Origin of the sequence: Nocardioides taihuensis, from assembly GCF_042657275.1 — a bacterium.
GTDB classification, from domain to species: Bacteria; Actinomycetota; Actinomycetes; order Propionibacteriales; family Nocardioidaceae; genus Nocardioides; species Nocardioides taihuensis.
Genome location: NZ_JBHSKD010000009.1, coordinates 224323 through 281993 on the forward strand (window position 1 = coordinate 224323; position 57671 = coordinate 281993).

The 57671-nt window shown below is 73.3% G+C and carries 42 protein-coding genes (2 of these 42 only partly in view); 12 read left to right on the forward strand and 30 right to left on the reverse strand.

The genetic code is table 11. The features are described from left to right. Window positions 1-784: the 5' portion of a hypothetical protein gene (locus ACFPGP_RS10575; protein ID WP_378589880.1), read on the reverse strand. Its footprint begins 197 nt before the window's first position; 784 of the gene's 981 nt are visible here — the first part of the coding sequence; it begins with the start codon at window positions 782-784; its stop codon lies off the left edge, out of view. Between the two features lie 263 nt (window positions 785-1047). Here ACFPGP_RS10575 and ACFPGP_RS10580 point away from each other — a divergent pair, with 263 nt between their 5' ends. Next, window positions 1048-4239 carry a DHA2 family efflux MFS transporter permease subunit gene (locus ACFPGP_RS10580; protein ID WP_378589882.1) on the forward strand — a complete coding sequence of 1064 codons (3192 nt, stop codon included), beginning with the start codon at window positions 1048-1050 and terminating at the stop codon, window positions 4237-4239. A 5-nt stretch (window positions 4240-4244) separates the two neighbouring features. On the opposite strand, the gene der is transcribed toward ACFPGP_RS10580, so the two are convergent. The 5 genes from der to aroH are packed head-to-tail and all read right to left on the reverse strand — an operon-like array spanning window position 4245 to window position 8598. Beyond that, window positions 4245-5615 (reverse strand): ribosome biogenesis GTPase Der, encoded by a 1371-nt coding sequence (der, locus tag ACFPGP_RS10585; protein ID WP_378589883.1) that lies wholly within the window; start codon window positions 5613-5615, stop codon window positions 4245-4247. Then, window positions 5612-6364, reverse strand: a complete 753-nt coding sequence (locus tag ACFPGP_RS10590; protein ID WP_378589884.1) for a lysophospholipid acyltransferase family protein — start codon at window positions 6362-6364, stop codon at window positions 5612-5614. The genes der and ACFPGP_RS10590 overlap by 4 nt, the downstream gene beginning before the upstream one ends. Continuing rightward, window positions 6361-7062, reverse strand: coding sequence for a (d)CMP kinase (cmk, locus tag ACFPGP_RS10595; protein ID WP_378589885.1), 702 nt, complete (start codon window positions 7060-7062; stop codon window positions 6361-6363). The genes ACFPGP_RS10590 and cmk overlap by 4 nt, the downstream gene beginning before the upstream one ends. Window positions 7063-7073: 11 nt before the next feature. Beyond that, entirely contained in the window at window positions 7074-8150 is a 1077-nt protein-coding gene (locus ACFPGP_RS10600) for a prephenate dehydrogenase (RefSeq protein ID WP_378589887.1), read from the reverse strand. Beyond that, on the reverse strand, window positions 8143-8598 hold the full coding sequence (gene aroH, locus ACFPGP_RS10605) for a chorismate mutase (protein ID WP_378589888.1): 456 nt from the start codon (window positions 8596-8598) through the stop codon (window positions 8143-8145). Before aroH ends, ACFPGP_RS10600 begins: the two co-directional genes overlap by 8 nt. Before the next feature lie 217 nt (window positions 8599-8815). On the opposite strand from aroH, the gene ACFPGP_RS10610 reads away from it, so the two are divergent. Next, a complete protein-coding gene (locus ACFPGP_RS10610; protein ID WP_378589889.1) occupies window positions 8816-9322 on the forward strand; it encodes a hypothetical protein in 507 nt (168 codons plus the stop codon). 74 nt (window positions 9323-9396) lie between these two features. On the opposite strand, the gene ACFPGP_RS10615 is transcribed toward ACFPGP_RS10610, so the two are convergent. Genes ACFPGP_RS10615 through ACFPGP_RS10635 form a run of 5 tightly spaced genes read right to left on the reverse strand, consistent with a single transcriptional unit; the run spans window position 9397 to window position 13086 of the window. Further along, window positions 9397-10140 carry a pseudouridine synthase gene (locus tag ACFPGP_RS10615; RefSeq protein ID WP_378589890.1) on the reverse strand — a complete coding sequence of 248 codons (744 nt, stop codon included), beginning with the start codon at window positions 10138-10140 and terminating at the stop codon, window positions 9397-9399. Then, window positions 10137-10844 (reverse strand): SMC-Scp complex subunit ScpB, encoded by a 708-nt coding sequence (gene scpB, locus ACFPGP_RS10620; RefSeq protein ID WP_378589892.1) that lies wholly within the window; start codon window positions 10842-10844, stop codon window positions 10137-10139. The genes ACFPGP_RS10615 and scpB overlap by 4 nt, the downstream gene beginning before the upstream one ends. Beyond that, window positions 10837-11769 (reverse strand): segregation and condensation protein A, encoded by a 933-nt coding sequence (locus ACFPGP_RS10625; protein WP_378589894.1) that lies wholly within the window; start codon window positions 11767-11769, stop codon window positions 10837-10839. Before ACFPGP_RS10625 ends, scpB begins: the two co-directional genes overlap by 8 nt. Before the next feature lie 7 nt (window positions 11770-11776). After that, window positions 11777-12148 (reverse strand): hypothetical protein, encoded by a 372-nt coding sequence (locus ACFPGP_RS10630; protein WP_378589896.1) that lies wholly within the window; start codon window positions 12146-12148, stop codon window positions 11777-11779. Beyond that, complete coding sequence (locus ACFPGP_RS10635) at window positions 12133-13086, reverse strand: ParA family protein (protein WP_378589898.1); 954 nt, start codon at window positions 13084-13086, stop codon at window positions 12133-12135. The genes ACFPGP_RS10630 and ACFPGP_RS10635 overlap by 16 nt, the downstream gene beginning before the upstream one ends. Before the next feature lie 389 nt (window positions 13087-13475). Here ACFPGP_RS10635 and ACFPGP_RS10640 point away from each other — a divergent pair, with 389 nt between their 5' ends. Then, window positions 13476-14459, forward strand: coding sequence for an NAD-dependent epimerase/dehydratase family protein (locus ACFPGP_RS10640; protein ID WP_378589899.1), 984 nt, complete (start codon window positions 13476-13478; stop codon window positions 14457-14459). 3 nt (window positions 14460-14462) lie between these two features. On the opposite strand, the gene ACFPGP_RS10645 is transcribed toward ACFPGP_RS10640, so the two are convergent. From ACFPGP_RS10645 to ald, 12 genes are all read right to left on the reverse strand, one after another. After that, the gene (locus ACFPGP_RS10645) at window positions 14463-16859 is read right to left on the reverse strand and encodes a S8 family serine peptidase (RefSeq protein ID WP_378589901.1); all 2397 of its coding nucleotides are present in this window, start codon (window positions 16857-16859) and stop codon (window positions 14463-14465) included. Next, on the reverse strand, window positions 16856-18706 hold the full coding sequence (locus ACFPGP_RS10650; protein WP_378589903.1) for a copper resistance CopC/CopD family protein: 1851 nt from the start codon (window positions 18704-18706) through the stop codon (window positions 16856-16858). The genes ACFPGP_RS10645 and ACFPGP_RS10650 overlap by 4 nt, the downstream gene beginning before the upstream one ends. A 32-nt stretch (window positions 18707-18738) precedes the next feature. After that, window positions 18739-19227, reverse strand: a complete 489-nt coding sequence (locus tag ACFPGP_RS10655) for a hypothetical protein (protein WP_378589905.1) — start codon at window positions 19225-19227, stop codon at window positions 18739-18741. Window positions 19228-19291: 64 nt separating this feature from the next. After that, the gene (locus tag ACFPGP_RS10660) at window positions 19292-22279 is read right to left on the reverse strand and encodes a multicopper oxidase domain-containing protein (RefSeq protein WP_378589907.1); all 2988 of its coding nucleotides are present in this window, start codon (window positions 22277-22279) and stop codon (window positions 19292-19294) included. A 16-nt stretch (window positions 22280-22295) separates the two neighbouring features. Then, entirely contained in the window at window positions 22296-23603 is a 1308-nt protein-coding gene (locus tag ACFPGP_RS10665) for a multicopper oxidase domain-containing protein (protein ID WP_378589908.1), read from the reverse strand. 2 nt (window positions 23604-23605) lie between these two features. Continuing rightward, window positions 23606-24967, reverse strand: coding sequence for a multicopper oxidase domain-containing protein (locus tag ACFPGP_RS10670; RefSeq protein WP_378589910.1), 1362 nt, complete (start codon window positions 24965-24967; stop codon window positions 23606-23608). Window positions 24968-24998: 31 nt separating this feature from the next. Next, window positions 24999-31619, reverse strand: coding sequence for an SdrD B-like domain-containing protein (locus tag ACFPGP_RS10675; protein ID WP_378589911.1), 6621 nt, complete (start codon window positions 31617-31619; stop codon window positions 24999-25001). Between the two features lie 204 nt (window positions 31620-31823). Next, window positions 31824-32804 carry a sensor histidine kinase gene (locus ACFPGP_RS10680; protein ID WP_378589913.1) on the reverse strand — a complete coding sequence of 327 codons (981 nt, stop codon included), beginning with the start codon at window positions 32802-32804 and terminating at the stop codon, window positions 31824-31826. 115 nt (window positions 32805-32919) lie between these two features. Beyond that, a complete protein-coding gene (locus ACFPGP_RS10685) occupies window positions 32920-33591 on the reverse strand; it encodes a response regulator transcription factor (protein WP_378589914.1) in 672 nt (223 codons plus the stop codon). Window positions 33592-33747: 156 nt separating this feature from the next. Beyond that, window positions 33748-36339: a DEAD/DEAH box helicase gene (locus ACFPGP_RS10690; protein ID WP_378589916.1), complete on the reverse strand. Its 2592-nt coding sequence runs from the start codon at window positions 36337-36339 to the stop codon at window positions 33748-33750. Further along, entirely contained in the window at window positions 36336-37280 is a 945-nt protein-coding gene (gene xerD / locus ACFPGP_RS10695) for a site-specific tyrosine recombinase XerD (RefSeq protein ID WP_378589917.1), read from the reverse strand. The genes ACFPGP_RS10690 and xerD overlap by 4 nt, the downstream gene beginning before the upstream one ends. A 1-nt stretch (window position 37281) precedes the next feature. Further along, the gene (ald, locus tag ACFPGP_RS10700) at window positions 37282-38397 is read right to left on the reverse strand and encodes an alanine dehydrogenase (RefSeq protein WP_378589918.1); all 1116 of its coding nucleotides are present in this window, start codon (window positions 38395-38397) and stop codon (window positions 37282-37284) included. Between the two features lie 291 nt (window positions 38398-38688). Here ald and ACFPGP_RS10705 point away from each other — a divergent pair, with 291 nt between their 5' ends. Beyond that, window positions 38689-39222, forward strand: coding sequence for a hypothetical protein (locus tag ACFPGP_RS10705; RefSeq protein WP_378589920.1), 534 nt, complete (start codon window positions 38689-38691; stop codon window positions 39220-39222). Between the two features lie 567 nt (window positions 39223-39789). Here the strand turns inward: ACFPGP_RS10705 and ACFPGP_RS10710 are convergent. Next, complete coding sequence (locus ACFPGP_RS10710; protein ID WP_378589921.1) at window positions 39790-41109, reverse strand: M20/M25/M40 family metallo-hydrolase; 1320 nt, start codon at window positions 41107-41109, stop codon at window positions 39790-39792. 122 nt (window positions 41110-41231) lie between these two features. Between ACFPGP_RS10710 and ACFPGP_RS10715 the strand changes: the two genes are divergently transcribed. Continuing rightward, on the forward strand, window positions 41232-41894 hold the full coding sequence (locus tag ACFPGP_RS10715) for a DUF6629 family protein (RefSeq protein WP_378589922.1): 663 nt from the start codon (window positions 41232-41234) through the stop codon (window positions 41892-41894). 25 nt (window positions 41895-41919) lie between these two features. Here the strand turns inward: ACFPGP_RS10715 and ACFPGP_RS10720 are convergent, their stop codons facing one another. After that, on the reverse strand, window positions 41920-44784 hold the full coding sequence (locus ACFPGP_RS10720) for a helix-turn-helix transcriptional regulator (RefSeq protein WP_378589923.1): 2865 nt from the start codon (window positions 44782-44784) through the stop codon (window positions 41920-41922). A 125-nt stretch (window positions 44785-44909) separates the two neighbouring features. Here ACFPGP_RS10720 and ACFPGP_RS10725 point away from each other — a divergent pair, with 125 nt between their 5' ends. The 7 genes from ACFPGP_RS10725 to ACFPGP_RS10755 are packed head-to-tail and all read left to right on the forward strand — an operon-like array spanning window position 44910 to window position 51269. After that, window positions 44910-45152, forward strand: a complete 243-nt coding sequence (locus tag ACFPGP_RS10725; protein WP_378589924.1) for a hypothetical protein — start codon at window positions 44910-44912, stop codon at window positions 45150-45152. A 23-nt stretch (window positions 45153-45175) separates the two neighbouring features. Continuing rightward, window positions 45176-45754 carry a hypothetical protein gene (locus tag ACFPGP_RS10730; protein ID WP_378589925.1) on the forward strand — a complete coding sequence of 193 codons (579 nt, stop codon included), beginning with the start codon at window positions 45176-45178 and terminating at the stop codon, window positions 45752-45754. A gap of 17 nt (window positions 45755-45771) precedes the next feature. Continuing rightward, entirely contained in the window at window positions 45772-47016 is a 1245-nt protein-coding gene (locus ACFPGP_RS10735; protein ID WP_378589926.1) for an MFS transporter, read from the forward strand. 13 nt (window positions 47017-47029) lie between these two features. Further along, a complete protein-coding gene (locus tag ACFPGP_RS10740; protein WP_378589928.1) occupies window positions 47030-48022 on the forward strand; it encodes a 5'-3' exonuclease in 993 nt (330 codons plus the stop codon). A 22-nt stretch (window positions 48023-48044) separates the two neighbouring features. Beyond that, window positions 48045-49385: a nucleotide disphospho-sugar-binding domain-containing protein gene (locus ACFPGP_RS10745; protein ID WP_378589929.1), complete on the forward strand. Its 1341-nt coding sequence runs from the start codon at window positions 48045-48047 to the stop codon at window positions 49383-49385. A gap of 7 nt (window positions 49386-49392) precedes the next feature. Further along, the gene (locus ACFPGP_RS10750) at window positions 49393-50346 is read left to right on the forward strand and encodes a hypothetical protein (protein ID WP_378589930.1); all 954 of its coding nucleotides are present in this window, start codon (window positions 49393-49395) and stop codon (window positions 50344-50346) included. Next, entirely contained in the window at window positions 50343-51269 is a 927-nt protein-coding gene (locus ACFPGP_RS10755; RefSeq protein WP_378589932.1) for an SIS domain-containing protein, read from the forward strand. The genes ACFPGP_RS10750 and ACFPGP_RS10755 overlap by 4 nt, the downstream gene beginning before the upstream one ends. Window positions 51270-51308: 39 nt before the next feature. Here the strand turns inward: ACFPGP_RS10755 and ACFPGP_RS10760 are convergent, their stop codons facing one another. The 5 genes in view from ACFPGP_RS10760 to ACFPGP_RS10780 are tightly spaced (at most 16 nt apart) and all read right to left on the reverse strand, a layout consistent with a single transcriptional unit that may run on beyond the window. Next, window positions 51309-52571, reverse strand: coding sequence for an MFS transporter (locus ACFPGP_RS10760; protein ID WP_378589933.1), 1263 nt, complete (start codon window positions 52569-52571; stop codon window positions 51309-51311). Continuing rightward, on the reverse strand, window positions 52568-53323 hold the full coding sequence (gene narI / locus ACFPGP_RS10765) for a respiratory nitrate reductase subunit gamma (protein WP_378589934.1): 756 nt from the start codon (window positions 53321-53323) through the stop codon (window positions 52568-52570). Before narI ends, ACFPGP_RS10760 begins: the two co-directional genes overlap by 4 nt. Next, window positions 53323-53943 carry a nitrate reductase molybdenum cofactor assembly chaperone gene (narJ, locus tag ACFPGP_RS10770; RefSeq protein ID WP_378589936.1) on the reverse strand — a complete coding sequence of 207 codons (621 nt, stop codon included), beginning with the start codon at window positions 53941-53943 and terminating at the stop codon, window positions 53323-53325. Before narJ ends, narI begins: the two co-directional genes overlap by 1 nt. Then, window positions 53940-55607 (reverse strand): nitrate reductase subunit beta, encoded by a 1668-nt coding sequence (gene narH / locus ACFPGP_RS10775; protein ID WP_378589938.1) that lies wholly within the window; start codon window positions 55605-55607, stop codon window positions 53940-53942. The genes narJ and narH overlap by 4 nt, the downstream gene beginning before the upstream one ends. A 16-nt stretch (window positions 55608-55623) precedes the next feature. Next, window positions 55624-57671: the 3' portion of a nitrate reductase subunit alpha gene (locus ACFPGP_RS10780; protein ID WP_378589939.1), read on the reverse strand. Its footprint extends 1669 nt past the window's final position; only the last 2048 of its 3717 coding nucleotides appear in the window; its start codon lies off the right edge, out of view; it ends in the stop codon at window positions 55624-55626.

Below are 57671 nucleotides of genomic sequence, written 5' to 3' on the forward strand. Positions count from 1 at the left end.
AGCCCTGGCCGCACAGGACCTTGTCGCAGGCCATCACCAGGGCGGCGGGCGCGGTCTTCGAGTAGAGGTCCTGCGTCACCGTGCCGGCCGGGGTGCTGACCTCCTCGTCGAGGTCGGCCAGCAGCTGCACCACCGATCCGTCACTGCTGCCGCACCGGGCGTACACCGTGTCGCAGGCGCCGACCGAGAGCAGGACGTTGTCGCTGACCGCGCCCAGCGGCAGCTGGGCGCGCCCGCACACCGGGTTGGCCCGGGTCGGGGCGGTGCACTTCCCGTCGTCGCCGCCGATCCCGGCGGTCAGGGCCGTGCCGCGTGTGCTCGGCACGTAACGGAGGTCCTCGACGACGTCGAACCGCTGGGCGGCACTGGCAGTGCCAGCGGCGACGTCGTTCGCACCCTGGCCGCGCGCCACGTCGTCCACGGTCAGCCGCACCTGGTTCACCGGCGTGGTCATCGTCGCCCTGACCTGCGCCGAGGTGGCTCCCGCCGTCGCGACGCCGGCGAGGACCACCACGGCACCCTGGGGGCTGGTGACGGTGAGGGCGGTGTCCTTGGTGAACGCGGCCGGCTCGGTGCCCGCCCAGAAGCTGACGGTGACCGTGAAGACCTGCTCGGGCGCCGGCGTGACGCCCGGGGTCGATGCCTCGACGAGGGTGGTCGGCACCGCGGCCGTCGGCGTACCGCCGGGGGCCGGGCTGCCGGTGATCAGGTCGACCTGGATCCGGTCGGGCTTCGGCGTGGCGGCCAGGGCGTCGTCGGAACCGACGACGAGCAGGCTGGCCACGGCACAGAGAGCCGCTGCGAAGAGGGTCGACCCGCGTCTGGTGGACGACGGGAGTGAGCGCATGGAGCGTCCTCCGTGGTGTGGTCGTCCCGAGACGTGACCCGACCACCCTCTCCCGGGGCTGGTGTGGCGTCAATACCGCATCCCCGGGAGCCCACGACGGCGAGATCCGCAACTGGTCTGGACCGACGTTGCCGGTCCAGCCCACGGCACCGACAGTGGGCGGGGCGGTGCGCGTGCCGCGGGTGGCGAGGGGGGCATCGGTGTCAGCAAGGCAGTCCGCACGCGTACCCGCGTCCCGGGTGCTCGTCGTGGCGTGCTTCGGGGCGTTCCTGGCCTTCCTCGACGCCACCATCGTGAACGTCGCCTTCCCCTCGATCCGGGAGTCCTTCCCGACGACGTCGGTCGGCACCCTCTCGTGGGTCCTCAACGCCTACAACATCGTCTTCGCCGCGTTCCTCATCGTCTGCGGTCGCCTGACCGACCTGCTGGGCCGCCGGCGGGCGTTCGTCTCCGGCGTGGCGATCTTCACCGCGGCCTCCCTGTTGTGCGGCGCCGCTCCGAGCGTCGGCCTGCTGGTCGCCTTCCGTGGCGTGCAGGCCTTCGGGGCCGCCCTGCTCGTGCCGGCGTCGCTCGCCCTCGTGATCGACGCCTTCCCGGGCGAGAGGCGCTCCCACGCGATCGGCCTGTGGGGAGCCTCTGCGGCCGTGGCTGCCGGGCTCGGACCGCCGATCGGCGGCGCCGTGGTGGCTCTCGGCGGCTGGCGCTGGGCCTTCTTCATCAACCTGCCCTTCGGCCTCGTCGCCCTCTGGGCCGCGCGCAAGCAGCTGGTGGAGAGCCGGGCGCCCGGTCGACGTGCGATGCCCGACCTCAAGGGCGCGGCAGCCCTGGCTGCGGCGCTGGGACTGGTGAACCTCGCGATCGTCAAGGGCGGGGACTGGGGCTGGACCAGCCCCGTGGTGCTGGTCGCCTTCGTCGCCGCGGCCGTCGGTCTGGCGCTCTTCGCGCTGAGCTCGCGCCGCCACACCTCGCCGATGCTCGACCCCGCCCTGCTGCGGCTGCCGTCGTTCAGCATCGCGTCGACGGCCACCCTCGTGGCGGGCTTCGGCTTCTACGCCTACCTCCTCACCAACATCCTGTGGCTGCAGTACATCTGGGGGTACGGCGTCCTGCGCGCCGGCCTCGCCCTCGTCCCGGGCGCCGTGGTCGCGGCGATCGTGGCCGCGCGCCTGGGCCCGCTCGCCGACCGGCACGGCTACCGGCCCTTCGTCGTGCCCGGCGCGCTGGTGTGGGCCGGCGCCTACCTCTGGTACCACCAGCAGGTCGGGCTCGTGCCCGCCTTCTGGACCCAGTGGCTGCCCGGCCAGGTACTCAGCGGCATCGGCGTCGGCGCCACGTTGCCGCTGCTCGGCAGCGCCGCCCTGGCTGCGGTCCCGGGTGGCCGTTACGCCACCGCGTCGGCCGTGGTCTCGAGTGCGCGCCAGCTCGGCGGCGTGCTGGGCATCGCGATCCTCGTCGTGGTGCTGGGCGAGCCGACGCCCGCCACCGTCGTCGACTCGCTGCACGAGGGCTGGATGCTCTCCGTGGTGGCCTTCCTGGTCGTCGCACTCGTCGCGCTGCCGCTGGGCAGGATCCGCTCGACCACCGCCCCCGAGGACGCGGAGGACGCCCACGCCCCCGCGATCGTCCACGCGCCCGCGGGGCCGGCGCGCGCCGTCACCGGGACGGCAGCGGGCGCCGATCCCCACGACCTCTCCGACGTACCCCTGCTCGCCGGCCTGCCCGCCGACGCACGCAGCCGGCTGGAGGCGGCCTCCCAGCTCCGCCACGTCGCGGCCGGGGAGAGCCTGATCCGCCAGGGCGACCCGCCGGGCTCCGCCTTCGTCGCCCGCCGGGGGCGGCTCGTCGTCGAGATCGACGGGCACGCCGTGCGCGAGCTGGGTCCCGGGTCGTTCGTCGGCGAGGTCTCCCTGCTGACGGGCGAGAGCCGCTCGGCAGGCATCCGTGCCCGGAGGGACTCGACCGTCCTGGAGGTGCCACGTGACGCCTTCGAGGAGGTGCTGGTCACCGATCCCGCCGCGGCGCGGGTGATGCTCACGCAGGTGGCTGAGCGGCTGCGGACGGCAGGCGGGCCGCCCGCCCACGCCCGCCCGGCCCAGCCCACGGTCGTGGCGGTGGTCGGGCTGCACCCCGGTGCGGGCGCGGCCGAGGTGGCCGAGGTGCTCCTGTCGCGCCTGCACTGCCACCTGCGCGTCGTGGCGCCCGGGGTGGTCGGTCCCGACGGGCTCGACCGGGCCGAGCGCGACCACGACCGGGTCGTGCTCGTGGCCGGGGCCGGGCCGGAGCACTCCCCCGACGAGTGGCGCGACTTCTGCCTGCGCCAGGCCGACGTCGTGGTGATGGTCGCCCGCGCCGACGCCGCGCTCCCGCCGCCGCTCGCTCCCGCTCCCGCCCGCCAGCCCGACCTCGTGCTCCGCGGAGGGACCCCGGATGCCGCGACGGTCGCGGCGTGGACGGCTGCCACCGACGCGTGGCAGACGACCGTGGTCGACCGGGACCTGCCCGGGGGCCTCCGCCCTCTCGCCGACCGGATCGCCGGTCGCTCGCTCGGCCTGGTCCTCGCCGGTGGCGGTGCCCGGGCCTTCGCCCACATCGGCGTCCTGCGGGAGCTCGAGGACTCCGGCTTCCACGTCGACCGGGTGGCGGGCAGCAGCGTCGGGGCGATCGTCGCCGCCGCGCACGCGACGAGTGACGACGGCGAGGAGCTGGAGGAGCTCTGCTACGACGGCTTCGTGCGGCGCCGCCCCTTCAGCGACTGGACGCTCCCGCGCCACGCCTTGGCCAGGGGCAACCGGGTGCGCAGCGGCCTGGTGCGCGCGCTGGGCGCGGACAAGACCCTCGAGGGACTCCCGCGCCAGCTGCGCACCGTGAGCACCGACCTGGTCTCGCGCACCCGCGTCGTGCACCGCCGCGGCAACCTCGTCGACGCGGTCACCGCCTCGTGCCGCCTGCCCGTCCTCCTGGCCCCCGTCCCCGACGACGAGGGTCACCTGCTCATCGACGGCGGCGTGCTCGACAACCTGCCGGTCGACCTGCTCACCGAGCGCGACGAGGGGCCCGTGGTGGCGGTCAACATCGGCATGGGCGGGTCGGGACGTCCCCGGACCGGACGGCCGCGGGTGCCCGCCCTGGGCGAGACCCTGCTGCGGACCATGATGATCGGCAGCGGCGGGGCGGTCGAGGCCGCGCGCGCCCACGGCGCGTGGGTCGTCAGCCCCGCACCGATGGGCGTCGGGCTCCTGGAGTTCCACCAGCTCGACCGCATGGTCCTCGCCGGGCGCCAGGCCGCGCGGGAACTGCTCGAGCAGGCCGACGGCGACCTCGGCGCGCTCGCCGAGCCGGCCGCGACCCTGCCCGACGTACGCGAGGAGGAGACGCCGACCCCGGTCGGGTGACCGCCTCAGCGCTTGCGCTTCTCCCGGGGTCGCTGCTGCAGCACGATCGGCGTGCCGACGAAGCCGAACTCCTCGCGGAGCCGGCGCTCGATGAACCGCTCGTACGACGCGTCGAGCTTGCCGGTCGTGAAGAGCACGAAGGTCGGGGGTGAGGTGCTCGGCTGGGTGCCGAAGAGCACCCTCGGCTGCTTGCCGCTGCGCACCGGGTGCGGGTGCTCGGCGACCAGGCGCCCGAGGAAGCTGTTGAGCGCGCCGGTCGTCACGCGCGTCTCCCAGCCGGCGATCGCCTTCTCCAGCGCCGGTACCAGCCGGTCGACGTGCCAGCCGGTGCGGGCGGTGATGTTGATCCGCGGCGCCCACTGCACCTGCACGAGGTCGCGCTCGATCTCGCGGTCGAGGTAGTAGCGGCGCTCCTCGTCGACGAGGTCCCACTTGTTGAACGCGATCACCAGCGCCCGGCCGGCCTCGCGCACCGCCTGCAGGATCCGCACGTCCTGCTCCGAGAGCGACTGGCCGCCGTCCACCACCAGCACCGCGACCTCGGCGCGGTCGATGGCGGTCGTCGTGCGCAGCGAGGCGTAGTACTCGTGCCCGGAGGCCTCCTTGACCCGCTTGCGGATGCCCGCGGTGTCGATGAAGCGCCAGGTCTTGCCGCCCAGCTCGACCAGCTCGTCGACGGGGTCGACAGTGGTGCCGGCGACGTTGTCGACGACGACCCGCTCCGCCCCCGCGAGCTTGTTGAGCAGCGAGGACTTGCCGACGTTGGGCTTGCCCACGATCGCGATCCGGCGCGGGCCGCCGACCTCGCCGAGCCGCTCGGGCGGCGGCTCCGGCAGCGCGGCCAGCACGGCGTCGAGCATGTCGCCGGACCCGCGGCCGTGCAGCGCGGAGACGGGCCAGGGCTCCCCCAGCCCGAGGTTCCAGAGCCCGTAGGCCTCGGCCTCGGTGCGCTGGTCGTCGACCTTGTTCGCGGCGAGCACCACCGGCTTGCCCGACGCGCGCAGCACCTTGACGACCGCCTCGTCGGCGTCGGTGATGCCCACGGTCGCGTCGACGACGAAGAGCACCGCGTCGGCCAGCGTGACCGCGATCTCGGCCTGGGCGCGGATCGCCTCGGCGAGCCCGCGCGCGTCAGGGTCCCAGCCACCGGTGTCGACGACCGTGAAGGCCCGACCGTTCCAGGTGGCGTCGTACGACACGCGGTCGCGGGTCACCCCCGGGACGTCCTGCACGACCGCCTCGCGCCGGCCGATGATCCGGTTGACCAGCGTGGACTTGCCGACGTTGGGGCGCCCGACCACCGCCAGCACCGGCACCGGGCCGCTGACGGCCGCGGGATCGGTGTCGGTCGAGGCGTCGGGGACGACGTCGTTCATGGTGCTCCTTGGTCGGTGATGCCGGTCGCGGGGTCGGGCTCGACCTCGGCGGCGGGGAGGGGGCCCGGCAGGTCACGCCCGGTCAGGGCGCGGGCGTGGTCGAGGGTCTCGAGCATGCGCTCCCGGAGCAACACCGAGGCCTCCCCCACCTGTTCCCGGGACCGGGGCCAGGGCTCGGCGGGGAAGGTGCAGGGCGCACCGAAGACGATGTCCACCGGTCCCCCCTTCGGCGGGACGGCGTCGTGGTGGCCGCCGACCGGGCGGGAGCCCAGGAAGATCACCGGCACCACGGGGGCGCCCGTGACGAGCGCGAGGTAGGCCGCGCCGCGGTGGAAGCGCGCCAGGTCGCCCGTGCCGCGGGTGCCCTCGGGGAAGATGCCGATCGCCCGGCCGTCGCGCAGCACCCGCAGGCACGACCGCACGGCGGCGGGGTCGGGGTGGAAGCGGTCGAGGGGGATCTGGCCGGCGGCCAGCAGGAAGCGACCGGTGCGGCCGTGGAACATCTCGAGCTTGGTCAGCGCGTGCACCGGCCGGGGCGCGAAGATGCCCAGCAGCGGGCCGTCCATGACCCCCATGTGGTTGGCCGCGAAGATCACCGGGCCCGACGTCGGCACCCGCTCGGCCCCGTGCACCTGGACGCCGAACCGGCGTCGCGTCAGCAGCCGCGCGGGCGGGCGCAGCGACTCGAGCATCAGCCGGCGCGGGTGGGGCGTGGTGTCGCTCCGCGGCAGCTCCGCGTGGCCGCTCACGCGCGCGCCTCCACCGCCTCGACGAGGCCCACCACGCGGTCGATCACCTCGTCGAGCGTGTACGGCGTGGTGTCGAGGTGGACGGCCCCCTCGGCCATGGTGAGCGGCGAGACCGCCCGCCCGGAGTCGATCCGGTCGCGGTTGAGCAGCGACTCGCGCGTCGCGGCGACGTCGGACCCGCCCTCCTCGGCGGCCCGGCGCTGGGCGCGGGCGGCGGGGTCGGCCGTCACGAAGAGCTTGACCTGGGCGTCGGGCGCGACGGTGGAGCCGATGTCGCGCCCCTCGACCACGATCCCGCCCTCGCCGATCACGGCGCGCTGCAGCTGCACCATCCGCGTGCGCACCTCGGGCACGGCCGCCACGGGCGAGACGGCGGCGTTCACCGCGTCGCTGCGGATCTCGACGGAGACGTCGACGCCGTCGACCGTGATGGTCGGAGCGAGCGGGTCGGTGCCGGAGACGATGACGGGCTCCCCCGCCCGGGCGGCGACGGCCGCCGGGTCGTGCACGTCCACGCCGCGGCTGAGCATCCACCAGGCCACCGCGCGGTACATGGCACCGGTGTCGAGGTAGCGCAGCCCCAGCCGGGAGGCGACGCCGCGGGACGTGCTCGACTTGCCGGAGCCGGAGGTGCCGTCCACGGCCACCACGACATGTCGCAGCAGACCGTCAGCCGGGTCGGGAGGGGTGGGGCTCACGGGCCGAGAGCCTACCGGTGGGTCACCCAGTCCCGGGATTCCAGAGACTCCAGCAGGTGCTCGGCGCGGGTCTCGTCGACGACGAGCTCGACCAGACCGACCGGGCGGCCCGGGTCGTGGTCGATGTGGACGTCCTCGATGTTCACGCCGCTGGCGCCGGCGTCGGCGAAGAGCCGCGCGAGCTCGCCCGGGTGGTCGGGCACCGACACGTACACCGACCGGGTCGCCCCCGCCGGGCCACCGTGCTTGCCGGGGATCGCCCGCGTTCCGGCCACACCGCGCTCGAGCAGGTCGGCCAGCACCGGGCGGTCGCCCTGCGTGAGCGCGTTCTGGAGCACGTCGAGCTCCTCGCGCACCTCGGCCAGCAGCCCTCGCAGGGCCTCGGCGTTGAGCGTGACGATCTGCTGCCACAGGCCGGGGTCCCCGCCCGCCACCCGCGTGACGTCGCGCACGCCCTGGCCCGACAGCGCCAGCTGGCCCGCCGGCGCGTCCGCCAGCCGGCCGGCGACGAGCACGGCGAGCAGGTGCGGCAGGTGGGAGGTGCGGGCCACGGCGTGGTCGTGCTCGTCGGGGGTCATCAGGACCGGGACCGCCCCGCACAGCCGGGCCAGCGACTCCACCAGCGAGGTCGCGGTGGGGTCGGAGGTGTCGTGGGGCGTGACCGCCCACGGGCGTCCGTCGAAGAGTGCGGCACTCGCGGCCAGGGGGCCCGACCGCTCGCTGCCGGCCATCGGGTGCCCGCCGACGTAGCGGCGCAGCGACGCCGGGCCGCTCGCCGCGGCGACCACCCGCTGGGGCTCGGACTTCACGCTGCCCACGTCGGTGACGACGGCGTCGGTCGCCGCCAGCGCCGCCACCACCGCCTCGCCGAGGTGGTCGGGCGGGACCGCCACGACGACCAGCTGCGGGCGGTCCCCGGGAGTGCGGGCGCGGCCCGCGCCCAGCCCGGAGGCGGTGCGCACGTGCTCGGCGTTGAGATCGGTGAGCAGCACCTCGAGCCCGGCCCGGCGGCAGGCCAGGCCGATGGAGGTGCCGAGGAGGCCGGTGCCGACGACCTCGACGGGCCCGACGAGGGCCGGCTCAGCCATGCCCCGGGCTCCCGGCGTCGGCGGTGTCGTCGGCGTCGGGGACCTCGCGGGTGCGGGTGAGGTCCTTGCGCAGGGCCGCGGCGCCGTGGAGGTAGCAGTGGGTGACGTCCGCGCGCGGCAGGTCGGTCTCGACGTGGGCCAGCATCCGCACCACCCGCGGCATGGAGCCCTCGATCTCGAGCTCGCGGGCGCACAGCAGCGGCACCTCGCCGAACCCGAGCTGGCGCGCGGCGTACGCCGGGAACTCGCTGTGCAGGTCGGTGGTCGCGGTGAACACCACCGAGATGAAGTCGTCGACGTCGAGGCCGTTGGAGGCCATCACGTCGAGCACCATCTCCGCCACGCGGTCGAGCATGTGGTCACGCTCGTCCGCCTCGAGCTGGGTCGCCCCACGCACGGCCCGCACCGCCACGACGTCCACCTCCTGCTCCGGTCTGCCGGCTCCCACCCTAGTGAGCCGGCGGCCTCCGGCCCGCCGCGGCTTGCAGGGCGGACCTTGACCCCACCTTGACGATTCGGGGGACGTCGCCGACCTCCCGCCCCTACCCTCGACAGGTCTGGACCGATGAGCCACAGGAGGGCTGGCCATCCGCACCGCCACCGCGCCACCACGCACCGACCCGGCCCCGGCCGAGCCGGAGCGTAGCCGCGTCTCCAGCCTGGCGGTGCCGGTCGCGGTGCTCGGACTGGTCGTCTCGCTGGCGATGATCGGCTGGCTGTGGCGCCACCCCGGCGTCTTCGAGCCCTCCCCCGAGCTGGCGTGGGGCTACGGCCACCAGCCGGTCGACCGGGTCCTCTACTTCGGGCTGAGCGCGCCGGCGAACACCCGCGACGGCGAGCAGGTCACGGTGAACCAGCTGGCGCCCCGGGTCACCACCAACACCTCCGGGGCGACGTTCAGCTTCTTCGCCTGCACGCTCGCCCCGACCGCCACCGGACCTGTCGCCGCGGTCCGCGACGTGAACGTGCCGTGCGCCGAGGTGCGCCGACTCGACCCCGGCGCGACGTTCGAGACCGGCCCCGACCGGCAGCTGGTGATGTCGGTGCAGCCCACCCGGCCCGGGCGGGTGGAGCTCTCCGGCGTCAGCCTCGACTACGGCCAGGGCTGGCAGCGCGGCTCGGCCTGGTTCGGCACCCGCGTCGCCATCGAGTCGGTCCGCCCCCGCCGCTGACCCTGCGGCTGCCCGGGGACGTCATACGGTTCGCGCGTCCTGACCGGCGAACCGTATGACGTTGGTGTTGCATCTCAGAGCTGTGAGGCGTCGAGCAGCTCGCCGAGCTCGTCGAGGGTGAGCTCCCGCATCTTCCCGGGCGCCAGCGTGCCGAGGGCGACGGGGCCGATCCGGGTGCGGCTGAGGCGGAGCACGGGGTGGCCGACCTCTGCGAGCAGCCGGCGCACGATCCGGTTGCGCCCCTCGTGGATCACCAGCTCGATGATCGACTTGTCCTTCGTGGCGTTGCGCAGCCGGGCCGACGACACGGTCACCGGGCCGTCCTCGAGGGTCACGCCGTCGAGCAGCCGCTGCACGGTCGCCTTCGTCGGCTCGCCCTCGACCTCGGCGACGTAGGTCTTGTCCACCTCGTACGACGGGTGCGCCAGGCGCTGGGCGAAGTCGCCGTCGTTGGTGAGGATGATCAGCCCCGACGTGTCGGTGTCGAGGCGCCCCACGTGGAAGAGCCGCTCGGGCCGGTCGGCCACGAGGTCGGCCAGCGTGCGGCGGCCCTGGGGGTCGGACATCGTCGAGACCACGCCCCGCGGCTTGTGCAGCACCAGGTAGACCTTCTCGGAGACCGGCGGCAGCCGCTTGCCGGCCACCCGGATCACCGCGGTGCGCGGGTCCACCTTGGTGCCGAGGCGGGTGACCACCTCGCCGTCCACCACGACCTGCCCGTCGAGCATCAGCTCCTCGCACTTGCGGCGCGAGGCCACGCCCGACTGCGCGAGCAGCTTCTGCAGGCGGATGAGTCCCTCGTCGTCGGTCTCGATCACGCCTCGTCCTCGGTGCCGGACCCCTGCGCAGGCTCCGCAACCGCGTCCGCACCGGGATCCGCAGCGGCCCCGCCCGCCGCGTCGTGCGCGGGGTCGGCCGCCTCCGCGCCGCCGCCGAGGCCGGCGAGCTCGTCCTCCATGTCGCCGAGCTCGGGGAGGAAGGGCGCGAGCTCGGGCAGCTCGTCGAGCGAGGTGACGCCGATCCGCTCGAGGAAGTAGGCGGTGGTCCGGTAGAGGTTGGCCCCGGACGTGTGGTCGTGACCCGCCTCCTCGACGAGCCCGCGGGCCAGCAGGGTGCGCATCACGCCGTCGACGTTCACGCCGCGGATCGCCGAGACCCGGGCCCGCGAGACCGGCTGCTGGTAGGCGACCACGGCCAGGGTCTCCAGCGCCGCCTGGGTGAGCCGGGCCTGCTGGCCGTCGAGGACGAACGCCTCGACCACCGCGGCGTACTCCTCGCGCGTGTAGTAGCGCCAGCCGCCGGCGACGTTGCGCAGCTCGAAGCCGCGGCCCTGCTCGGCGTACTCGGCCGCCAGCTCCTCGAGCGCCACGACCACGTCGTCGGCCGGGTGCCCGACCGCCGTGGCCATGGTGGCCACGTCGAGGGGCTGGTCGGCCACCATCAGCAGCGCCTCCAGGGAGGGCCGCAGGGCCGCCACCGGGACGGCAAGCACCTCTTGCTCGGTCGCAGCCGGCTCAGCCATCGTCACTCTCTCTCGTCTCGGCGGTCTCGGCGGTCTCGGTGGGCTCGGGCCCCTCGGCGGGGTCGACGGGCTCAGCAGGCTCGGGGACGCCCTCGAACTCGTCGATCACGAAGTCGTCGTCGTGCTGGCCGGTCCAGCGCACGGTGAGCTCGCCCAGCGGGTTCACCTGGTCGAAGGCGACCGCGCCCTCGCGGAAGAGCTCGAGCAGCGACAGGAACCGCGCCACGGTGGTCAGGGTGTCCGGCGAGTCGCCGCAGAGCGCCCGGAAGGTCATCGTGCCGGCCCGCCGCAGCCGGTCGACGACCACCTCGGCCTGCTCGCGCACGCTCACCGCCGGGGCGTGGATGTGGTGCAGCGACAGCTCGAGCAGCGGCTTGGGCTCCATCGCCTTCGCCGCGAGCGCCGCGAACTGCTCGAGACCGATGCCGATCAGCACCTCGGGCAGCAGCGTCGCGAACCGCTCCTCCAGCCCCACGGCGCGGGGGTGGCGGCGCGACTCGTCGGCCAGCCGTCGCTCGAGGACGCCGGCGACCTGCTTGTAGGCCTTGTACTGCAGGAGCCGCGCGAAGAGCAGGTCGCGCGCCTCGAGCAGCGCGAGGTCCTCCTCGTCCTCGACGTCGCCGGAGGGCAGCAGCCGGGCGGCCTTGAGGTCGAGCAGCGTCGCGGCGACGAGCAGGAACGACGACGTCTGCTCGAGGTCCCACACCGGCCCGCCGGCCTTGACGTGCGCGATGAACTCGTCGGTGACCGTGGACAGCGAGACCTCGGTGATGTCGAGCTTGTGCTTGGCGATCAGGCTGAGCAGCAGGTCGAAGGGGCCCTCGAAGTTGTCGAGCCGCACCTCGAAGGCGACCTGCTCCGCTCCCTCCGCCGCGGCGTCCGCCCCCGCGCCCGCGGGGTCGACCAGCCCGGGCGTGACGGTCATCCCCGGGTCATCCCTCGGTCAGCCGACGGACCAGGACGCTCTCGTCGCCGTTCTCCTCGAAGTCCGCGAGCACCAGCGAGACCGCCTCGCGCACGAGACGGCCCCGGTCGACGGCCAGGCCGTGCGAGCGGCGCAGCGTCAGCCGGGCGTGCTCGATCTCGAGCAGCTCGTCGGAGGTGACGTAGACCGTCATCTTCTCGTCGTGCCGCACGCGCCCGCTGGGCTTGCGCGACCGGCTCTCGTCCTCGGCCGCCACCGCGGCGACCGCCTCGACGGCGACCGGCGCCGGCTCGTCGGGCACGGCCCGGACCGAGGGCTCCTCGCCCCCGGTCTTGCGGAACAGGTCGTCGGCGGCGGGGAGACTCACCCGTCGAGACACCGGACGACCACCTCCTTGGCCAGCGAGCGGTAGGCGTCGGCCCCGGTCGAGGTGGACGCGTAGGTGGTGATCGGCTCGCCGGCCACCGTCGAGTCGGAGAACTTCACGGTCCGCCGGATCACGGTGTGGAAGACCTGGTCGCCCCAGGCCTGCACCAGGCGCTCCATGACCTCGCGGCCGTGCAGGGTGCGGCCGTCGTACATCGTGCCGAGCACCCCGTCGATCTCGAGCTTGGGGTTGAGCCGCTCGCGCACCTTGTCGATCGTGGTCTTGAGCAGCGCGACGCCGCGCAGTGCGAAGTACTCGCACTCCAGCGGCACGATCACGCCGTCCGAGGCGGTCAGGGCGTTGACCGTCAGCAGGCCGAGCGAGGGCTGGCAGTCGATGAGGATCACGTCGTAGTGCTCGATCGCCGGGGCGAGCACGCGGGCCAGGGTCTGCTCGCGGGCGACCTCGTGCACGAGCTGCACCTCGGCCGCCGAGAGGTCGATGTTGGACGGCAGCAGGTCCATGCCCGGCACGCCCGAGGGCACCACGACCTCGTCGAGGGCGACGTCCTTCTCCATGAGGAGGTTGTAGACCGTCAGCTCCATCTCGTGCGGGTTGAGCCCGAGGCCCACCGACAGCGAGCCCTGCGGGTCGAAGTCGACGAGAAGCACCTTGCGGCCGTACTCCGCGAGGGCCGCGCCGAGGTTGATGGTGGTGGTGGTCTTGCCGACGCCACCCTTCTGGTTGCACATCGAGATCACCCGGGCGTTGCCGTGGGTGGTCAGCGGCCGCGGCTCGGGCAGCGCGGGGAACGGCCGGCCCGTGGGGCCGAGCTCGACGGTGGCGGTAGCCGCCCCGACCGGGCTCTCGGCGGTCACGGTGGCCTGCCCCGACGCGGGGCCGGTGACCGGGCCCACGGAGGAGCGCTCGAAGGGAAGGGGTTGAGTCACGCGGTCCTGCTCTCCCGGGATCGTCGGTGCGGCGGGCGGCCGCCCCAGTGGCGGCATCTCGGGTGCTCCGGTGCCGTGCTGGCCCGTCGGGACCGAGAAGTTGCCACCGCTCATCTGGCCTACCTCGCTTTGTCGACTCGGCGACTTGTGTCCGAGCTCGCGGGCGACACTAGACCCGGGGTCCGACCGGTACAACACGAACCCCGGATCCCCCAGCCCCAGCGGTCGATCTGTTGACAGGGTGTGCAGGAACCCGCGTTCTCCTCCACAGTCTGCGCCCGCCCTGTGCACGAATCTGTGCACGACGCGCCGGGAACCGCGAGCCTTCGTGGGGTCGTCGGGTGTTCGACACGGTTCGGGGCCCCGTGGCGTGCCCTAGGGTCGGCCACGTGCACATCCTGGTGATCGGCGGGACCCGGTTCGTCGGACGTCACTTCGTCGCGGAGGCGCTCGACCGCGGCCACGAGATGACGCTGCTGCACCGGGGTCGCAGCAACCCCGACCTGTTCCCCGACTCCGAGCACCTCCTGCTCGACCGCGACGGCGACCTCGACGCCCTGAGCGGGCGCGCCTTCGACGCGACCGTCGACGTGTGCGCCTACCTCCCCCGGCAGGTCCGGCACCTCGCCGAGGCGCTCGGCGGGCGCGGCGGCCAGCACCTCTACGTCTCCTCGGTGTCCGCCTACGCCCCGGCGAACCGGCCGGGGCAGGACGAGTCCGCTCCCCTGCACCCCGCGCCGGACCCCCCGACCGAGACCATCGACGAGGAGACCTACGGCCCGCTCAAGGCCGAGTGCGAGCGGGTGGCCGGCCAGCTGTACGGCGACGCCCTCACCGTGGTCCGGCCGTCCTACGTGATCGGCCCCCACGACCCGACCGGCCGGTTCCCGCGCTGGGTGGAGCGCATCGCCCGTGGCGGCGACGTGCTCGTGCCGGGGCCGCCGGAGGCGCCGTTCCAGGCCGTCGACGGCCGCGACCTCGGGGCCTTCATGCTCACGCTCCTCGAGAACGGCCGCCGGGGCGACTTCCACGCCGCCGCCCCGGCCCCGCCGTACGGGTTCGGCGACCTGGTGGCTGCGCTGGTCGAGGCGATCGGTCCCGACGCCCGCCCGGTCTGGGTGGACGCCGCGTGGCTGACCGGGCGCGGCGTCGACGGGGCGGCGCTGCCGCTGTGGGAGGAGGGCCGCCTCGACCAGGAGCTCGCCCTCGACCCCGGCAAGGCGCTCGGCGCCGGCCTCGCGCCCCGCAGCCTCGCCGACACCGCCCGCGACACCCTCGCCTGGCTGCAGGACGGCGGGTCGTCGGGCAGCGACCGGGCGCTGGGCGCCGAGCAGGAGGCCGCGCTGCTCGAGGAGTGGCACGCGAGCGCGTGACCCTCACTCCACGTCGAGGGCGTCGATGTCGGCGGCGTCCGTGGTGAAGCCGTGCAGCGAGCCGTCGAACCACGTCGACCACGTGGCGCCGTCGAGCAGGACGACGTCCTCGTCGGGCACCGTCCCGAGCCCCGGGACGGCGGTCCCCGTCTCCGCGAAGGACAGCCACATCCGCCCGCCGGCATCGACGTCGAGGCCGTCCACGTCCGCGGCGGTGCGGAGCCCCGCCGCAGACGCGTCCCACACGAGCGCGAACCGCACGCCGTCCCAGCGGTAGACGTCGGCGTCGTCGGGTGTCCCCGCGACACCGGGCACCTTCGTGGCTCCCACCGTGGAGAACCACAGCTGACCGTCACGCAGGGCGATCTCGTCGAGGTCGAGCGCGTCGCTGGTCAGTCCCGCGGCCGTGCCGTCGAACCACACCGACCACGCGGCGCCGTCCCAGCGCACGACGTCCTCGTCCTGGACGAGCCCGACGCCGGGCACGTTCACGTTGTCGGCGAAGGAGACGAGGAACGACGTGTCGCCGGTCCGGACGAGACCGTCGACGTCCGCGCCCGACCCGAGGCGGTAGGGGGAAGCGCTGGCGTCGACGCTGCGGCTGAGGGTGGTGCCGTCCCAGCGCAGCACGTCCGCGTCGTCCGGGACCCCGGCCACTCCGGGGGCGACGTTGCCCAGCGTCGAGAGCTCGAGCACCGGAGGCGGTGGAGGTGGAGGAGGTGGTGGCGAGGTGACCGTCACCGTGACCGTCGCGGACCGGGTGCGCCAGCCGGAGGTCGCGGTCAGGGTGACCGGGTAGTCCCCAGCGACCTGGTCGGCGGGCACCGTCACCGGCAGGTCGACCGTGCCGGTGCCCCCGCTGACCAGGGCCGGCGCAGGCGCGCCGGCCCACCCCGCGGGCAGGCCGGCCGTGACCTGGACGTCCCCGGTGAAGCCGGCCTCGCCGGACACCGTGAACGCCAGGTCGGCCGTCGCGCCGGCCGCCAGGGGCAGCGGCGGCGCCGGTGCGACGAGGGTGAAGCCAGGAGCGGTGACCGCGTCCCAGGCGGCGACGGCGTCGACCCGGCCCGCGCCGCTGGTGTCGTCGGGGCCGGCCGGACCGAGGTCCGCGGCCGCGCCGAGCAGGACCCCGCGCTGCTCGGCGACGGCCAGACCGGGGCGGGCCGAGAGCAGCAGCGCCAGCACGCCCGCGACCTGCGGAGCGGCGACGGAGGTGCCCGACGTGGTCTGCCACAGGCCGTAGAGGTCGGCGGTCTCGACGTCCTGGCCCGGAGCCACGAGGTCCGGGAAGACGCTGGTCCGCCCCCCGCACGAGTCGGGACCGCGGCTGCTCAGCCCGAGCACCTGGCCGTTCGTCCCCGCCGCGCCGACCGCCAGCGACTCCGGGTAGTTCGCCGGGCTGGCGCCGGTCGCCGAGGCGGGCCCGAAGTTGCCGGCCGCGAACACCGGCAGGATCCCGCCTGCGACCAGGGCCTGCACGTCGGGGCGGAAGGTCTCGTCGCACCCGGGGGATCCGAGCGACCACGAGGCGTTGACGACGTCCGGGACGTCGTCGGTGGCGGGGTCGTGGTCGGGGTCGAGGACCCACTGGAAGGCCTGGTGCACCGCCGTGACGCTCGAGGCTCCCCGGTCGTCGAAGACCCGCGCCGCGATCCACTGCGCACCGGGTGCCACCCCGATCGCGTGGCCGCTCGCGTCCCCGCCGACGACCAGCCCGAGCGCGGCGGTGCCGTGCCCGGACAGGTCCACCGGCGACGTGGGGTGCTGCCCGTAGGGGTCGTACCAGCTGTTGCCGCCACCCCGCCACCGCGGCTGGAGGTCGGGGTGGGCGAGGTCGGCGCCGGTGTCGAGGCTGGCCACCACGACGCCCTCGCCCGTGTCCCCGCGGGCCCAGACCTGGTCGGCACCGGTCGCGGAGACGTTGGCGGTCGGCGGCCCGGCCGGGGCCGACGCCGCCACCTGCGCCGGGACCAGCTCGACGGTGTCGGGGACGACGCTCGCCACGTCGGCGCGCGCCGCGACGTCGCGGACCACCGCCGCCGTGGCGGTCACCTGCACGGCGTCCGTCACCCAGAGGGGGCGGACGCGGTCGACCGCGCCCGCCCGCCGCCAGTCCGCCAGGGCGTCGCGCAGGGGCGCCTGCTCACGGTCGGCGAAGTCTTGGAGCTGCCGGACCACCCGCGCGGGGTCCTCCGTGGCACGCAGGTCGGCCTGGTCGCGCAGGGTCACCAGCACGGTGGTCGTCTCCCCCGCGTGCAGGTCGGCGAGCCCGGCCGCCAGGGCCGGTGAGATCTTCGGAGCCGGGGCGGCAGTCCCGGCGGGCGCCGGCCCCGCGGCGGCGAGGGGCGCGAGCGCCCCCGCCACCACCGCGGTCGCCACGACCAGCGCCCGCCGGTTCACCGAGACACCTCGTGCCGGCCGCTCTGCACGGTTCGCGAGCCCTGGCGGGCGAGGACCGACGCGGTCGGCCGGCGACGGCGTACGACGAGCGCGGCCGCCGCGCCAACCGCCAGCAACGCGAGCGCGACCGCCAGGGCAGGCGTTGCGAAGGGCCCGGCGTCGGGGTCACCGGCCGCGGTCCACGAGACCGGGGCCACGGCGTCCGGGGCGCCGCGTCGTTCGACGGCGATCCAGGACGTCCACCGTCCGGCTCCCGGGGTGGGCGCGGTCGCCTCCCAGTGGCCCTCCTCCACCTCGGCGAGCGTGACGGTGGTGGCGGTGCCGCCGGGACCGACGAGCATCACGTCGGACCCGGTGACCGGTCCGGGCTGCGGCCGCACCAGCGGGTTGATCCGCAGCACGACCCTGCTCTCCCGGCTGCTCAGGGGGACCTGCTCGAAGGACAGGAAGAGACCGTCGACCGTCGCGCTGCGGGCGGTGGGGGTGGCCTCGACCTCGCGCTGCTGCTGGGCGGTGGCCACCGAGGTCATCACGGCTGCCAGCAGCACCGCGGCGCCGAGGCAGGCCAGCTCCAGGCCGACCAGGCGGGGGAACCGGCTCCGGCTCGCAGCGGGCAGGGCCTGCAACCGGTGCGGGGCACGCGCCAGCCAGACCTCGCTCCGCGGGTGCACCGCCAGGGTGGAGAAGGCCGCCACACCCAGGACGGCGACGAGCGCGGCGACCTTCCCGGTCGCGGCCAGTCCCCAGCTGGTGTCGCGCAGGGCCGCGAGGTCGGGAAGGTCGCGGCCGAGCAGCAGCAGCCCGCTGGCCAGCACGACCAGCGAGGACGCGGCGGCGAGGGGGCTGAAGGCGCGCCAGGCGCCGTGCAGGAGCAGGCGTCGGCGTCCCGGCGTCCGCAGCGCGACCGGGAGCAGGCACACGGCGAGCACGACGAGCGACCCCAGCCAGGTGCCGGCGGCGAGCAGGTGGGCGCTCGAAGCGAGCACGGCCACGGTCTCGGCCAGGAGGCCACCGCTCCCGGCCACGTGCCCGGCCAGCACCTCGGTGGTCGCCGCGACGAGCAGCGCGCCCGCGGCGGCGGCCCTGCTGGGGGGCAGTGGGGACCTGCCTCGAGCCGCCGCCGCGAGCAGTCCGGCGGCCAGCACGAGAGCCGCGGCGTGCCAGCACCACAGCTGGCCCCAGCGGGTGCCGACCACGTTCGCGACGACCGCCGCGAGCCAGGACGTCGTGCCCTCGGCGGCCCGCGGGGTCCGTTGCAGTGCCTCGCCCACCGCGCCCAGCACGGCGACGCCGCAGGCGGCCGCACCGAGCAGCAGCGCGCGGCGGACGGCACCGGCTGCGGGCAGCCGGGCGGCCTCGAGCACCCGACCGGTCACGGCGACGGCGCCCACCGCCACGAGCAGCCCGGAGAGGGCGAGCCACCGCGACAGGAGCGCATCCCACCCGGGCCAGGTGCTCGCCGCGGCCGGCGCCACGTCGGGGCGCACGCCGGCGCCGAACAGCAGGGAGCCGTCGGTCGTGTGGCCGTCGGCGATCGACAGCGTGCGCCAGTCGAGCACGTAGATCCCGCGTCCGAGGGCGGTGGTCTCCAGCTCGACCACGCCGTCACCGTCCGCCGAGATCGACGCGGTCACGTCGACCGGATCCCCGTCTGCGGTGTGCAGGAGGAACGTGCTCCCCCGCAGGTCGACCGCCTCGGCGAACCACAGCATGAGCCGGGTGCGCCCCTCGACGACCATCCCGCCGTCCTGCGGGTCGGAGCGCACGAGGACGCCGTGCGCGGCGGCCGGCTGTGCCGTGGCGAGGACGGCGAGCAGCGCGACCAGCGCCGCCACGGACGCCGCCACCAGGCGGCGTCTCCGGACCGTCCCCGCGCCCGTCACCCCTGGACCTCGAGGTGCTCGAGGCGCGAGTCACCGACCACCAGCGTGACCTCGGCCCCCTCGTGCAGCGCGCCCTGCGCGTTGGCCATGAGGAAGAAGTACTGCCGACCCAGCTGGAGCTCGTCACGGTGGTGCGGAGGTGCGGCCATGGCGAGCGTCTCCCCCGTGTCCTCCGCGACGAGGACCGGGCGCTGCGCCGGGTCGTTGACCACCAGGTCGGCCCGGTCGGGATCGGTGACCTGCATCCGCAGCTCGATCAGCCCGCCCGCGGCGGTGACCGCGACGAGGTTGACGTCGATCCCGTGCCGCGCCGCCATCTCCTGGCGCGAGACCGCGGTGGTCCCGTCCCGCACGTCGGCGACGCCGCGCCACGGGCCCCACACCAGGAGGAGCGCCGTCACCGCCACGCCCAGCGCCACCCACCTCCGCGTCCGCCGCCGGCGGGGGGCGGGCCCGGCGGCGTCCGCGGAGGTGGTGTCGGACACCCCCGCAGACGCCGGGTCCGTCGCTGGCCGGTTGCTCGCGGAGGTGAGCCCGGTGGGCCGCTGGTCAGTAGACATCGAACGCGTCCACGTCGAGGTTGGCGCTGGTCAGACCCCGGGCGGTGCCGTCGAAGAACACCGACCAGGCGTTCCCGGCGACGTACAGGACGTCCTCGTCCTGCACCGTGCCCAGCCCGGTCACCGTCGTGTCGGCGGCGAAGGAGAGGTGCAGCCTGGTGGCGTCGACCCGGTCGAGCCCGTCCGCGTTCGCCGCGCCGGGAACGCCGTGGGTGGTGGCGTCCCAGTCGCGGGCATAGGCCGTGCCGTTCCAGCTGTAGACGTCGGCGTCGTCCGCCGTACCCGTGACGCCCGGCGGGTTGGTGTTGCCGAGGGTCGAGAAGTACAGCGTCGACCCGTCCACGCTGATCGCGTCGAGGTCCAGGTTCGCCGCCGTCAGCCCGTGGGCCGTCCCGTCGAAGTACAGCTGCCACGAGCCGGCGTTCCACAGCACCACGTCCTCGTCCTGCACGCTGCCCAGGCCGGGCAGGGACGTGTTGTCGGCGAAGGACAGGTAGAAGTGGGTGCCGTCGGTGCGGCTGAGCCCGTCGACGTTCGCGCCCGCCGGCACCGAGTACGGCGCGAGCGACAGATCGACCGCCCGGCTGTGAGCAGTGCCGCTCCAGGCGTAGAGGTCGCTGTCGTCGGCCGTCCCGGCCACGCCCGGCGGGTTGCTGTTGCCGAACGTGGAGTACCAGAGCGGGTGGCGCACGACCAGGTCGGTGCTGCCGGCGGTGCTCCAGTTGCCGGCGCCGTCACGCACCCGCACCTTGAGCGTCGCCGTGCCCTCCGGCAGGGACGCCACGTCCACGGTGGCGGTCGCGGTGTAACCCGGGCCGCTCCCGGTGACCGTCATCGACGTGCCCTTCCCCACGCCCGGGTCGGTGCCGCGCCACCACTCGGCCGCGGTGATCCCCGAGCTCGGCGTGCCGCCGTCGGTGCCGGTCGCGGTGAGGGTCACCGTGGCCTCCCCCGCTGTCGGGTTGGGGCTGGCGGTGACCGCCGAGACAGCCGGCTTGGTCTTGTCGACCACGAGCGTCCCTGTTGCCATCGGGCCCCAGTTGCCGGCGGCGTCCCGGGCGTGCACCGAGATCGTGTGCGCGCCGTTGGACATGGCCGCGACCGTGCTGAGCGGGATGTCGAAGTACCCACCCTCGGTCGTGGTCGTGAAGGTCCCGTTGCTCGGCGTGAGCCGGATCCCCGAGCCGGTGGCACCGACGGTGTCGATGAACCCCTCGGCCGCGGCGATCGGGCTGTTCACGCCGCCCGACAGCGGGTCGCTCATGGTCGGGACCGCCACCCGGACGCCCGGCACCGAGGAGCTGAACGGCAGGGTGCCGTTGTTCGGCGACGGGCTGACCGTGATTCCGGAGGTGCTGGGGCCGGTCTCGTCGACCGTGAGGTTGACGGTCACGGAGTCGCCCCAGTTGCCCTGGCTGTCCTGGGCGTGGAGGTAGATCGCGTGCGCCCCCTCGGAGAGTCCGTCGAGCGTGCTGGTCGGGATGGTGGCCGAGAGGGCCGCGACCGTCGCCGCCTGGTCGACGGACATCGCGTTGCCGCTGCCGTCGACGCCGGCGCTGTCGATGAAGTACTCGCCCGCGGTCACGTTGTTGCCGCCCGACGTGCTGTCGTCGCCGGTGGCGGTGAGGGCAACGGGCTGGGTGTTCGTGCCCTTCACCAGGTTGGGCGTGAGCAGGGGTGCGGTCGTCGTCGGACCGCCCTGGTCGGCGCCGCTGACGAGCGCTGTGGTCCACGGACCCCAGGTGCCGCCGGCGTCCTGCGCTCGGAGGTAGTAGACGTGGTCGCCGCCCGGCACGCTCACCGGCGCGGTGGCGTCCTCGAGCGGTGAGTCGTACGCGCCGTCCCCGGCGTCGAGGGTGATGGTCGCACCGCCCACGGCGTCGAGGTGCGCCTCGACGGCCTGGATGTTCGATCCGCCGTGCTCGCCGCGGTCGTCCGCGGTCGCAGTCAGCGCCCCGCCCGCGACGGCGGCACCGCTGAGCGCGGGCCCGGTCGTGTCGGTGGGCGAGGGGTTGCCGGGCACGACGACCGAGGTGAGCATGCCGCCGACGGCGCGCGTGGTGCCGTTGTGCAGCGTCATGCTCGCGTCGTGGACGACGAGCTCGGTGTCCACGGTGGCGGCGGCCGGCACGTGCACCAGGGTGTCGAGCGTCTGTCCCGGGCCGACGGTCTCGGCGACCTGGTGGTGCGCCTCGGACAGCGGGGCGCCGTCGACGGCGATCACCGCCTGGTCGGCGCCGAGCACCGCCATCGAGTGGTAGGACATGCCGGCGTTGACGTAGCGCAGCAGCTCGGTGCTGTCGGGCGTCGCGGTGATCGCCTGCGTGTCCGGGTAGGCCCGCCCGTTGACGGTGAAGTAGCGGGGAGCGAACTTGCGCATGTCGAACGCCGCCGGGTTCGCCGACCCGTTGAGGGCGGGGTCGAGCTCCCCGAGGAGCAGCACCTGGTCGGCGTCGTACGCCGTCGCGGCGTCGCCGTACGCCTGGCCGGTCGCCGCGGGCTGCACGACGAGGGCGCCGTACAGGCCCATCGCGCTCTGGTGCTGGGCGCCGGGGATCGGTGCGGCCTCGTAGAGGTAGGTGCCCGGGTTCTCGGCGGTGAAGGTGTAGGTCCGGGTGCCACCGGCGGCGACGCCGGTCAGGTCCGGCACCATCGGCTGGCCCTGGACGAACAGGCCGGTGGGCTCCCCCACCCCGTTGTGCAGGGTGATGGTCACCTGGTCGCCCACCCCCACCGTGAGGGTGGGACCACCCGGCCGGCCCACGGCGCCGGCGGTGGAGTCGTAGCCCCACACCGTCATCGTCTGGCCGCCGGGCAGCGTGGTGGTCCCGGCGCCGGCGTACAGGTCGAAGGAGGGTGTGGCCGCGTCGGCCGGGGGCGTCGCCCACCAGCCGGTCACGGCCAGCACGGTGGCGCCGGTCGCCAGGACCGCCGTCAGGCGCGTCGCGCCCCGTCGCAGGGCATCACGAGTCAGCATCGCTGGTCCGCCTCTCTCATCCGCACTGGTTGGGCTCGGGCGGATCGATCCGCATGTACGTGATCGGGCCGGTCATCGTGGCGCCCCACGAGGTGATCTGGTAGAGGGCGTGGTTGTGCGAGATGATGTAGTACTCCCCGCACTCGTTGAGCGATGCCGTCCCGGTCGGAAGGGTCTGCTGGGTCCCCAGGTAGGGACTGCCGCCGTAGAAGGTGCCGATCACGGAGTTGGCCAGGTTGGGCACCTCCACCGGCACCGGGTTGGCCGGGCTGTAGTCCTCGGCGTCCTTCCAGCCGAAGAGCACGTCCCAGGTCTGCCCGGGCCCGATGTTGATCGCGAACTTCTCCATCGACAGGTCCGCTCCCCCGGCGGCGGCCAGCGGGTGCCCGTCCCGGCCGATCACCACGCCGTTGTTGCCGTGCGGGTGGAAGGGGTAGTCCTCGGACCCCACGTTGAGGTAGCGGGCCAGCCCGGGCAGCGGGTGCGAGGCCCCCATCTCCTGGACCTGGGCCAGGGAGCCGTAGGGCTGGGCCGGCAGCCACGAAGCCTCGTTGTCGGCGATGCTGTCGGGGAAGCCCCGGCCGTTGATCAGCCAGTAGCGCGGGTGGTAGCTCGCGGGGTTGAAGTTCTTGCCCTGCTCGATCGCCCGGTGCTGGTAGGGGTCGATCTCCGAGAGCAGGACCAGGAACTCCTCGTTCGGCGTGAACTGGCTGTCGTCGCGGTCGTAGACGTGGTCCGCGCCGGCCGTCGGCCGCACCACGAGCGCCCCGAACAGGCCCATCCGCACCTGCGTCTCCGGGTCCGTGCCGGATTCGTAGAGGAAGGTGCCGGCGTGGTCGGCGGTGAACGTGTAGGTCACCGTGCCTCCGTCCGCCGCAGCCGTGTCGGTCAGCGAGGTGATCCGGCCGGTGCCGTCGCGCTCGGGCCGCGCGGGCAGGCCGTCGGCCTGGACGCCGTGCTGGCCGGGGAAGTCGACGGAGACCGGCACCTGCAGCGTGTTGTGCAGGACCACGGTCACCTCGTCGCCCTCGTTCACGCAGAGCACGGGGCCGGGGTGCTGGAAGTCGTCGAAGCCGCTGGAGTAGCCCCACATGAAGGCGGTGTTGCCGTCGGGGAGGCTGATGTAGCCGGTGCGGGTGGTCAGGTCGAAGACCGGGTGGGTGGCGTCGCCGCCGCCCCCGTGCGTGCAGACCAGGCCCACCTTCGGCGGCGGGTCGGCCGCCGCGGCCGGCCCGGGGCCGTTGATGGCGACCGCCGTCAACGGCGTGAGCAGCATCAGCGCCAGGGCCGTGGCCCGGCGCACCGGTGTCGTGGTGGCGCGCATCGTCAGATCCCCCAGTCGTTCGGGTAGGCCTGGGCGCCGACGCTCCCGGGCGGGTAGACGCGGATCTCGGTGGTCTGCCCGCCGTAGCCGCCGGAGGCGAGGTTGGCCGACCGGGTGTAGCTGCGGTTGTAGAGCAGGTAGGTGTCGAACGGGTCCGAGCCGCTGTGGGGCGGTGCCGTGACGATGACGTCGTAGCTCTCACCGGGGCCGATGTTCAGCGTCTCGGTGGTGTACGACGTGTCCGCGCCCGTGCGGCCGCGCATCGGCGTCGCGTCGCGGCCGACCACCTTCATCGGGAGGCCGGTCGTGGTCATCGCGGCCTCGCGGAAGCCGAGGTTCGCGAATCGCAGGGCCACCCGCTCGCCGGCGTTGCAGTTCACCAGCGACGAGATCGGCTGGTACTGCAGGTGCGGGAACGTCTCGACGACCTCGTTCGTCACCGGGTCCCTGCGCACCGGCGCGACCAGGTCGCCGTCACCGGCGCGCTCCGGGTGGAACGGGTCGACCGACCCGTTCGGCGCGATCGTGTCGGGGTAGACGCGACCGTTGAGCAGGCTGAAGTCGGGGCGGTAGTCGGTCCACTCCGGCAGCTGGATGTGCGCGTCGGCCCAGTGCGCCTCGGCCCAGACCTCGGAGAGGAACATCGAGAACTCACGGTCGAACCCCGTCGACCCGTCGCCGTCGTTGTAGAGGTACTGGCCGCTCGGGTAGAGCGTGGTGTTGCCGTCCTGGAGCGGCCGCACGAACACCATGCCGGTCATGCCCATGTGCACGTGCTCCACGTCCTCGACGTGGCAGTGGTACATGTACGTGCCGGGGTCCCGCGGCCGGTAGACGTAGGTGAACTCACGTCCCGCCGGCACCGACACCGACCCGGTCGGCTCGCCGTCGAAGAACGGGATCACGTTGCGGAAGCCGTGCCAGTGCAGGGTGTGCGCGTCGAACAGGTCCGGCCGCAGGGCGAGCCCGAGGTTGGTCAGCGTGACCGTGAAGTCCCGGGGCACCGCTGGGTCGTACTGCGGCACCCAGAACAGGGGCGCCGAGTGCTGCGCCTTGTTCTTCTGCGCCAGCCGCTGCGTCTGGTCGAGCCCCGTGAGGTTGCGGAACCCGAAGATGTAGGTCGTGAACGGGTCCGGCGCCAGCACGTCCGGGTGGAACGGCGGGATCTCCGGCGTCGGCGGCAGGTACATCCAGCCGTCCGTGCCGCCGAGGTAGAGGTCGGCCGGGCCGGTGGCGGACCGGGCCTCCTCGGGGGCCAGCCAGCCGCCGGCCCAGGCGCCCACGCCGGTGGCGAGGGCCGTGCCGCCGGCCAGCTGGAGGAACCGTCGGCGGTCGAAGCCGCGTCCCTGGATGGAGTCGCTCATGGCTTGCTCGCTCCTCTCGATGCGCGCGGCATCACGGGACGTCGAAGGCATCGACGTCGAGGTTGTCGGTGGTCAGGCCGTGGGCGGTGCCGTCGAAGCGGACCGACCAGGTGCCGGAGGTGCCGTCGGTGCGCTGGACGACGTCCTCGTCCTGCACCGTGCCGACGTTCGGGAGGGTCGTGGTGGCCCCCTTGAAGGACACGACCCACGTGGTGCCGACCAGGTCCAGGCCGTCCACGTCGGCGCCACCCGGCACGCCGTTCGCCGTGGCGTCCCAGAGCCGCACGGTCGAGGCTCCGTCGTACCGGTAGACGTCCGAGTCGTCCGCCGTGCCGCCCACCCCGGTCGGGTTGGTCGCTGCGTCGGTCGAGTAGTAGAGCGTCGTCCCGGCGACGGTGAAGGCGTCGACGTCCTGCCCGGTCTGGCCGAGGCCGTTCGCGGAGCCGTCGAAGAACAGCTGCCACGAACCGGCGTTCCAGAACACGACGTCCTCGTCGGCCACGGTCCCGAGACCCGGCACCGTCGCGTTCGCACCGAACGAGAGGTAGAAGTGGTCGGCGTCGACCCGGGTGAAGCCATCCACGTTGGCACCGGCCGGCAGGGCGTAGGGCGCGGCGGACAGGTCCAGCTGTCGGGTGTAGTAGGTGCCGTCCCAGCCGTAGAGGTCGGCGTTGTCGGCCGTCCCGGAGACGCCCGGCGGGTTGCTGTTGCCGAGGGTCGACAGGTAGAGCGTGACCGGACCGGGCGGCGGGGGCGGCGGAGGCGGCGGCGGGCTGCCGGGCGCCACGACTGCGATCGCGTCGAGGTCCTGGGTGTCGTTGGTCAGGCCCTGCGCGGTGCCGTCGAAGTAGACCGACCACGTCGTGCCGGCGTACGCCGCGACGTCCTCGTCCTGGACGTTTCCGAGCCCGGTCAGCGAGGTGTTGCCCTCGGCGAACGAGACCAGCAGGTGCGTCGCGTCGGTCCACACCAGGCCGTCCATGTTGGACCCGGCCCCGGTGGGCACGCCGTGGGTGGTGGCGTCCCAGGCCCGGGTCGTGGTGTTGGCCACGGTGTCGTAGGCGTAGACGTCGGCGTTGTCACCGTTGGTGAGCGGTGTCGGCGCGGTGTCGAGGCCCGTCGAGTAGTACAGCGTGGAACCCGCGACGGTGATCGCGTCGACGTCCTGGCCGAAGCCGCCGAGGCCGTGGGTGCTGCCGTCGAACCACAGGGACCAGCTCGTGCCGTTCCACTTGACGACGTCCTCGTCGGCCACCGTGAGGGCGCCGAGCGTGGTGTCGCCACTGAACGACGCGTAGAACTGCGTGCCGTCGATCGGCGAGAAGCCGTCGATGTTGGCGCCGCCCGGCACGTTGTACGGCGCGGCCGACATGTCGATCCGCCGCCCGAGGGCAGAGCCGTCCCACGAGTAGACGTCCGCGTCGTCGAGGTTGGGCAGCGTGCCCACGGCGCCGTTGCCGGCCGTCGAGAAGAGCAGCACGTCCTGCTGCGGCGTTGGCGGCGGCGGCGCGCTGCCGAACTCGTCCGACCCGGCGTCGATGCCGCCGAGGGCCGGGCGCACCTCGTCGTCGATGTCCAGCGCCGGGGAGCTGACCCCGCCGCTCGAGGCCAGGCCCAGGTTGCAGGCCGGGGAGGTCGGGCAGTCGGAGAGGTGGTAGTCCCCGAGGTCACCGATCGGACCCTGCACCGCGACCAGCGTGGCGTCGACGAACGAGGGGTTCTGCCGCCAGCTGGCGAAGGTGACGCCGACGTCGTACGACGAGACCACCTGCGGGTTCGCGCTGCTGTTGCTGGGGTCCTGGGTGTACGGGTGCTGCGCGGGGTCCTGCTGCACGACGGAGCCGACCGGGTCGAGCTGGCCGGAGCCGTCGAGCAGGCCGAGGTCCCAGTGGTCCACCGGGCCCGCGTCGCCGGGCGAGCCGAGACCGGTGACGGTCAGGCCCGCGCGGGTGCCGGCGCGGTTGTCCCAGAAGATGTTGTCGAGCAGCACGGGCTTGCTGAACAGGGGGGAACCCGCCGGCAGGGTGGCCTGCAGCTGGTCGCTGTTCGCCCCCGAGGACAGGCCGGCGGGGGCCGGCTGGCCGTCGGAGGTGACGGCGGTGGCCGTGGTGAGGTTCTTCATCACGGTGTTGTTCACGATGCGCACGTTGGGTGCGTCGTCGAGGCTGATGCCGCCGCCCTCGTGGGTGGAGACGTTGTTGGCGATCGTGTTGTCGACCACGTCCATCTGCGCCGCCCCGGCCATCAGGAACCGGATGCCGCCGCCGTCGTCGTTCGACAGGTTGGCCTGGACCAGGTTGCTGCGGATGGTCACCGCACCGGTGCCGTCGGAGAGGTTGTCCGGGTTCGCCGGGAGCGCACCGGCGATCATCACGCCGCCGCCCTCGTCGTTCGCCTCGTTGAAGACGATCCGGTTGTGGTGGATCGAGCCGCCCGGGCTGCGGCCGTAGACCGAGAGGCCGCCGCCGTACTCGAGCGTGTAGTTGCCGCAGATGTCGTTGTGGTCGACCTCGTAGCCGTCCGCACCGGCGAAGATCCCGATGCCGCCGGCGAGGTTGGTGCCGGCGTTGGTCACGATCCGGTTGTTGGCGATCCGCACGTTCTCGTTGTGCTGGTTGGTCTCGGTGCCCTGGAGGTCCGGGGTGCCGATCCGGACGGTGCCGTAGGCGCCGCCGTTGTTCTCGACCACGTTGTTGGTGATCTGCAGGTGGCGCGCGAAGGCGTTGGCGAAGATCGCGCCGCCCTGCGTGCTGACGTTCGGCGGGAGCCCCGTGGGCGTGCCGGTGACGTCGTTGATGTTGCCGGGGAAGCCGCGCTGGTCGCCGCCGCGCAGGTCGAGTCCGTCGATGCTGGCCTTGAAGCCGCTGGTGAACTGGCGCGCCCGACCGGCCTGGGTGGTGGCGTTCTCCGAGGCGAGCACGTAGATGCCCTCGCCGTCGTTGACGTCCTGGTTGCCGTCCCAGGTCAGGGTGCCGAGCTTGGTGTACCAGTCGGTGGCGAGCTGGGTGTCACCACCGAAGCCCTGCGCGTCGAGGATCGAGCCGGCGACGTAGTCGCTGCCCTGGAAGCCGCCCGGGCCCACGCCCTGGAGCTTGACCGGCGAGGCCATGATCAGGTTCTCGTAGTAGGCGCCACGCGGGTTCGCCTGCGTCTGGGCGCCGGGGTAGACCACGACCAGGTCGTCGGCGTTGCTGGCCAGCGACGCGTCGAGCGCGGCCTGGATGGTGCCGTACTGGCGCCCGGGGCCGACCTCGCGCACGGTGGGCTGGTAACCCGTGCCGAGCACGTGGAAGGTCAGGCCGTTCGTCGTCTGCTCACCGTTCGCACCCACGACCTCGAGCTGGTGCGGGCCGACCGCGGTCCCAGCGGGGACCTGCACGTCGAGGTGCGTGTCGCTCCACGTGGTCACGGGCAGGTCCTTGCCGTCGAGCGTGACGTGGCCCGCGGTGGTGCCGAAGCCCGTGCCGTCGAGGCCGAAGCTGCCACTCCCGTTGACGTACGGCGTGGTCACCGCGAGGAGCTGCGGCGTGGTCCCGCCGACCGGGCAGGTGATCGTGTCGAGCTGGCCGGTGCCCGGCTGCCCGATCGCGGTGCCGACCTGGGTCGGCGCGAGGTCGGTCGGGATGGTCACGCCCGGCATCGCCTCGAACTCCGTGCCGATCACGCGGTAGCGCGGGTTGTAGTTCGGGTTGAGGTGCCCCGGCACGCCGGGGTCGTTGCCGACGAAGCGGTACATCCCGGCACACACGCCGGACGGCGTGGGGCAGCTGATGTGGTCGGTCGAGGGAAGCAGCACGTCGTAGAAGCCGTTGTAGTCCGACTCGACCGTGGTGACCAGACGGTTGGCGAAGTCGTAGATGCCGATCGGGACGAACGGCACGCCGGCCTTCTCGCCGTACGCCGTGGACTTGATGTCCCCGGAGAACTTGACGTCGTCGATGATCAGGCCGCGCAGCCGGCTGGGCAGCGGCACCTGCGTGAACAGGTTGAACATCGGGACGACGGACTTGCCGTTGTTGAGCTCGACCAGCTTGGTGTCGCACAGGGGCTTCGCGCGTCCCTCGTAGGGCGAGCCGCCGATGTCGAGGAAGGTCGCGTTGTCGACCGGGGTCGAGGGCGGCACGGTCACGCCGCTGGGCGCGCCGTTGGTGCCGTCACCGACCAGGGCCGGGTAGCCGTCGGTCTGGTCGCCGGCGAGGTCGACCGTGTGCAGCGCACCCGCGCACGCCGGCGGCGGGACCTGCGGGACGATCTGGTTCCCGTTGGCGATGTTGATGTCCTCCTCGGAGGTCACCTGGTACTCCGGGTTGCCGGTCAGGTCGTCGGGGATCTTCACCCGCACCAGGTAGTCCGCCGCCCCGAGCGTGGTGAAGGTGCCACCCACGCACTGCGGGCTCGCCGGGTCGGAGGCGTCGAGCGTGCCGTCGAAGCAACCGTCGCCGAAGCCGTAGTTGCCGTTGACGGTGGCACCGAACGACGCGTCCGGAGTGCCCTGGTCGGCCGGGTAGGTGCCGAATTGGACGCTCTGCGAGAACGCCGGCAGGCACTTGCCGTCGGTCTCCTGGTCGACGGCGAGCACGTCCTCGTCGACGCCGTGCACCAGCGGCACGCCGTCGAGGTCGCGCGCCGTGCACCCGGTCGGGGTCTGCCAGCTCTCCGAGACGTAGGTGTTGAGCAGCTTGCCGGTCTTGTAGGACCCGTCGGCCTCGAGCTGGTAGCGGCCGTCGGCGTCGCACACCTGGGTGGCGGGGTCGGTGCAGTCGACCGTCGAGTAGAGCTCCACCGGGATGTCGGGCACGCCCGGCTGCCAGTCCTCGGCCGCGGCGTACTGCGGGTCGAGCTCGTTGCGCGTGGTGTCGTAGCTCAGCGAGCCCACGATGCCGCCGTTGCGGGGATCGACGCCGTTGGTGCCGTTGGCGTCGTAGGCGTGGACGCCCCACTCGACCTTGCCGCCGAGCCCGATGATGTTGAGCGTGCTGATGTCGACGCCGGCGCCCTTGATCGTCGTCGGCTGCGGCTGGTTGTCGGCCTGGTAGGTGACCCCGGTCGTGTAGAAGCTGTCGCTGTAGGCCTCCATCACGGTGTAGCCGAACTCGCCGAGCGGGTAGCCCTGGAACGAGTAGTGGCCCGTCGCGTCGGTGGTCGCGCTGGTCTGGCCACGGTCCATGAGCGAGTTGTCGCGCTTGCGCAGGGTGAGCGTGAAGTTCGGGACGCCGTTCTCCCCCGGGTCCCGCACGCCGTTGCGGTTGCTGTCGTTGAAGACGCTGCCGGTGAACTCGGTCCACCAGCCGGTCATCGGGAGCATGCCGAGGTCGACGACCTCACCGTTGGCGACGCTCACGTTGCGCAGGGCGAGCAGCTCGTTCTGCGCCTCGTCCCACCAGGTCAGCAGGTAGTCGCCGGCGGGCACGCCGCTGATGTCGAAGCGCCCGTCGGAGCCGGCCCGGCCGGTCCACACGGCCTGGTCGCCGTCCTGGAGGTCGTTGAGCGAGAGCCAGGCGTCGGGCACGGGGCGGTCGATCCTGGAGCCGGTGAACCCGTTGTAGAGGTCGAAGTAGCCACCCTTCGGGGGCACGTAGTGCAGGGTCTTCATCACCCGGCCGGTGATGTGGCCCGTCGCGGTCCCCGTGACCGGCTGCCCGTCCTTGAGCGGCGCGGCGAACCCGAACAGCGGGGTGGGCACGGCCTCACCCGCGAGGTTGAACTCGGTGTCGTAGCCGGTGGAGCCCTCCATCACCCAGCTGTCCCAGTCGTGGTTGCCCTCGAGCGTCGTGGTCTGGATCCACTGCTGGCCGTCCGGCGGCGTGACGTACTGCGTGTAGCGGTTGGTGCCCATGTGCGGGAACGTGACGACGCCGTCCGCGTCGCTGAGGCAGGTGCCGCCGATCGTGTCGACCACCGGCAGTCCCTCGGCATCGAGAGCGCTGTTCGGGATCTCGTGGGTGGTGGCGTTCTCACCGACGTACGTCGTGCACAGCGGGTTGCCGTACACGTCGGTCGTGACCTCGCCGAGGATGTCGTTGAGGTGGCCCTGGAAGCCCGCGAGCGGGCGGTCGCCGGCGTCGTAGGCGCCGTTGGTGGGCGCGCGGTCCTCGAAGACCTGGCCCTTGACGGTCGCGTCCGGGAGCGGCATCGGCTGCAGCTCGACCGGGACCGGCGCGTCGCCCAGCGGCATCGCGAAGTGCGCGCCATCAAGCTTGTAGCCGTCGGCGAGGACGGAGATCAGGTACTTCCCGTTGGGGAGGTCGAGTCCGGCGGCGAGGGTGTCCTGGTCGCCCTGGGCCACGATCGGCGCCTCGTCGGGCGCGGCGTTGATGGAGGTCCACTCGCACGACGAGGGGTAGGACGGCTGGCCGGCAGGCGCGACGTACGACGGGGAGCACTTCCCGGTGGCCTGGTGCTGTGCGGTGCCGCCGGTGTCGTCGACGTTGACGATGAACCGGTACTGGTTCACCGCGTCGCCCTCGGTGACGCCCGCGCCGCCGAAGGCCCGCGGCTCGGTGCGCGCGCTGGTCACCTCCAGCGTCAGGGTGTTGGTGGCCGCCGCTGCCGGCGTCACCGCCCCCGTGGCGACCAGCGCAGTCAGCGCTGCTGCCACCACGGCCAGCACGGTCGCGATCACGGTCGTCGACGTCGTCCGCTTGGTCTGCATCGGGATCCCCTTCCGGCCGGGGCACACCGTGGTGCCCCGCCGGTACCGTCCTCCCGCCCCCGGACCCCGCGAAAGGTTCATGACGGCCTTGTCATGCCCCCGTCATCTCCCCCGCCGAGGTGGGAGAAATGGTCACGCGAGGTGGGAGAAATGGCGGCGCGAGGTGGGAGAAATGGCGACCGGAGGTGGCCTGAAGCCTCCGGGTCAGACGCCGACCGGTACGTCGTCGGTGTCCACGCGGGGCAGCCGCACCTCGAAGCGGGCGCCGTGACCGGCGCCCGGTGCGACGACCGCGTCGCCGCCGAAGGCGCGGGCCGTGGCCCGGGTCATCGCCAGGCCGAGACCGCTGCCCATGGGCCCGTTGGGAGGGCGCCGGTGCCAGAACCTGTCGAACACCCGCTCGCGGTCCCCCGTGGCCACCCCCGGCCCCTCGTCGGTGACCACGATCGTGGCCGTGGTCGGCGAGACCTCGAGGCGGATCTCGATCTGCTCGCCCTCGCGCGTGTGGTGCACGGCGTTCTCGACCACCGCGTCCACGGCGAGCGCCAGCCACACGGGGTCCGCGGCGACGACGGCGTCCTGCGGCGCGTCGAGCACCCACCGCCGGCCCGGCACCGCTGACCAGTTGCCGCCCACCTCCAGCAGGAAGGCGGCAGCGTCGAGGTGCCGGCTCGGGAGCGCGGCGCCGGAGTCGAGCTGGGCCAGCGCGAGCAGGCGGTTGGACAGCACCGTCATCCGGTCGAGCTGGCGGACGGCGACCCCGAGGTCCTCACGCATCGAGGGCAGGTCGGGGTCCTCGACCGCGAGCTCGAGGTGCCCGCGCGCGATCGTCACCGGAGTGCGGATCGCGTGGCTGGTGTCGCGGAAGAACTGGCGCTCGCGCTCCAGCAACGCCTGCTGCACCTCCGCCATCTCCTCGAGGGCGCTGATCGCGGCGGCCCGGCGCCGGGCGTGCCACACCATCGCCACGAGGAGCATCGGCATCAGCGGCACCTCCGCGAGCTCGGTCCCCTCGATGACACCGGCACGGGCATCCACGATCATCATCGTGCCGGTGACGAGGGTGACCGCCACGACCACGGCCACGGCGGCTGGCAGGGGCCAGACCCGGAACCCGTAGACGAGGATGATGCTCAGGAACAGCAGGTGGTACGGGATCGTCGCCCAGTCCGGCGAGTAGCGCATGAGCGCGAGCATGGCGAGGCAGAAGGTGAACAGGGCGGCATCGATCCAGGGGCCGGCCTGCGGCCCTGCCGACCGGGCCCTGCGACGTACCTTGATCCCCCGAGTGGACCGAGGCTCAGCCGCTCTGAAGCTGGTAGCCGACATTGCGGACGGTCCTGATGACGTCACAGCGCAGCTTGTGGCGGAGCCGCGCCACGCACACGTCGACCACGTTGGTCGCCGGGTCGAAGGCGTAGCCCCAGACCTCGGCGAGCAGCTCCTCGCGCGAGCACACGTGGTCGGCCCGCTGCATCAGGTGCCGGAGGAGCAGGTACTCGCGCTGCGTCAGCTGCTCCGACCGCCCATCGACCGTGAGCTCGCGCGTGTGCACGTCAAGGGCGACTGCGCCCACGCGCAGGACCTCACGGACCGGGGCGTCGTGCTCGCCGGCGTCGGCGAGACGTGCGGCCACGCGCGCCAGCAGCTCGCGGATCGCGAACGGCTTGCCGAGGAAGTCCACGGCCCCCGCCTCGAGCAGCTCGACCCGCGCCCCGACGTCCGACTCGGCCGAGAGCACGAGGATCCGGCTGTGGGTGTGGACGGCGCGCAGCGCGCCGAGCACGTGCCTCCCGTCGACGCCCGGCATCACGAGGTCGAGGATGACCAGGTCGGGCGGGTGGTTCAGGGCCAGGCCCAGGCCCACCGCCCCGTCGGTCGCCGTGGTGACCTCGTGCCCCTCGGCCTGCAGGGCGCGCGCGACGAAGCGCAGCATCTCCGGCTCGTCGTCGATGACCAGGATCGTTGCCATGCGGTCGCACCCCCTTGTGTCCGCCCCCCGGTCATACCGTGCAGCGAACAGGCTTCGAGTGTCGCTCTGCACGGGGAAGTCCGCCACCCCCAATTCGGGGGAACCGTCTAGGCCATGGGTACTAGCGTGTCTGGACCAGCCACCCGTTCCGACGTATCAGGCCGGTTCGGACGTCAGACCGTCGAGGCGCCGCATCGCGGTGGTGGTGAGCACCAGCTCGCCGGCGGCGTCGGAGGCGTCGAGGTGGGCGAGCGCCTCGATCACCCAGTCGTGGTGGCCCACGGGGTCGGCAAGGGTCTGCACGACCCGCCAGGTCCGTGGCGGGACGTCGTCGTGCGGTGACTCGTCGACGACCAGCAGCCGCGGGCCGCGCGCGTCAGCGTCGGTGCCGATCGACGGGTGCTCGTCGTAGTAGGCCTCCAGCGCCTCGTCCCACGCCTCGCGGGTCATCGTGACCTCCAGCGGGGGCTCGGCACGTGCGGCGTTCTCGCGCTCGAGCGCGGCGAGCGCGTCGACGTCGTCGCGGGCAGCGAGCTGCACCCGCCGGAAGACCGCGTTGCGCACCATCACGCGGAACGCCCGCGCCTGGCCCGTCACGGGTCGCGGCGGGGGCGGCGGCTCGTGGTGGGCGACGTCCGCCCGGACGTGCGCGGGGTCGCTGAGCGCCTCCCACTCGTCGAGCAGCGAGGAGTCGGTCTGCCGGACGGTCTCCCCCAGCCACTCCACGAGGTCGTCGAGCTCCGGAGGCTGGTGCCGCTCGGGCACCGAGTGGCGCAGCGCGCGATACGCGTCGGTCAGGTAGCGCAGCACCAGGCCCTCCGACCGAGCCAGCTGGTAGCGGCCGACGACCTCGGTGAAGGTCATCCCCTGCTCGTACATCTCCCGCACCACCGACTTGGGCTGGAGCCCGTCCTCCGGCAGCCAGGGATGGCTGCCGCGGTAGATCTCGTACGTCGCCTCCAGCAGCTCGCCGAGCGGCTGCGGCCAGGTCACGTCCTCGATCAGCCGCATCCGCTCCTCGTACTCGACACCGTCGGCCTTGAGCTCGCCGATCAGCTCGCCGCGGGCCGCGTGCTGCTGGGCCAGCAGCAGCGGCCGCGGCCCCTCGAGCACCGCCTCCACGACCGAGACCACGTCGAGGGCGTACGTCGGCTCCTCCGGGTCGAGGACGTCGAAGGCCGCCAGCGCGAAGTGCGACAGCGGCTGGTTGAGGGCGAAGTCCTCGGGCAGGTCGACCGTCAGCACGTAGCGGCGGCCGTGCTCGTCGGGCTCGTCGAGCCGGGTGAGGATGCCGGAGCGCTGCAGGCTGCGCGCCAGCCGGAGGGCCCGCCGCGCGAGCCGGAGCTGTTCGCGCCGTTGCTCGTGGTTGTCGGTGAGCAGGCGCCGCAGCACCGGGAACGCGTCCTCCTCGCGCGCGACGACGTTGATCAGCATCGCGTTGTCGACCTTCATCCGCGACGCCAGCGGCTCTGGCCGCCCCGCGACCAGCTTGTCAAAGGTCTGCTCGGTCCAGACGACCGTGCCCTCGGGCGGCTTGCGCAGCTGCGCCTTCGAGGCCTTGCGGCCGGCCGCCCGGCGCTCCTCCGCCTTGGCCTTGGCCTTCTCGTTCTCGATCACGTGCTCGGGTGCCTGCACGACGACGTACCCGGCGGTGTCGAAGCCGGCCCGCCCGGCGCGGCCCGCGATCTGGAGGAACTCGCGGGTGCGGAGCACGCGCTGCCGGTGGCCGTCGAACTTGGCGAGCCCGCTGAAGAGCACGGTCCGGATCGGCACGTTGATGCCGACCCCGAGGGTGTCGGTCCCGCAGATCACCCGCAGCCGCCCCTCCTGCGCCAGCTGCTCGACCAGGCGCCGGTAGCGCGGCAGCATCCCCGCGTGGTGGACGCCGATCCCCCGCTTCAGCAGCTTGGAGAGCGTGGCGCCGAAGCCGCGGCCGAACCGCACCCCGGCGAGACGCTCGGTCATCCCCTCGGGCTTGGGAACCCAGCCGGCGTTGAGCAGCGAGGTCCCGTGCTCGACGGCGGCGGCCTGCGTGAAGTGCACGACGTACACCGGCCCCTGGCCGGTGGTCACGAGCTCCTCGAGGGTCTCGGCCAGCGGCGTCATCGCCCAGGTGAAGCTCAACGGGACCGGCCGGTCGGCCTGGTCGACCACCGCCGTCTCCCGGCCGGTACGACGCGAGAGGTCGTCCGCGATGGCCGTCATGTCGCCGAGGGTCGCCGACATCAGGACGAACTGCGCGCGCGGGAGCTCGAGCAACGGCACCTGCCACGCCCAGCCCCGGTCCGGCTCGCCGTAGAAGTGGAACTCGTCCATCACCACGAGCCCCACGTCGGCCGCGGCGCCCTCGCGCAGGGCGATGTTGGCCAGCACCTCGGCGGTGCAGCAGATCACGGGCGCGTCGGCGTTGACCGACGCGTCACCGGTGAGCATGCCGACGTTGTCGGTGCCGAGCTGCTCGCACAGCGCGAAGAACTTCTCGTTGACCAGGGCCTTGATCGGCGCGGTGTAGAAGCTGACCCGGTCGGTCGCCAGCGCGGCGACGTGCGCGGCCAGGGCCACCAGCGACTTGCCGGACCCGGTCGGCGTGGCCAGCACCACGTTGGCACCGCCCAAGAGCTCGATCACCGCCTCCTCCTGGTGCGGGTAGAGCGTGAGGCCCTGCTCCTGCGCCCAGGTGGTCACCGCGTCGTAGACGGCGTCCGGGTCACCTCCGGCCGGGACGGCCAGCGTCCCCCCGCCGCTCACCCGCGGGCCCGGGGATGGGCGGTGGCGAAGACCTCGCGCAGGTTGTCGACGGTGACCAGCGTGTAGACCTGCGTGGTCGTGACGGAGGCGTGGCCGAGCAGCTCCTGCACCACCCGCACGTCGGCGCCGCCATCGAGCAGGTGGGTGGCGAAGGAGTGGCGCAGCGTGTGCGGCGAGACGTCGCGGGTGACGCCGGCCCGCTCAGCGGCGCGCACCAGGACCGACCACGCCGACTGCCGTGAGAGGCGCCCGCCCCGGGCGTTGAGGAACAGGGCGGGGGTGCCCCGCCCGGCCGCGACCAGCTCGGTACGGCCCCGCACGAGGTAGGCCTCCACCGCCTCGAGCGCGTAGCGGCCGACCGGCACCAGGCGCTCCTTGCCGCCCTTGCCGCGCAGCAGGACGGTGCCCTCCACGACGTCGAGGTCGTCGACGTCGAGGCCCACCGCCTCCGAGATCCGCGCACCGGTCCCGTAGAGCACCTCCAGCAGGGCCCGGTCGCGCAGGGCCAGCGTGGTGCCGGCCGCCCCGGCCGCCTCGAGGATGGCCTCCACGTCCGCGAGCGGGAGCGCCTTGGGCAGCCGCTTCGCCGGTGAGGGCGGCTTCACGGCCGCAGCCGGGTCGGCCGCCGCCAGCCCGTCGGCCACCGCGAACTTGTGGAAGCCCCGCACCGCGACCACCGTGCGCGCCGCCGAGGTCGCGCTCAGGGCCGGGTGGTCGGGTCCGCCCTCGCGCAGGCTGACCAGGAAGGACGTCACCGTCGCCTCCGTGACGGCGTCGAGGTCGTCGATGCCCTGCGCCGCGAGGAACTCCTGGTAGCGGCGCAGGTCGCGCCGGTAGGAGACCAACGTGTTCGCCGCCAGCCCACGCTCGACCGTCAGGTGGTCGAGGTAGGTGCGCACCGCGCGGGTCAGCCCCCCGACGCTCGACCCGGCTTCCGTCACGTCAGGCGAGCACGCTCTCCAGCGACACCGCGTCGATGCCGACGGCCTCGCCGACGGGGGCGTTGGTGAGCTGTCCGGCGTGGGTGTTCAACCCCAGCGCCAACGAGTGGTCGGCGCGGCAGGCGTCCTGCCAGCCCTTGTCGGCCATCGCCACCACGTAGGGCAACGTGGCGTTGGTCAACGCATACGTCGAGGTGTTCGGCACCGCACCGGGCATGTTCGCCACGCAGTAGAACACCGAGCCGTGCACCTCGTAGGTCGGATCCGCGTGCGTGGTCGCATGGGTGTCCTCGAAACACCCACCCTGGTCCACCGCGATGTCGACCAGCACCGACCCCGGCTTCATCCGCGACACCAGCTCATTGGACACCAGCTTCGGCGCCGCCGCACCCGGGATCAGCACCGCACCGATCACCATGTCGGCCTCCATCACCTGCTGCTCGATCGCCAACCGCGACGATGCCAACCCGTGCACCCGGTTGTCATAACGCCAGAACGACATCCGCAGCTTGTCCAGATCGGTGTCCAGCAACGTCACGTCCGCACCCATCCCCAACGCGATGTTCGCCGCGTTCTGCCCCGACACCCCCGCACCGATGATCACCACCTTCGCGTTGGCCACCCCACCCACGCCACCCATCAACACACCACGCCCACCCTGCGCCTTCATCAACGCATGCGCCCCCACCTGCGGCGCCAGACACCCCGCGACCTCCGACATCGGGTACAACAACGGCAACCCACCCGAGGGCAGCTGCACCGTCTCGTAGGCCACCCCCGTCACCTTCTTGGCCAACAGCTCCTGCGTCAGCGGCTTGTCCGCAGCCAGGTGCAGGTAGGTGAACAACGTCAGACCCTCCCGCAACCGGTGATACTCCTCCGCGACCGGCTCCTTGACCTTCAACACCATCTCCGCCGAACCCCACACCTCATCGGCAGACTCCAGGATCTTCGCCCCCGCCGCCACGTACTCCGCGTCCGGGACCTGCGACCCCTCCCCCGCACCCTGCTGCACGAACACCTCGTGCCCACGCGCCACCAGCTCATGGACACCCACCGGCGTGATCGCCACCCGGTACTCATGGTTCTTGACTTCCTTCGGAACGCCGACCTTCATGTTCTTCCTCGTTGCTCGGGTGACGGGGTGACGGGGTGAGGCGCGCGGTGGACACGCGGCGCCACCGACCTCGCGTGGCGTGACGGTACCGCAGGTTGTCGACGAAATCAGTGGCAGGTAGCAACTTCCACACACGATATGCACGCCGTAACGGGCGTGAGCCTGCTGACTTCGTTGTGCCGACTACCTTCCGCGCCCATGCGTCCAGCGTATGGCCCCATGCCCCGCGGGTGTCTTCCGGCCTGGTCGTGACGCGACGACGATCGGACCCCACGACCGAGGAGGACAAGGATGAAGAGCTCACGACGGGCCCGCGTGCGATTCGTCGTGCTGGCCGTGGTGGTGCTGCTGGTCGCCATGACCGGCAGTGCGACGGCCGCGCGACTGATCACGGGAAAGCAGATCAAGGACGGGAGCGTCACCGGGAGGGACGTGCACAACGGGTCGCTCACGGGCGGGGACGTCCGCGACGGCTCGTTGTCCGCCCACGAGTTCGACGGCTCGCTGACCGGAGCCCCGGGACCCGCCGGCCCGCAGGGCCCCGCTGGACCCGCGGGCCCCGCGGGCGCGGACGGGGTCAGTGGCTACGAGTACGTGATCGCCGACGTGGTCATCCCCAGGCTCGGGAGCGCCCACCAGGATGCCGTGTGCCCCCTCGGCAAGCGGGCCGTCGGCGGCGGGATGTCGTCGTCGAGCCCCGTCGTCGTACGACTGCTCGAGTCCGCGCCGCTCAACAGCGGTCTCGGGTGGACGGCGGGCATGGCCAACAGCTCCGGTAGCGCCGTGACGGGCTACGTCTGGGCGGTCTGCGTGGTGGCCCCGTGACGGCCCTCGCCCCGGTGCGGCGCGGTCTCGGAGCCGTCGTCCTCGTCGCCGCCGTCGGGCTGGTCTCCCAGGTCGGCGCGGCGGCGGCAGCCGGCCTGGTCACCGGTCGGGAGATCGAGGACGGGAGCATCGCCCGGGCCGACGTGCGGAACGGCTCGCTCACCGGCGCCGACGTGGCCGACGGCTCTCTCGCTCCGAGGGACGTCGGCGAGGACCTGAGGGGTGAGACCGGGCCCGAGGGGCCGCAGGGGCCGGCCGGCAGCCCGGGCGAGCCGGGTCTCCCCGGCGTCCGGGGGGTCGTCATGGTGAACGCCAGCGGTCTCGTGGCCGCGCCGGGCAGCTACCGGGGAGGGCAGGCCGTGTGCCCCCCCGGGGACGAAGGTCCTCGGCGGGGGCTACCACGCCACCGCCCCGGACGGGACCGTCGAGATCATCCAGACGGCTCCGATGAACGACGGTCGGGGTTGGATCACCAGCTACCGCAACACCGGCTCCGTGGACGTGACCGGCCAGGTCTGGGCGATCTGCGCCCAGGTCGCGTGAGCGCCACCGGGGACGGCGGCACGCTCACCCGAGCAGGCGCCGGGCCAGCTCGACGTGGAAGGCCACCGACAGGGCGAGGTCGTCGACGTGCACCCGCTCGTCGGCGTTGTGGTAGCCGGCATCGAGGACCTCGGCCGGCGTGGACCGGAAGGGGCTGAAGCCGTACGCCGCCGTCCCCCCGGCGAAGCGCAGGAACGACGAGTCGGTGTAGCCGGTGCACAGGATCGGCACCACCTCCAGGCCGGGGTCGAGGTCGGACAGCACGGCGGCAACCGCGGCCGGCAGGGGGCCGTCGGTTGGGGACGCGCTGCCGGGCACCATCGCCTCGGGCAGCTCGAGCTCGTAGCGCAGGTCGACGCCCAGGACCTCGCGGACGGCCGCCAGCACCTCGTCGGGGGTCGCCCCGGGCAGGATCCGGCAGTCGAGCTCGACCCAGGCGCGGGCCGGCATCACGTTGCGCGCGGAGGAGCCGCCGAGCATGGTCGGTGCCATGGTCGTCCCGGCCAGCGGCGGCAGCTCGTGGGCGAAGGACGGGTGGAGAGCGGTCGCAGCCGCCGTCGCCGCGGCCAGGTCGCTGCCGCCGGACGAGCCGTCGACGAGCGCCGCGAGCGTCTCGTCCAGCCAGGGGGAACCGTCGCCCACCGGCAGTCCGCGCCCGATCCGGCGCAGCACCTCGCCGAGGTGCACCACCGCGTTGTCCCCGATGGTGGGCGTGGAGGCGTGGCCCGCCTCGCCGACGGCGGAGACCCGCACCGGCTGGGTGCCCTTCTCCCCCACCGACAGCAGCGACACCACGCGACCGTCGGCCAGCGGCAGCCGGTGCCCCCCGCCCTCGTTGATCGCGAGGTCGGGACGGATGTCGGGCCGCGCCTCGAGCAGCCAGCGCATGCCGACGTCGGCGGCGCCGTCCTCCTCGTCCGCGACCATCAGCAGCCACAGGTCGCCGGCCGGACGGAAGCCCGACCGGGCCAGCTCCGCCACGGCGACGCAGCGGGCGGCGACCTCGTTCTTCATGTCGACCGCGCCGCGCCCGAAGAGCCAGCCGTCCTCGACGACCGCCTCGAAGGGTGGGTGGGTCCAGTCGCGCGCGTCGGCGGGCACGACGTCGAGGTGGCCGAGGTACGCCAGCGAGGAGGCGTCACCCGCACCCGGCCAGCGCACGACGAGGTTGGCACGGGCGGGGTCACGCGCCACGAGCTCGGCGTCGAGTCCCGCCTCGCGCAGGTAGTCGCGCAGGTACGCCGCGGCCTCGGTCTCGTTGCCGTTGGTCGTGTCGATCCGGATCAGGTCGCGTGCGACCCGGAGCACCTCCTCGGCCAGGCACTCGCTGTCTCCACTGCTCACGGCGCGCAGGCTACCCCCGCGGTGACCTTCGCCTCTGGCCCGGCGTCCGGGCCCGTGGTCCGCTGACAGCCAGCGCGTGGAGCTCCTGCCCCGCCCGCACGCCCACTGCGAAGGGGACGGCCGTGTGCTTCTCCCCTGAGGTGGACGTCGTCGCCGGGCTCGCGATCGGCGCGGTCGGGATCGACGCGGTGCGGCACGTCCGTCGCCCGGCCGAGCGCCTGCTGGCGGCGGTGCCGCTGGTCTTCGCCGTCCACCAGCTCGTCGAGGCGTTCGTCTGGTGGGGGCTGCAGGGAAAGGTCCCGTCGGAGGTCGGACGCGTCGCGGAGTGGCTCTACCTCGTGATCGCCTTCGGCGTGCTGCCGGTCCTGGTCCCGCTGGCCGTGGCGGCACTCGAACCGGTGACGCACCGGCGGCGGATGCAGGCATTCGTGGTCCTCGGCGTCGTCGTCGCCACGGTGCTGATGTACGCCCTGATGCGCGGCCCCTACACGGCCGCGATCGAGGGCCACCACATCGACTACCGGGTCGACCTGTGGCACGGCGGGGCACTCGTGGTCCTCTACGTGGTCGCCACCTGCGGGTCGCTGCTGGCCTCCGAGCACCGCCATGTGCGCGCGTGGGGCGCGGTCAACCTCGTCGTCGTCCTGCTCCTGGCCTGGCTGAACCGGTCGGGGTTCATCTCCCTGTGGTGCGTGTGGGCGGCGATCACCAGCGTCGCGATCGCCTGGCACCTGCGTCACGCGTCCCGCGAGCCCGACGTGGAGGCCGTGGCCCTGCGAGGCTGACCCGGAGGGCGTCGGCCCTGCCTCGTCACGAGCCGTCCGGGGCGCGCTCGACGACCCGTGCGAGCTCGGTGCGCGAGGAGACGTCGAGCTTGCGGAAGACGTTGCGCAGGTGGCTCTCGACCGTCTTGGTGGAGAGGAAGATCCGCTCGGCGATCTCGGGATTGGTCAGGCGCTGGACGACGAGGTCCGCGATCTCACGCTCCCGGGCGGTGAGGGAGTCCAGCCCGTCCGAGCCGGCGCCCCGCGCCGTACGGCGGTGCGGCCGCCTGCCGAGCCGGCCGAGCTCTCGCTCGGCCTCGTCGCGGAAGCGGTGGGCTCCGCACCCGTCCAGCGACGCGGCGGCCGCCCCCAGCAGCTCGGCGGCACGCTCGGTCTGGCCGGCCACCGCCAGCGCTCGTCCGGCCAGGATGCGGCACCGGGCGGCGTCGACACGAGCAGAGACGGAGTCGGCCCACTCCGCCGCGGTCAGTGCCTCCTCGGCGGCGCGCGTGTGGTCGCCGCGCGCCACCAGGCAGGCTGCGGTGGCACGGTGGGCCATCGAGCGGGCGTACGGCAGGCCGACCACCTCGGCCCAGTCCCGGGCCCCTGCGGCGCTGGCCTCGGCCTCGTCGACGGCGCCCAGGGCGAGGTGGCACCTGACGGCGAGCTCCAACAGGTGGTTGCGCCAGCCTCCCGGGAGGTTGGGCAGGTCGGGGCCACCACAGGTCCGGTAGAGCGTCGTGAGCGCGGCGGCGGGGTGGCCGCCCTCGCACTCGGCGACGGCCACCACCGCACCGGCCCAGGTCGAGATGACGCTGTCGTCCTGGCGCTCCGCCAGCTCCAAGCTCTCGAGGCCGTTGGTCAACGCCTCGTCGATGCGGCCCGCCATCGCCTGGGCGAAGGCGAGGTTGAAGAGGGCCCAGGCGATCGTCTCCGGGTGCCGCCCTGCTCGGGTGGACTCGACGGAGGCGTCGAAGTGACGGATCGACTCGTCCAGGCGGCCGAGCACCCACAGGGCGGTCCCGTACGAGGGACTGAGCGTCGGCGCGGTCCAGGCGCGGCCGGTGGCACGGCTGATCGCGAGGCCGCGAGCGCCGTGCTCCACGCAGGCCTCGTACCGGTCGAGGTAGAGCTCCGCGCCCGTGATGCCGCCCAGGACGTCGAGCCGCCTGGACAGGTCGTGCTCGCTGAGGGTCGGCAGCACTGCCAGGGCCGCCTCGAGATGGGCCTCCGCCACCTCGGTCCGGCCCGCGAGGGCGTGGGCCAGCGCGGAGCCCGCGTTCGCCGCGGCGGCGAGCACGGGCAACCCCAGCCGCTCCGCCTCGGCCACGGCCCGGCGGGTCCACCGGCGGATCCCGTCGTGGTCACGGGTGAAGAACGCGTCGACGACCATCGCGATCATCAGCGAGACCGCGTCCTCGCCCTGCGTGCCCAGGGACTCCAGGGCGCTGACCAGGCGACGGTGCGCGTCGGCATACCGTCCCAGGCCCTGCTCGATCGCCACACATGCCAGCGTGAGGTCCACGCGCGTGGTGTCGTCCTCGGCGAGCGCCAGTGCCTCGAGCGCCGCGGCGTGCGCCTCCTCGGGCCGGCCCAGGGCCGTGAACAGGACCGGCAGGGGGCTCACCAGCTCGAGCCGCTGCCCGGCGTCCGCCGTGCTTGGCAGCATCCTGCTGGCCGTCTGCAGCCAGCGCACCGCGCTGTCCGGAGCCCGGGCCGCTGCCTGACGGGCGGCGGTGGTGAGCACCGCGATCGCCTCGAGGTCGCCGGGACGGGCGGCGTGCTCGACGTGGACGGCCAGCTCCGACGCCGCGGCCCCACGAGCGGCCAGTGCGGCCGCACACTGCTCGTGCAGGGCGAGCCGCTGACCCGGCGGCAGCGAGTCGTAGATCGCCTGCCGTACGAGTGGGTGCCGGAAGGCGAACTGGCGGGGCACCTCGCTCGCCTGGATGATGCCGCGCTCGGCGAGCTGGTCGATGGCCCGGTAGCCCGACTCGTCGGTCACCCCGGCGGCGGCGATCGCGACGTCGAGGTCGAACGGGTCACCGACCACGGCGGCGGCCTCGGCAAAGGTCCTCGCAGAGCCGGACCGGTCGAGCTCCGCCGTCACCGCCCGGGCGATCGTCGGCGGGAGCCCGGCTCCAGCCGCCCGCGCCGGCGTGCCGGTGCGCGCCAGCGCGAGCAGGAAGAACGGGTTGCCGCCCGTGGCGCGGTGGAGCTCCTGGGCCTCCCGGACGTCGTCGGTGCCCACGAGGCGTGCTGCCTCGGCCGGGTCGAGCGGCTGGATCTCGACACACCGGGCCCGACCGTCGTACGTCGCGCGGGCGACGTCGGCGGCGAGCTCGGCGTCGACCTGGAGAGGTCGGTAGGAGCCGACGAGCAGCACCCTGCCCGGCGGCGGCCTGCGCATCAGGAAGGCGAACAGCTCCAGCGAGGAGCGGTCGGCCCAGTGCAGGTCGTCGAGGACGAGCGCCAGCGGCCGGTCGCGCGAGAGGAGGTCGAGGAGAGCGCGGGTGGCGACGTAGCCGCCCACCCGCTCGTCGGGTCCCGGCGCGGCGTGGCTCCCCAGGTCGGCCACGCTCCCGAGCGCCGGGAAGATCACGGCGAGCTCGGCCAGCATCTCGCTGCCCAGCTCGCTCAGCGTGTCGCTCCCGACCGTGCGCAGGTGGTCGTCGAGCGCGTCGACGAACAGGCCCAGGGGCAGGGCCTCGAACTCCGAGGCACGCCCGGTGAGCACCCTGCCCCCGAGCTCCTCGAACCGGTCGCGGAGCACGCCGACGAGGAAGGTCTTGCCGATGCCGGGCTCCCCGACGACCAGGGCCGCGGTGCTGCTCCCGGCGAGGGCTTCGTGCGCGGCGCGGACGAGGGTGCTCAGCTCGGCGTCACGGCCGACCAGGTCCCCTCGAGCCACCTCTCCCCTCCTTGCTCGCGGTCAGCATAGGGCGACCGGAGCCCGCGGTTAAGGGGCCGACTTCAGGGTGCCGGTCAGGGTGTCCGCCCGATGTCGTGGACGCGACGCACGCCCAACCTGAGGCCGTGCCCCGGTTCCTGCTCTGCCACCGCCACACGCCCGAGGAGTGCGGCGCGGCGGTCGTGTCCTGGCGCGGGTTCGACAGCCCCCTGCGGGGTCGGCCGGCGACCGCCTCGTGCCAGTACGGCGGACACCACGTCTGGTGGGACACCGAGGCACCCGACCGGGAGGCCGCCCTGGCGCTCCTCCCCCAGTACGTCGCCCAGCGCACGGAGGTCGTGCGCGTGACCGACCTGGACATCCCGTGACACCCCCGATGAGAGGAACCCAGATGACTCGGATCTTCGACCGCCGGACGCTCGTCTTCGCGGTCTGCGTACTGGCCCTGGTGGTGGCCATGTCGTCCACCGCGTGGGCGCTGGGCAGGAACAGCGTCAACTCCCGGGCGATCAAGAACGGCGCCGTCAAGACGGTCGACCTGGCCACGGATGCCGTCACCTCGGCCAAGGTCAGGGACGGCAGCGTGGACGGCGCCGACCTCGCCGACGGCGGCGTGCAACCCGAGGACCTGTCGCAGTCCGCGGTGGGCGCCAGCCAGCTCGGCGAGATCATCACCGTCTCCACCACGTCGTCGTCGGTCGGCGACGCCGACGGCACCACCAACGGTGGCGACCACGGAACGGTGTGGACCCAGGCGAATTGCCCCGGCGAGACGCGTGCGATCTCCGGCGGGGCCGAGTGGGTCGAGCCCACGTCGGGCTCGGTGGACACCAAGGACCTCTACCTCCACACGTCCAAGCCGGTCGCCGACGGCTGGTACGCGCGCGGCATCGTCGACATCGGCGCCCAGGGGATGGTGAAGCTGCGGGTGTACGTCTCCTGCCTGCTTCCCGGCGGCATCCAGAACTGACGGGGACAGGAGTCGTCGTGGCGCGTGCGGACGCAACCCGCGTGGGGCGACTGCTGGCGACCTCGCTCGTGGCGCGGCTCCCGCAGGCGATGCTCGGCATCGCGCTGCTGGTCCACGGGGAGGCGGTGGGGGGCTCGCTCGCGGCCGGGGGGCTGGCTGCGGGCGGGTTCGCCCTCGGGGTCGGGCTCGGCGGGCCCTGGTGGGGGCGGCGCGCCGACCGTCTCGGCGCCGCACGGACCCTCCTCGCGTCCGCCTCCCTCCAGGCCACGGCACTGCTCCTCACGGCGCTGCTGCCCGTCGGCTCGCCGGTGTGGATCCTCGTGGCGTGCGGGGTCGCAGCCGGGCTGGCGACACCCCCGCTCGGCCCCTGCCTTAGGGCGGTCCTCCCCCGGCTGCTCCGGGACCCGCGCGTGCTCCAGCGGGCGTACGGCGCCGAGGCGTCCGCCCTCGAGCTGACCTTCATCGCCGGGCCCGCCATCGCGCTGGGCCTGGCCGCCGCCACGTCCACGGCGGTCGTCCTGGTGATGTGCGCGCTGGTGCTGGCCTCGGCGACGGCGGCGTACGTCGCCCAGTCCGTCGTCCGGCCGGGTGACCTGCCGGTCCTCCGACAGCAACCGGCCCCGAGCGGCTGGGCCGCGCTGAGGAGCGGCCTGCGCAACCGGCGGCTGCTGGCGATGACGTCGGTGATGGGCCTGGTCGGCGTCTCGTTCGGAGCGACGGAGGTCGGGGTGATCGCGGCCTCCGCTGACGGCAGCGGCTCGCACGGCGCGGCCGGCCTCCTGCTCGCCCTCTGGGGTGGGGGCTCGCTGGTGGCGGGGGCGGTCTTCACCTGGCGGTCGCCGAGGGCCTCGCTCCGCCTGCTGTCCGGCCTGCTGTGCACCTTCGCCCTGGGCCACCTGGCCCTGGCACCGGCAGCGGCCGACGTCCGGCTGCTCGCGGTCGGGCTGGTCCTCGCGGGTGCGGCCATCGCTCCGACGTTCGCCACCGTGCACGCGCTCGCGGGCCGGGCTGTCCGCGAGGCACGGGCGACCGAGGCCTTCAGCTGGGTCGCGACCGCCACGAGCATCGGCAGCGCGGTCGGTGCGGCGCTCGGCGGCGTGCTGAGCCAGGCCCACGCGACCCTGGCGCTCACCCTGGCCGGTGCCGCCGGGCTCGGCACGATCGCGGTGCTGCGGCTCGGCCGGGACCGGGACGAGCTCGACGTCGTCGTGCGCGTCCACGAGGGCGACACGGTCCCGCTCCCCAGCGCCGTCCCCGCGTAGGGTGAGCCCACCCATGGACCCCGAACGCCGTTTGCTGCTCGCCGTCGACGCCCCGTCGCTGCTGCACCGCAACCACCACGCCCGCGCCGAGTCCGGGCTGCTCGACCGGGGCGGGCGGCCCGCCTGGGCGCTGCACGGCATGCTGCGCCAGATCCTCGAGGCGATCGACCAGTTCGCGCCCGACGCGGTGCTCTTCGGGTTCGACGACCGCACGTCGTCGGTGCGCGAGGACGTCTACCCGGCGTACAAGGCCGGGCGCGCGGAGAAGGACGCCGCGCTGATCGACCAGCTCGAGCGGGGCGCCGCCCTGCTCGAGGCGCTCGGGCTGCGCACGGTCACGCCGGCCGGTCTCGAGGCCGACGACGTCAGCGCGTCGGCCGCCGGCTGGGCCGAGGAGCGCGGCTGGGACTGCGTGATCATCACCTCCGACCGCGACGCCTTCGCCCACATCAGCGACCGGACCCGCGTGCTGCGACTGATCACGGGCGGCATCGGCGGGTCGCCGCTGCTCAACCCCGCGCGGCTGCGGGCGATGTACGGCATCGCCGCCGAGCACTACCTCGAGTACGCCGCGCTGCGCGGCGACGCCAGCGACAACCTGCCGGGCGTGCCTGGCATCGGCGAGAAGACCGCACCCGTGCTGCTCGCGCAGATGGGCTCGATGCAGGCCGTGTGGGCCGACATCGACCACTGCGCCGGAGCCACGCTGGTGGCGACGCTCGACTCCTACTGCGAGGAGGAGGGCCTGCGCCGGATCGGCGCCGGCCTGCTCAAGCGGCTCACCGACCCCGGCGCGCGCGAGCGCTTCGACTTCAACGTCTCGATCATGTCCGGGCGCACGGTCGACCTCGGGCTGACGCCCGAGGTCCCCGGCACCCCGGGCCTGCTCCCGCTCGACCCCGACCGGGTCGCCCGCGTCGTCGGCCACCTCGACGTCCCCGCGACCACGCAGCTGGCGCTGCGGGTGCTGACCGAGCCGCCGGCGTCCGCCGCGGCGGCCGGCTGACCCACCCGGAAGGAACCACGCCATGACCGACCAGCCCACCGCGCCGCCGGACGCCGACCGGCTCACCGTGCTGTTTATGCCCGAGTCGGCGCACGGACCGACCAACCAGTGCATCGGGCTGGGCAAGGTCCTGCTCGACCGCGGTCACCGCGTGGTGTTCGCGGCCGAGCGCTCGTGGGAGGGCCAGCTGGCGCCCCTCGGGTTCGTGGAGGCGCTGGTCGACCTCGCGGCACCCGACCCCGACGCCGGGGACGAGGCCGCCGGCCAGTTCTGGATCGACTTCATCAACGAGACCGCTCCGGAGTTCCGCAAGCCGACGGTCGAGCAGCTCGGGGCGTTCATCCAGCCGACCTACCGGGCGCTCATCGACGGGGCGCAGTACTGCGAGCCGCAGCTGCGGCAGATCATCGCCGAGCACCGCCCCGACGTGGTCGTCGAGGACAACGTCGTCTCGTTCCCGGCGCTGGTGACGTCCGGCGCGCCGTACGTCCGCATCGTCAGCTGCAACCCGCTCGAGGTCCGCGGCCCCGACGTCCCGCCTGTCTTCTCCGGCTACCCGGCGGGCGACCGCAGCGGGTGGGACGCCTTCCTCGCCGAGTTCGACCGCACCCACGCCGACACGTGGGCGTCCTTCAACGCCTGGGTGCAGGCGCAGGGCGCTCCCCCGCTTCCCGCCCGCGACTTCGTGCACACCTCGCCGGTGGCGAACCTCTACGTCTACCCGGAGGAGCTCGACTACGTCGCCGCCCGACCGCTCGACGCGACGTGGCACCGGATGGACTCCAGCGTGCGGGAGCTCGACGAGGACTGCTCGCTGCCGGAGCGGTTCCGCGACCGCCCGGCCGACTCCGCGCTGATCTACCTCTCGCTGGGCTCGCTCGGCGGCGCCGACATCTCCCTGCTGCAGCGGCTCGTCGACCTGCTCGCCACGACGCGGCACCGGGTCATCGTCAGCATGGGACCGCGCGCCGACGAGATCAGGCTGGCCGACAACATGGACGGGGCGGCGATCGTGCCGCAGACCAGGATCATCCCGCAGGTCGACCTGGTGATCACCCACGGCGGGAACAACACGACCACGGAGGCCCTGCACTTCGGCAAGCCGATGGTCGTGCTGCCCCTCTTCTGGGACCAGTACGACAACGCCCAGCGGGTGCACGAGACGGGCTACGGCCGGCGGCTCTCGACCTACGGCTTCGCCGACCACGAGCTGCTCGACGCGGTCGAGGACCTGCTCGGCGACGCCGACCTGCGCGGGCGCGCGGCCCGCACCGGCGAGGCGATCCGGGCCCGCGACGGCCTGCGTCGCGGCGCCCTCGTCATCGAGCAGGTGGGCCTCGACCACCGCGCCGGCCGGGGCTGACCGCTCGGTGGTCGCCGACTTCCCCGTGCACGTCGACGAGGTCGACGGCGCGTGGCGAGCGCACCCGGTGGGCAGCTCGCCACACCGCGACCTGCTCGACGTCCTCGCCGGCGAGCGGGAGGCACCGGCCGGCTTCCGGGTCACCGGCGGCGAGCCGCTCACGGTCGGGGACGGGGAACGTCGCGTGGAGGCCGACCAGACCAACGCGTCGTGGATCCTCGGCGACGCGGTGGTCGTCAAGTGGGACACCGGGCCGCTCCAGGGTCCGCACCCTGCTCCGGAGCGCCTGCGCCTGCTGGCCGCCGCCGGGTTCCCCGCGACGCCGCGGCTGCGGGGTCTGGCGGAGTGGGAGACCCCGCAGGGCCACTGGGTGCCCGTCGTCACCGTGACCGACTTCCTGCCGGGCACCACCGACGGGTGGACGTGGTGCGTCGAGGAGGCCCGGCTGGCGCTCGGCCTCCGGGAGGGGCGGGCCACGCCGTTCGCCGAGGCGCTCGGGCGGCTCACCGGCGCCCTGCACCTCGCCCTCGCCGACGGACCCGACGGCCCCGTGGCCGACCACGGCGACCTCCACGTCGGCCAGGTGCTGCGCACGGCGGAGGGCGAGATGTTCGTGATCGACTTCGACGGCAACCCCACGCTCTCCCCCGAGGAGCGCGTCCTGCACCGCCCCGCGGCGTACGACGTGGCCGGGATGCTGCTGTCGCTCGAGAACGTCGGGCACGTCGTGCGCCGCTACGACCCGCAGGTCGCGGACGACGACGTCCTCGCCTGGACCCGTGAGGTGCAGACGTCGTTCGTCGGCGGCTACCGCGACCTCGCCGCACCCCTGCTCGACGAGTCGATGCTGGAGCCGCTCGTGCTCGACCAGATCCAGCGCGAGCTGGCCTACGCCGAGGCGCACCTGCCGCGGTGGCGCTACGTGCCCGAGGCCGCGCTGCGACGGAGGGGACTCGCATGAACCCGGAGCTGTTCCTCGCCGACCTGCACGACAAGCCCGCACGGCTCCGGGAGCTGTCGCTCGCGGACGCCTGGGGGTTCGTGTCCGCACCCATGCGGGTGCTCCTGCTGGGGATGGGGTCCTCCCACTACGCCAACCTGGTGGTGGCCGCGCGCCTCCGGGCCGGTGGGGTGGACGCCGTGGCCGAGCTCGCCAGCAGCGACCTGCTGCCCGCGGTGGCTCCCGGCACCCTGGTGGTGGCGGTCTCGGCGTCCGCGTCGTCGGCGGAGACCCTCGACGCCGTCGACCGCCTGGGCGTCCCCGTCGTGGCCCTCGCCAACCGCCCGGGTCCGCTCACCGAGCGGGCGGAGCGCACGGTCTGGATGCACGCCGGGGAGGAGCGCGGTGGCGTGGCCTGCCGCTCCTTCCAGCACACCCTGGCGCTGCTGCTCGCGCGGGAGTCGCGACTCACGGGGGCACCCCTGCCCCCGGTGCAGCAGGCCGCGGAGGCCACCGAGGACCTGCTCGCCCGCGCCGCGGAGTGGCGCCCGCGGCTGGCCGAGCTGCTGCTCGGCCCCGACGGGACGCACGTGGTCGCGCCGGCGCGGCGCATCTCCTCGGCGTACCAGTCCGCCCTGATGCTGCGGGAGGGACCGCGCCTGCCGGCGGTCGGCTGCGAGACCGGCGACTGGAGCCACGTCGACGTCTACCTGACCCGGACCACCGACTACCGGATGCTGCTGCTCGGCGGCTCGCGCTGGGAGGCCCAGCTGCTCGACTGGACGGGCCGGCGGGGCTCGACCGTGGTCGCGGTCGGGGCCGACGTCCCCGACGCGACGTCGACGCTGCGCTACCCGCACGACGGCGTCGACGACGTACGCCTGCTCACGGAGACGCTCGTCGCCGAGCTGCTCGCGGCGCACGCCTGGCTCGCCGCCCCCTAGGCCCCGCCGCCGAACCGTCAGTTGTCGCGGGTCGAACCGTCAGTTGTCGCGCCGGCGCGCGGAACGCGGGGCCGGGGAGGCGGGGCTTCCGCGCTCCTTCTCACGCGGGTCGCGCCGGATGCCGAAGAGCGTGAAGAGCAGCGCGAGGACGGCGGTGACGCAGAGGAGCAGGAGGCCGGTGGTGTAGCTGTGGTCGGCCTCGTCGTAGGTCGCGCCCATGACCAGCGGCGGGAAGAAGCCGCCGAGGCCACCGGCCGCGCCGACGATGCCGGCGACGCTGCCGACCCGGTCCTTGGGCGCGCGGGCGGCGACCCAGGCGAAGACTCCACCGGTGCCGAGGCCGAGGAAGGCCGCCATGGCGACGAAGGAGAGGCCGGCCGCCAGCTCCGGCGCGGGCTGGAGGGAGACCACGATCGCCATGGCCGCCGCGCCGGCGAAGGCCGTGGCCGCCACCGCGCGCGGCCCGATCCGGTCGGAGAGGACGCCGCCGATCGGCCGAGCTATGACGGCGGCGATCGCGAAGCCGGCCGTCCGGGTGCCCGCCTGGGTCAGGTCGAAGTCGTAGACGTCCTTGAGGTAGGTCGGCAGGTAGGTCGAGAAGGCGACGAAGCCGCCGAAGGCCACGGCGTAGAGGAAGGACATCTGCCAGGTGACCGGCAGCTTGAGGGCGGCCGCCAGCTTGGGCACGACCCGGTCGGTGTTGGGCGACCACGCGGGCGAGTCCTCCATCGTCGTCCAGACGAGGAACGCCACGGCCACCAGCGCCGCGGCGATGATCACGTGGGTCGCGTTGTAGCCGAACCACTCCACGAAGCGGGGCGTGAAGAAGGACGACAGGGCGGTGCCGCCCATGCCGGCGCCGAAGACGCCGGTGGCGAACCCGCGCCGGTCGGCCTCGTACCACGCGTTGACGAAGGGGATGCCGACCGCGAACGTCGTCCCGGCGATGCCCAGGAAGAAGCCGAAGAGCAGCATCAGGCCGTAGGAGTCGCGGTCACCGGCGAGCGCGACGAGCAGCACGAACGGTGCCGAAGCCAGCATCAGCACCGTGAACATCACGCGTCCGCCGAAGCGGTCGGTGAGGGCGCCGGCGACGATCCGGCCGAGCGAGCCGACGAGCACGGGGGTCGCCACGAGCAGGGACTTCTGCGCGGACGTCAGCCCCATCGCCTCGGTGTAGCGCACCCCGAGCGGCCCGATCATGTTCCAGGCCCAGAAGCTGATCGCGAAGGCGGCCGTCGCGAGCGCGAGGTTGCGGGTCTGTCCCCGCTTCAGGTCGGGCGCGGTCTCGGCACCGGTCATCGGGTCCTCCTGTCGCGGTCGGGTGTCCCGACGGGGCTCCAGCCCGCGCGCGGCCGGCCGGTCGGCGCCGGGATCCGGGCGTCGCGACTGCGGTAGACGATGTAGGGACGGAACAAGTAGTGCACCGGTGCGGTGAACGCGTGCACGAGCCGGGTGAACGGCCACACGGCGAACAGCAGCATGCCGACCAGCACGTGCACGTGGAACTGGACCGGCGCTGCTGCCATGGCCTCGACGTCGGGGTCGAGCCGCCAGACCGACCGGAACCACGGCGACACGGTCTCGCGGTAGTTGTGGGCGTCGCTGCCGGCGCCGACCGCCACCAGCGTGGTCCACAGGCCCAGGACGATCGCGCCGACCAGCAGCACGTACATCAGCTTGTCGTTGACGGTGGTCGCCATGAAGACCGGCCCCGAGGTTCGCCGCCGGACGACCAGGATCACGATCCCGGCGAGCGTGCACACGCCGGCGATGCCGCCGAGGAGCAGGGCGTTGACGTGGTAGAGGTCCTCGGAGATGCCGACCTTCTCGGTCCAGTTCTCGGGGACGACGAGGCCGCCGACGTGGCCGATGAAGACCACCAGGATGCCGAAGTGGAACAACGGGGAGCCGATCCGCAGCAGCCGTGACTCGTAGAGCTGGGAGGAGCGGGTGGTCCACCCGAACTTGTCGTACCGGTAGCGCCACACCGTCCCGAGCACGAGCGTCGCGATCACCAGGTAGGGCAGCACCCCCCACAGCAGCACGTCCATCAGCGCACCCCTCCGCCCCGGCCGGCCATCGGCAGCAGCCGGGGGTCGTACGGCTCAAGGCCCACGGACTCCGAGGGCGGCCCGTCGACCATCGCCTGCACGGCCGCGCGATCGGCCGGCGAGGCCCCGGGCAGGGTCGCGCACACGGCGGCGACCACGTCGGCGTACGGCGAGCGGTCCTCGACCAGCCCGATGCGGAGCAGCTCGAGACTGGCGCGGTAGGCGCGGAGCAGCTCCTCCCCCGCGACCGGGTCGGCGACCGCGGCGAACTCGAGCACCATCGGCAGGTAGTCGGGCAGCTCGCCGGAGGTGTCGACGCGGAAGCCGCTCTCGCGGTAGGTCGCCTTGAACCGCGCCAGCACCTCGCCCCGGCGGCGGGTGTCGCCGTCGGTCCAGTAGGACAGGTAGAGCGCGTGGCGCCGGGACAGGTCGAAGACGTCGACGTACTCCCGCTCGAGCCGGGCGAGCGGGGTCTGTCCGAGGTGGTCGAGGAACGCGTCCAGGGTCGTCACCCGCTGCTCCGTGAGCGCGGCACGGATCGTCGGCAGCTGGTCGAGGAGGCGGTCGTCGGGGTAGGCCAGCAGGTACGACGCGGCCTGCCGCACCACCCGCGCCCTCATCGGTCGACCCCCGGCCGCGGCGGGAACAGCCCGGGCGGTGAGCCGTTGCCGTCCCAGTTGAGCAGGTTGACCCGGCCCCGGAGGTCCTCCGAGCCGGCGGGCTCGTCGCTCGTCTGTCGCTGCTTGAGGGCGTGGAAGGTCTCGACGGCGACGGGCACGGGACGCCCGCTGGCCTCGCCGTACGGCGCGGAGCCGTACATCCCGGGTCCCTCGTCGAAGTCGAGGGAGCAGCCGAGCTCCTCGAGGTCGTGTGCCTGCTCCACGTGCGCCTTCGGGATCACGTAGCGCTCGTCGTACTTGGCGATCGCCATCAGCCGGTACATCTCGTACACCGACTCCTCGGTCATGCCCACCGAGGCGGGGATCGACGCGTCGGGCTCGCGGCCGAGGTTCACGCCGCGCATGTAGGCGCGCATGGCGGCCAGCTTGCGGAGCACCCCCTCGACGACCTCGGTGTCGCCGGCCGTGAAGAGCTCGGCGAGGTACTCGACCGGGATCCGCAGCGACTCGATCGCCCCGAAGAGCACGTCACGGTCCTCGGCGTCGTGGCCCTGCTCCGACAGCAGGTCGACGACCGGCGAGAGCGGCGGGACGTACCAGACCATCGGCATGGTCCGGTACTCCGGGTGGAGCGGCAGCGCGACGCGGTACTTCTTCGCCAGCGCGTAGACCGGTGAACGCCGGGCGTGGTCGAGCCAGTCCTCGGGGATGCCCTGCTCACGCGCCGCGGCGAGGACCTCGGGGTCCTCGGGGTCGAGCAGGAGGTCCATCTGCGCCTCGTAGAGGTCGCGCTCGTCCGGCACCGACGCGGCCGCCGTGACCGCGTCGGCGTCGTACAGGAAGAGGCCGAGGTAGCGCAGCCGACCGACGCACGTCTCCGCGCAGACGGTCGGGATCCCGACCTCCACGCGCGGGTAGCAGAACGTGCACTTCTCGGCCTTGCCCGACTTGTGGTTGAAGTAGATCTTCTTGTACGGGCAGCCCGTGATGCACTGCCGCCAGCCCCGGCAGCGGTCCTGGTCGACGAGCACGATGCCGTCCTCGGTGCGCTTGTAGATCGCGCCGGAGGGACAGCTGGCCATGCAGGAAGGGTTCAGGCAGTGCTCGCAGATCCGCGGCAGGTAGAACATGAAGGTCTGCTCGAGCTCGAACTTGATCCGGTCCTCGGACTCGCGACGGATCTTCTGCACCACCGGGTCGAGGTGACCGAGCTCGGAGGTGCCGCCGAGGTTGTCGTCCCAGTTGGCCGACCAGGTGATCTTGGTGTCCTCGCCGGTGATGAGCGACTTGGGTCTGGCGACCGGGAAGTCGTCGCCGAGCGGCGCGTCCACGAGCGTCCGGTAGTCGTAGGTCCAGGGCTCGTAGTAGTCGGCGAGCTCCGGCTGCACAGGGCTGGCGAAGATCGACAGCAGCCGCCGGAGCCGCCCACCGGTCTTGAGCTGGAGGCGGCCGCGCCGGTTGAGCTCCCAGCCGCCGCGCCACTTCTCCTGGTCCTCGTGGCGCCGCGGGTACCCCTGGCCCGGCCGGGTCTCGACGTTGTTGAACCACACGTACTCCGTGCCGGCCCGGTTGGTCCACGCCTGCTTGCAGGTCACCGAGCAGGTGTGGCACCCGATGCACTTGTCGAGGTTCATCACCATGCCCATCTGGGCCATGACGCGCATCAGTCCACCCCCCTCATCAGTACTGCACCTCTTGGGAGCGCCGGCGGATCGTGGAGACCATGTCCCGCTGGTTGCCGGTCGGGCCGAGGTAGTTGAACGTGTAGGAGAGCTGGGCGTAGGCGCCGATCAGGTGCGTGGGCTTGACGAGCAGCCGGGTCACCGAGTTGTGGATGCCGCCACGACGCCCCGTCGCCTCGGACTTCGGCACGTCGATCGTGCGCTCCTGCGCGTGGTGCACGTAGACGACCCCGCTGGGCATCCGGTGGCTCACGATCGCGCGTGCCACCAGCACGCCGTTGGCGTTCGTGCACTCGACCCAGTCGTTGTCGCGGACGTCGATCGCACCGGCGTCCTGCGGGCTCATCCAGACCGTGGGGCCTCCGCGGCTCAGCGACAGCATGAACAGGTTGTCCTGGTACTCGGAGTGGATCGACCACTTCGAGTGCGGCGTCAGGTAGCGCACGGTGATCTGCAGCTGCCCGTCCGGGCCGAGAGCGGGTTCGCCGAAGAGGCGCTGCATGTCGAGCGGTGGTCGGTAGATCGGCAGCGCCTCGCCCAGGTCGGTCATCCAGTCGTGGTCGAGGTAGAAGTGCATCCGCCCGGTCAGCGTGTGGAACGGCTTCAGCCGCTCGATGTTGACGGTGAACGGCGCGTAGCGGCGCCCGCCGGTCTCGGAACCCGACCACTCCGGAGACGTGATGACGGCGACCGGGGCAGCCTGGGTGTCGGCGAAGCTGATCCGCTTCTCCTCCGAGCCCTCGGCCAGGTCGTGCAGCGTGCGGCCCACGCGCTGCTCGAGGGTGCGGAACCCCTGCACGGCGAGCGCGCCGTTCGTCGTCCCGGAGAAGCGCAGGATCGCCTCGGCCATGCGCTGATCGGTGTCGATCGCAGGTCGTCCGGCGCCGGCGCCGTGCGACATCACGCCGTTGGACCGGGCGAGCGCGGCGACCTGCTCCTCGAGCCGGTAGGTGACGTTCTTGACCGTGAAGCCCAGGGTGTCGGCCAGGGGCCCGACCGACGCGAGCTTGTCGGCGATCGCCGTGTAGTCGCGCTCGACCACCGAGAACACCGGCGTGTTCACGCCGGGCACCGCGTCCACGTCGGGCTGCTTCCAGTCGCGCACCACGCCGCCGGGCTGCATCGTCTCGCCGGGGGTGTCGTGCTGGAGGGGTACGGCGACCAGGTCGCGGCGCGTGCCGAGGTGGTCCTCGGCCAGCTCGGAGAGCCGCTGGGCGATCGCGTGGAAGGCCTCGAAGTCGGTGCGTGCCTCCCAGGGCGGGTCGATGGCCGGGCTGAACGCGTGGACGAAGGGATGCATGTCGGTCGACGACAGGTCGTGCTTCTCGTACCAGGTGGCGGCTGGCAGCACGACGTCGGAGAGAAGGGTCGTCGACGTCATCCGGAAGTCGGCCGACACCAGCAGGTCGAGCTTCCCCTCGGGCGCCTCGTCGTGCCACGCGACGTCGGTCGGGCGCGGGGCGTCCGGGTCCTCGGTGCCGAGCACGTTGGAGTGGGTGCCCAGCAGGTTGCGCAGGAAGTACTCGTTCCCCTTGGCCGAGGAGCCGAACAGGTTCGACCGCCACAGCACCAGGGTCCGCGGCCACGACTCCGGAGCGTCGATGTCAGAGATCGCCGCCTGCAGGTCGCCGCGCTCCAGCGCGTCCGCGACGTACGCCGCCGGGCTCGGCGCCGTGCCGTCCTCGACAGCGGCGACGGCGGTCTCGGCGACGTCGAGCGGGTTGGCGGAGAACTGCGGGTAGAACGGCATCCAGCCCAGCCGCGCCGACTGCGCGATGGTGTCGGCGGTGTGCATGTCCTTGAGGTGGCCCCGGGCGAGCGGTGAGCTCAGCGAGTCCGCGGAGTAGCCGTCGGTGCGCCACTGGCCGGTGTGCATGTACCAGAACGACGTGCCGGTCATCGTCCGCGGCGGCCGGCTCCAGTCGAGCGCGTTGGCCAGCGAGATCCACCCGGTGATCGGGCGGCACTTCTCCTGCCCGACGTAGTGGGCCCAGCCCCCGCCGTTGCGACCCATCGAGCCGGTCAGGATCAGCAGGGAGAGGATCG

Bases quoted from the DNA above. Each gene is read 5' to 3' on its own strand.
- der (WP_378589883.1), bottom strand. From the start codon at position 5,615: ATGAACGACGTCGTCCCCGACGCCTCGACCGACACCGATCCCGCGGCC.
- ACFPGP_RS10600 (WP_378589887.1), bottom strand. From the start codon at position 8,150: ATGGCTGAGCCGGCCCTCGTCGGGCCCGTCGAGGTCGTCGGCACCGGC.
- scpB (WP_378589892.1), bottom strand. From the start codon at position 10,844: ATGGCTGAGCCGGCTGCGACCGAGCAAGAGGTGCTTGCCGTCCCGGTG.
- ACFPGP_RS10625 (WP_378589894.1), bottom strand. From the start codon at position 11,769: ATGACCGTCACGCCCGGGCTGGTCGACCCCGCGGGCGCGGGGGCGGAC.
- ACFPGP_RS10660 (WP_378589907.1), bottom strand. From the start codon at position 22,279: ATGCTGACTCGTGATGCCCTGCGACGGGGCGCGACGCGCCTGACGGCG.
- ACFPGP_RS10665 (WP_378589908.1), bottom strand. From the start codon at position 23,603: ATGCGCGCCACCACGACACCGGTGCGCCGGGCCACGGCCCTGGCGCTG.
- ACFPGP_RS10670 (WP_378589910.1), bottom strand. From the start codon at position 24,967: ATGAGCGACTCCATCCAGGGACGCGGCTTCGACCGCCGACGGTTCCTC.
- ACFPGP_RS10675 (WP_378589911.1), bottom strand. From the start codon at position 31,619: ATGCAGACCAAGCGGACGACGTCGACGACCGTGATCGCGACCGTGCTG.
- ACFPGP_RS10680 (WP_378589913.1), bottom strand. From the start codon at position 32,804: ATGCGCTACTCGCCGGACTGGGCGACGATCCCGTACCACCTGCTGTTC.
- ACFPGP_RS10685 (WP_378589914.1), bottom strand. From the start codon at position 33,591: ATGGCAACGATCCTGGTCATCGACGACGAGCCGGAGATGCTGCGCTTC.
- ald (WP_378589918.1), bottom strand. From the start codon at position 38,397: ATGAAGGTCGGCGTTCCGAAGGAAGTCAAGAACCATGAGTACCGGGTG.
- ACFPGP_RS10705 (WP_378589920.1), top strand. From the start codon at position 38,689: ATGAAGAGCTCACGACGGGCCCGCGTGCGATTCGTCGTGCTGGCCGTG.
- ACFPGP_RS10730 (WP_378589925.1), top strand. From the start codon at position 45,176: ATGACTCGGATCTTCGACCGCCGGACGCTCGTCTTCGCGGTCTGCGTA.
- ACFPGP_RS10740 (WP_378589928.1), top strand. From the start codon at position 47,030: ATGGACCCCGAACGCCGTTTGCTGCTCGCCGTCGACGCCCCGTCGCTG.
- ACFPGP_RS10745 (WP_378589929.1), top strand. From the start codon at position 48,045: ATGACCGACCAGCCCACCGCGCCGCCGGACGCCGACCGGCTCACCGTG.
- ACFPGP_RS10755 (WP_378589932.1), top strand. From the start codon at position 50,343: ATGAACCCGGAGCTGTTCCTCGCCGACCTGCACGACAAGCCCGCACGG.
- ACFPGP_RS10760 (WP_378589933.1), bottom strand. From the start codon at position 52,571: ATGACCGGTGCCGAGACCGCGCCCGACCTGAAGCGGGGACAGACCCGC.
- narI (WP_378589934.1), bottom strand. From the start codon at position 53,323: ATGGACGTGCTGCTGTGGGGGGTGCTGCCCTACCTGGTGATCGCGACG.
- narJ (WP_378589936.1), bottom strand. From the start codon at position 53,943: ATGAGGGCGCGGGTGGTGCGGCAGGCCGCGTCGTACCTGCTGGCCTAC.
- narH (WP_378589938.1), bottom strand. From the start codon at position 55,607: ATGCGCGTCATGGCCCAGATGGGCATGGTGATGAACCTCGACAAGTGC.